We start from the raw sequence: 57,671 nt of genomic DNA, 5'->3' as shown, positions 1-57,671 counted from the left end.
TTTAAAGATGTTCAAAACAAGTTGGAGCATTTTGTGGAAAATGCCGCAATTCATGAACAAGCTTATGAGGTAGATTATGAAACTGTTGATCCTGATCCTAATGAAAAAGATGCTGATACAGTTTTCCAAGAGCTGGGAGAAAAGAATGCGGGCTTTGATCAGGACAAATTGAATTCTTTACGTCTGACATATGATAAAGTACAGGAAGTTGATGATCAGCCCTCTTCCATTATTCAAGTTAAGGAGGTAAGAAAAGTATTTATTGCTCCAGAGCATGATGAGAATGGTGGCATAGAAGAGTATAAGTATAGCGAAGAAGGTAGATGGGAAACTATTGAAGTTCCTAAGGCGATTAAGAGATATGCGGTCAGTGATATAAAAGCATGGACTAAGGCATTAACCCCTGAGCAAGCTCAAGATTCAGAGTTTTTACCTGAGTTAATCAGTGTTATTAAACGCGCAAACTTTTTATCCAGTGGTCAAATATTAAGAACAACTCAAGTTGTATCCTTAGTGACTTTCTTCCATGAGCCTGATAAAGGTATGTTGCAGGAAATTAAAACTGGAGAAGGTAAAAGTACAATTACGGCAGCTTTGGCTGTAATGTGCAGCTTAATGGGCTATAAGGTAGATATTGTTACAAGTTCAGCTACTCTAGCAAAACGTGACGCTGTTGCAAGGATTTCTAAAGATGGTAGGATTGGTTTTTTCGATATTTTTGGACTTAGTGTTGCGCATAACTGTTACAAACAAAATGACATCGCAAATGTTAAGGAATGTTATAAGGCGGATATAGTTTACGGAGATACTTCCAATTTTCAATATGATTGGTTATATGAGTCTAAAGATAAGGATTGTAATGTTAGGGGAGGTAGATTGTATGAGGTAATAATTGTTGATGAGGCGGATAGTATGTTTATCGATGAAAGCGGTAAGATTGCTATGGTCTCTAGTGGAATACCTGGTACTGAGTATTTAGGGCCTATATATGCAGCTATTTGGAAGCATTTACAATTTGTATCTAAAAATGTTACGCGAGTTAAAGATAAAAATTTTATTATTAGAGGAGCTTTTGAAGTTGTTAATGATGAAATTATATTGAAAGAGGATCCAAATATTGGATCTTTACCCTATCAGGAAAGAGTTATAGAGATTGATGATCTATATCACTTTTATTCTTCTCAATTAAGGGAGTCTTTAAGTGAAATTTTATCTAAAATAGATGATTTTAATATACCTACTTATTTGATGAACTTGGTCAATGTTCAACTAGATATTTGGGTAAAAAGCGCATTGCACACAATGACGCTAGTACAGGATATAGATTATGTCATTACAACTAACGCAAAAGGGGATAGGGTTATTGCTCCCGTAGATTATGCAAATACAGGTACAATTCATGCAAATAACTTGTGGAGTAACGGAGTACACCAGTTCCTCCAAATTAAGCATGGTCTTAAGTTTGTTTCAGAAAATCTCATCACAAGTTTTATTTCAAACATTAGTTTTTTCAAGTTATATTTGCAAAATCCAGGGGGTAAAATTTATGGTCTCACCGGTACTGTCGGTGCTGAGGATAGCCAAAAATTACTTAAGCAAGAATACGACGTTAATATTGCTTTTCTGCCCAGATTTAAGACTGGAAGGTTTGATTCAGATAATCTAATTACCTTTTCTGAAAGCGGACATATTGAAGCTGTATTCAATAATATTAAGGAACAGGTTGAAGCTGAAAGAGCGGTTTTGGTAATTTGTGAAGATATTAAGTTTGTAAAATTCCTATATGATGCCTTGAAGGATACTTTACCAAAAGCTGGTAAAATCCAAAAATATTACGAAGGTTCAGAATCTGAAGAACATGTAGTAGAGCGTCCTGTAGAAAAAAGTGATATTATCATTGCCACAAATCTTGCAGGCAGAGGTACAGATATTAAAACTTCACAAGAGGTTGAAAAAAATGGTGGTTTGCATGTAATTTTAACGTACTTACCTAAAAACTTAAGAGTAGAACAACAAGCTTTTGGCAGAACTTCAAGACAGGGTAATTCTGGTACTGCATCGATGATTATTAACTTGAATACTTTGGGTAGCTTTTTAGAGATAGATCAAGAATTAGCAGCAGACATATGGATTGATGAGATAAAGGCACTACGTGATGAACAGGAGAGTTTTAGGATTTTAGAACATGAATTATACAAGTTTTACAAAATTAAGTTAGAAGATGAATTATACGAAAAATTATGTAAATATCGCAAAGAAATTGAGCAAAGTAGAGCAAAGCAAGCTCAATTAGAACAAAACTGGGGAACATTTTTAAGAGAAGTCAAAAATAAGCTAGAGGATACTAAAGCCGCTCTAATTTTTAAGGATAGGATTCATGAATTCGGTTTTAAAACCACGGACTATAAAATAAGTTTTGATAGTTTATTTAAAGCTTTAGCCCATCAAATAGGGTTTAAACTAAGCACGCAGAAATTAAAAAAATTACTATATAAGGTTGCAGCAAAGCATAAGGATGGGGAAGCTAGTGACGACGACGATTATATACTTATGCTTTTTGCTCAAATCTTTGAATGCAATATTAAGATCCTTACTGATGACAAGGTAGTATCTATAGACTCAGGTAGTGAGCATACTTGCTACTTAAGTAAGTTTACAAATAATTACACTGACCAAGTAACCTATCAGTCATTGACTCCTTTCAAATCTGAATCTACTGACTTAAACCACATATATGGAATACTTTTAAAATTAGAAGAAGATCTCAATTCTGATGATGCAAATATTCTAGAAGCTATTCATCTAGCTGATAAAGCAAAGGCGGATAAACTTAATGCTAAAATTGAACAAATCATTAACGATGATTTTGAAAATTTTATCTCTACCCAAGATCAAAAATTTAGAAATGATTATCAAATAGTCACTAACCCCGCTTATCTAGTACGTGAAGTCTTTGAGCAACATAGTATCAGAGGTGATATTGCATTAAAACTTCTAACTCTTGCTAAGGGTTTTGTTAATGGAGGAAGCATCACGGAAGAAAAATTTACGTTCCCAGCGTATTACAACTATGCCTATTCAATTATCGAGAAAAAATCTCTTAAATGTAGAAAGGAAAGAGACCTGGATATCAAAAATGAATACATGCCTCAAGCTTACACAGCCTTGGGCAAAACTCTTGAAGGTATACATAGCTACGCCATCCCAAATCTACAAACCTTTTTACTTTTAGCTGATTATATGGGTGAATGTGACCTTGCAACTCAGCTGATGGCTAAGGTAGAACTTTTAGAGCATTGCTCAAACCATATCAAGAAGGTAATGGATAAAATTCGTAACTGCTCTAAAAAAGCTTACATAACCGTTGGTGATGTGAAGTTGTTAAGAGACTTTTATCCTAAAGATGATGTGCCTGAATCTGAAGTGATGGAGCTTGCAAGCCTAGGCATGCCAATAATGTTTGACGTAAGAGAGGCTAAATTACCTGTAGATTGGCTTGCTTGCGTTGCTGTAGCTGTGATCGCAGTGGTACAAATTTGTGCTAGCATCTACCTATTAAATGCAGGTTTTATGGCATTATCATCGGCGGGAACTGGCATTACCGCCCTTGGTTTAAAAGCTTCTGTATCAATAGGTCTTGGTTTGACTGTGGCAGAAGGTGGCATTAAGGATTTAATATATGCGGGTAAAATTGCTGGTGGAGAGCAATTTAAATTGGATCAATACGTTACTTCAAAAGCTATGATGGCGGCCGAAATGGCTTTGGTCATCATTGGAGACAAGATTTTTGATCAGCTCAGCAAAATGCTTAAAATAACGCCTTCTATAGAACATAGCTTAAATCTTTTGAATAAAACTGATGTCATAGTAAAAGAAACTCTCAAATATGCTGCCAATAAGGGTATTAGTTACATTGCTGATCATGCTGGTAAAAAGATGGCTGAGAGCTTTGAGGATGATATCAGAGAAGCTGTAGAAAGAAGGACTAATAGATTCTTTACCAATTCAGATATGCAGCAAAAGCTTCATGATTTACTTGCTGCAGACCAAGCAAATGGCAACCATCACAATTACGAAGCTTTACAAAGAGCCATGGTCAGTGCATTCCAATGTGAACAAACCGTAATATCAAGTATCTTTGCCTCTGTTGTTGGTATGTTAAAAAACAATCATGTCAATCATTCAGTGGGCACAACACTTAAGGTTGTAGGATGGGGCATTACGGGAGCTGAAATGGCTGATAAAGTAAAAAAAATAGAAAATATTACTCAAAAAGCTTTAAATAGAATATCTAAAGAAGTAGAAAGACTGAGCCCAGAAAATACCAGTCAGAAATGCTTAAGTAGGTATCTTGCCCAAACTTATCCTAGTGCGCATAATCAAATCATAGATGCCTTAAGATCAAGGAGCGTACTAGATTATAATAATGAAATTAATGTTCACAATATCCCATTTGATCCAACTGATAGAATGGGTATTCCATCAAATTTGATGGACTACAATCAAATAGGAGCTTTAAAATCAAGGCTGAAAAGAATCGCAAATGCGTATCAGGAAAACTACAGTGACACAGCTAAGATGCTGCAAGACGAGCTAAACGGCATCTCAAAAAGCTACTGTTTAAATGAAGCAACACGCATTACCCATAATGTCTCTGGCGTTGTATTTAATGAAGCGGGACAGATAATACATCAAGCAATTGATAAAGCCTTTGATAAGCACGCACTTAAAAGATTAGAAAAACAAACACCTGAAGAGAGAGAGCGCATAATTAGCGAAGCAATCAAGGGTTTTAAGCCTCGTAATCACGCAGCAGTAGAGGCCCTTGAAATTCCTGAATGTCCAGGTATGTCTACCGAAGAGAAGATGGAATTAGTCATTAATCAATTAAAACCTAATATCGCTAGGGAAAATGAAATTACTGAAACTTCAGCTCATCAAGGCATCTCCCTAGAAGAAGAACTAGAACTAATCCGTAATGGCTGGAAAACTAGTGATAAACAATCTGCTGACAGCCATGCTGAATCTACTCCTAACCAAGAAGAAGCCCTAGATCCTTGGGTTGAGCAAGAACTAAAATATCTCTTATCTAAAGATACTGAAGAATCGGTACCAACTGATTTTTGGACTCCTGATGAATGGATAGAGTATTTCGAAAATACCCCTCAAAAAGATCTAGAATGTGATAAAGAAGATAAAGTTCGTCCTGGGGAAATGTGTTTTGCTTCACGTGAAAAACTCCTTGAATATAACGCTAACAATCTATTTACACCAGATCCTAAAAAATTAAATATCAGAGATTTAGAAGGCAAACTTATAAATATCTCGGCTCTTGCTCAAGAACCTTTAGCGTATAAAGTCCCTAATACAATTGAAGAAGCAAGAGAATGGCAGTCAGGTTGCGGTATGAGTAAGAGCGAATGGGAAAAAGCTTTGGAAATTAGTGATAGGTGGTCGTATATTCTTTTAGGTAGAACTTCTTCTTCTGAAGAAAAGGCAATAATGGAGAAGTTTAAACAAAGTCGTGGATTTGCAGAAATCAATAAAGTTAAAGCAGGGCTATTTTTAGGTCTCTTTAAACCTAGAGTGCGCGAAGCGGTTGAAGTGACAAGTGGTAGAAAATTTAATGAGGCACAAACGTTATTGCCTAATCCGGTGCCTATTCTTGGTCCTGTACCTCTTGAGGCTTCTAATCAAAAGATAATAAACGTAACTCCACATTCATCTGAACGTAGCCTACTTCAAAAATCATACGTTGGAGGTAATAAATCACAACTACCAAGCAGTGTATCAAATCAAGGCGCAAAGACTCCTACTACGTTCTTACCTAAGGCTACCGGATCCAAAGCAGTAGAGGTTACACTACAAAAAATTAATGACAGTACATTTAATGTAAGCCAAGGAGATAAAAGCTTAAGTCAAGGCCAACTGTCAAGCCGAAAAATCCCGGATACCGTAAAGATTAAAAGTAGCGATATAACTCTACCTCAGCAGGTAGATCCCATAAAAGTTCAAGATGCAAGTATAAACTTTAGCAAAACATACCAGCCAGAACAATTTAAGGTTAAGCCATACCAAAACTTTGGACAAAACCTCCCAAGTTATACTCCAACCAACGTTCGTGAATATAGAGCTACCCCAACCACTCGCTTTGATTATGACATAAAACAGAACCTAACCAAACCAGAAGATACTCGTTATACACAAGTTATCTCACCGCCTGCAGAGCCTGTATACAAGCCTGAGCTAAATAAAATAATCGAGATAAAATCTCATAATCAAGCATTGCCTGTCCGTAAAGCACTTGAAGAATCGCTATTTACTAATCTTACAGGGAAAGATGCAGAGCTTGCTATTGATAACCTCAATAAAATGGCTCATAATCTAACTCAAGCAGCGTTTGATGGGGGATACTACAAAATAGATCAAGCTAAGCCTTATTATGAACAATACGATGCTAAATTTAAGCATGTAAAAAGGCAATTGATAAAGGCTCAGCCGCACTTGAAGGATGTGGTTGACTTTGAGGACCTTTATTTACAGAAGATTATAGGTACGGGGCAGGAAACTGGTACATGGGGCCATGGCAAAGCTGCATGGATATTTGCAAAGAAAATGGCGGCATTAGATAATGTGGAGCTTGTAATTTTGGATCGTAGCCTATGCAAATGGTTAGGCCTTGAGAGAGAGGGTAGTTTGGGACAACGTCCTGATATTATTGTGGTTGAAAGGGTTTGGGATGGAACAAAGTATCAGCGCAAAGTCTACACCGTTGAGATTAAGAGTAATTCTGATAGGGTAGAAGATTTAAGAGATAAAGGAGCAAAAAATATTTTAGACTTACCTCCAGATATGAGAGGGGAAGCTTTTGTAAAAGAAGTTAAGGAAGTGAAAGAATTAGTTTATGAATTCTATAAAATATTAGGTAAAGAATGAGAAACCAGACAAGAGTATGTAATTGCATAGCTTTTCATAATTTTAACTATGCTGATATCAATTGGAGAGCATGGCATGAATATTGTTTATCGATTTTTGCTAAGCATAATGTAATACCTAATCAAGTATTAGTAAGGGGATTACATTATGGTAATTCATCAAAGCCTAAAGGATTAAAAGCCGGTCTTAATAAATTAGAAAAGTTTAATTTCGAAGGTATTGAAGCTTTAGACTATTCTTTAAAAGAAGAGGGTGCTGAAGATGTAGATAATGTTATTATGAGTATATATATTTCCTCCCGTACAAAAAATCCTCATAGCTCAAAAGCAGTATTTTGTATTGATGAAAAATTAGAGCCTTTCATTCAAAGTAATTTTGAAGATTTAGCTGCTGGTTTTTTTAATGCTGCAAAAGTTAGATATGGATATTACTACAATAGGATGCTTAAGGATGATGCTAGCTCATATATGTTCGGAGGGCACATTAGTTATTTAAATCCGGAAGAAAAACGAAGGTTTAAAATATGGAGTCATGCTTTTATACATGAAAAATATAAAACAGGGGATTTACGCGATATATACAAACTGAACTTTTTGTCACGTGAGCACTTGGTCCGCGATATACGCCATACTGACCAACAGAGCTCAAGCACTCCCATAACTTTAGAATCATTGATCAACTCCAGTCCCGTACATGGAGAGCTAAAACAATTACGTGAAGGTTTTTGGAGCTGGTACGTCCCTGATGAGTACATTGAATCAGTTCGTAATGCACTTATACCTTCAGGTATCATCCTTTGCGTTTAAGCAGATGACCCTGAAGCCTTAGGTCAAGCTATCATCGACGCCTTCGCCGACTGTGAGTAATAGAGTAAAGCTTTGAAATACAGAAGGCATAAAAAGTAGAGATTTGGGGGCTAAAACCTACCAAAATGCTACAAAGCTAGAGTATGTAATCCGCAAAGATATTGATAGACTGGTGAAGTTTAATAAGGGGGAATTAGGAAAATATCAAATAGAACCTCATCATATTCAAAGTAAGGTATTAGAAATAGCTGTACCTGATTTAGGTAGTTTTTCTCAACAAATGACTTTAAATAAGAGGGTCAATTATGGAAAATCAGTTGGCATTGACGTCAAAATTATCGTATATAAGGATTAAAGCGTGAAAAAAAGTTTGAGCATATTTTTATCCGATAATACTTTTAGAATTAATCCTTCTGTAGCTACCGATCAAGGTGCTTCAGTTGCTGAAGATTTTGTAATTTTTTTGGATCAAGGCGTTACTAAAGAAGAGCTTGCTAAAAATGTTTTAAAAGCCTTTATAAGACCTACAACAATCATACCTCATCCTAAGACACGAGAGGAGTGGTTCGCTGCTGACAAGGTATGGTATAAGGTTATGAAAATAAAATCTTGGAAGTCTTTTATTAAGGAATCTAAGGCTGTTTATGCTAATTTGGATGATAATAAGGTAAATATAGTACCTACTAGGAATATAATGCCACGTGGTTTTATAGAGGAAGTGCTAGAAAACTCAAATATTCATCTACAGCTTCAGCTAAAATTTGATCCAGAGATGATGGTTGTGTCTTATTTGCAAAATAAGAGTAGATGGTTGTTGGTTTTTGATAAGGTTTGCTACGAAGATTTTATGTATAACGATGTAGATCGTTTTATTAAAAAACTTAACAATAATGGTCATATAATCATTAATTATGAGTGTCAAAATAGTTCACTCTATACATCATGGCTTAAGGTAGTGTTCGCAAATACACTAAGGTTATATAATTATTGATTGTGTTTTGGATCATTATCAGCTGAAGATAAAGAGTATGATATCTTTTTGCTCAGAAAGAAAAGAGGATTTTTTATATTATACACGATCAAAGAATTTGGTTGTGGTCCATGTTAAAGAACAAGGATATCTATATGGATAATTTTAAACGCTTATTTTTCTTAACACTATTTTTGATTTTTTCTCAGCTGACTCTTGCTTCTGAATTTCAAAGGCCATTGTCTAATGCTGTTGAGCCTATCAATTTTGTAGAAATGAGTTCAAAGATCAAAAATTATTTGGATAATTATTTTAGGATAGATTTACCATCATCAGAACTTTCAAGATACCAAAGTCTATTTAATGATAATATTTTAAAAAAACTTACAGAAAAAGATGTAGGTAAGACTCAATTGGTAAGAACTTACGCATCAATATAAGTTCTGGCGACGCAAAGGAACGAAACGCGCAATAGAATTTCTAAAAATTAATATTATCGATATATTTAAGAATGTTCAGACTGCAGCATTTTTTTATGCATTGTGGTACATGTTAGCACTTATATCCCCTAATACTTGAGGTTTTAACGTATAGTAATGTTTTGAATTTAACTATAATTTTCACATGACAATAATTTAATTTTAATTAAGAAGATGGCTTTGAAACACAAAAAGGTAGTAAAACAAGTGTGAGTTTAGGAGTTGAAAATTGAAAGATAATTTAATATCTATATTGCCAAGTACATCTTTCTTTGCAAGTTTTTCTATCTTTGTTTATACTGCAATTTTCACTGTATCACTTCTTAAAATCACCTTTTACATAATATTTTCAGCTGTTTTTCAAGAGTAATTAATTAGATTTTAACAATAATCTTACGTTTGTTATTCTTGGGTACGAGTACAAAAACTTATTTTATACCCTCCAATATATCGATAATATTAATTTTTAGAAATTCTATTGCGCATTTTGTACTTTTGCACCGCTGAACCCTTGAGTATGATTTTTCGAAAGAAAAATGAGAGACTCATGCGAAATTTTACCCACCAAAGCTATTTCATGATTTTGGAGCTGTTAGGGGCAACAAACCTTCCTAAGAGCTTAATTTCTTAATCATCCAGAGGACGTTGTTAACCTCTTTCAAAGTTGTGAAGCCTAATTTTTTATAACACATGATCGCAGGAATATTTTTTACTCCCGGATCTGCAAATATATATTCAAATTGATTAGTAAAGTATTTTTGAATAAAAAGTGAAAGAATTTTTGTACCTATTCCTTTGCCTATGCATTCTTCTTCAGCAATATACCAGTCGAAAGTACCGCATGACTGTGGTAACTCACTTAAATCATAACCATGTTCAGATGGAAAATCATGTCTATTATAGTACTGGATATATCCAATTGGGGTTTCATCAAGATGTGTTATAAATGCATGTATTGGCTTTTTAATGATCTGATCTTTAAGTTTAAGTATCTTATATCCAGCAACATGATTCTCATATTTTTCTCTGACCAATTCAAGAGTCCAACTAATATTTTTATCCCAGTATTCCTTTACATGAGGTTTTTCTAGCCACTTAAGTAGCAATGGAAAATGTGCCGATGTTAAGGGGTAAAAGGCTATATCCATAAATTTAATATAAGAATCTGTATTCATCATTTAGACCCTATTTTTTATGTTATGGTAACCTTATCATTAGATCATTTTCAGTTTTTGACATCAATAACATCTATAAATTTTTCAAGATTATTTTGGACTTAGCGATAACTACAGTAAAATTAAGATTATCTATTTAAAAGCTTAAAAATATGAGTATTGATTTATTTCTTTTTTCATCCTTTTTAGTTCTAAGCTTAATTCTAGGAATAATAAGCAGTACTAAAGTGCATAATATTTCAGAATATGCACTTGGTAATAGAGATTTTTCAACGCCAACAATCGTTGCAACGTTGGTTGCAACCTGGATAGGAGCTGGTCTATTTTCGTATACTTTAATAGAGACGTATAGACAAGGAATTTACTTCTTAATGCCTCTTGCTATAGATTCTTTAGTATTAGTTTTTATAGGGCATTTTCTTGCCCCACGTATGGGTGAATTTTTGGGTAAACTTTCTATCGCTGAAAGTATGGGCCAAATATTTGGATCCAGAGTTAGAGCTGTAACGGTAACGCTAAGCTTCGTAAGATCTATCTGCTATTTAGGAGTTAATTTTCAAGTATCAGCTAAAATCTTGGAGCTTGTTTTTGGTACGTCTGGTCAAAACGCAACAATTTTAAGTGGATTAATCGTCATCATCTATTCTACTTTAGGGGGAATTAGAGCAGTGACTTTCACTGACATTATCCAATTTTTTACATTTGGCTGTCTAATGCCAACTATCGTGATTATAGTATGGCAAGCATTGGGCGACAGTAGTGCAACCATAGTCATTAATACCTTAAGTACTAGCCCTCTTTTTGATTATAAAGAGGCTTTTGATTTTCAAAGTATCAAATTTTATCATATGCTCGGAACAGCTATGTTTTTTATGATCCCTGAACTTGAACCACCAATTTTTCAAAGAATTTCTATGGGATCTAATGTGAATCAAGTAGTTAAGGCTTTTAAATATGCTGGACTGATTTGTTTTTTAATACAATCAATAATTGCTCTATTGGGTATACTTATTTTTAGCTACAATCCTAACTTAAATCCAGATAACTTGGTTAGTTATATAATTAGTCGTTATGCTTATATCGAAGGTTTTAAAGGCATACTTGCTATTGGTATTATGGCTATGATTATGTCCAGTGCAGATTCCATGATCAACTCCGTATCCATCATCTTCGCGCATGATGTATGTAAGCCGTTAGGTTTTAAATGGGCGCAAAATGAGCTAATTGTTGCAAGATTTACAGCAGTTATAGTAGGAATTACTTCCATGTTTTTTGCTTTAAGAGTAGATAGTGTATTTGAATTAATCATTTCTTTCGCAGGATTATATTTACCTATAGTTAGCATACCTTTTATTTTTACAATTTTTGGCTTTAGAAGCTCTGAAAAATCCGTTCTTGCAGCAATGGGAGGATCATTAATTACCATATTGCTTTTGAGGATATTTTTTGCAGAATCAACAATAGACAGCTTTATACCAGGTATATTAGCAAGCGTAATATTTCTTTTTGGCTTTCACTACCTTACGAATCAGAAGGGAGGATGGGTTGGTATTAAAGATCAAAAAACTTATAGAGCAATTATGGATAGTAGGAAAAGGTTTTGGCATAAAATCTGGTATGGAATCAAAAATTTTAGTTTTATAGATTTTTGTAAATCTTATACTCCAAACAAAGTAGAAATATTCTTTTTCTTAGGTCTATTTGCAATAATATCGACCCTAATTACCATGATATCCATGCGTTCTAGTGAATTATTTTATACTAACATCATAGCAGGCTGTTACATCAGTGTCTTCACCTTCGCATGCTACCTTCTCATTTATCCTCTCTGGCCCAATACCTTCAAAAAACATACCTTTGTCGCAATATTCTGGGTTACTGCTACTTTTTATATAAATATTTTTATGAATGGTATCTTTTTTGTGGTTAGCAATGGCTCACAAATTCAAACTGCTATATTTTTCCTTAACATTACAGCCATTTTAATTCTTTTCGGTTGGCAAGCTGCTTTATTGATGCTTTTAATGGGTTTTATTGGAAGCCTTTGGTTTGTAAAAGCATTTCTGAATTTAAATTATCTAAATATTATAGATATTCAGTTTTATTTAGTCTTTTGCCTACTGCTAATCAGTAGTATCTTAGTAGCATTTTTAAAGCCACATCAAGAAACGAATATCCAAAATCAAGAACTACTATCACTTCAGTCAAAAGAACTGTATCACATGTCCCAGCAACTTCTGAAGCATATGATCATACGCCAAGAGTTTATCAATAACGTTAATCATGAAATCCGAACTCCTATACATCATGTTGGAGCTTATATAAACGATTTAGAAGATAATCTAGACACTTCAAGCAATCAAGAAAAACGAGAATCTCTTGCAGCCTTAAAAAAAGGCTACGAACGTATTAGAAGCTATATGGACAATATTCTTGATTTATCCAAACTTACTAATGACAAAGTTAAATTAAAGTATGAAACCATTAATTTTCAAGAACTGATAAATGAAATAATAGATCAATTTGCAAAACTTTATTTAGATGATAAAGAGATACAATTTTATTTCAAATGTAACTCTAAAGATCTTAAGGTTAGATGCGACAAAGATAAAATAACTCAGGTATTAATTAACTTACTAAAAAACGCTGTTGAATTCACGCCTAAAGGAATGATAGAAATAGTTGTGTCCAAAGAGAATATAGGTAGCACCAAATGTATCAAATGTTCAGTTATAGATGAAGGGGTAGGAATTCCTGAAGAAGAGCTCTTTGATGTTTTTGGTCCATTCATCCAAAGCTCACGTACTAAAAATATGTCCGGTGGCAAAGGTCTTGGTCTTGCAATATGCCAGCACATCATTAAACTTCATAAAGGTAAAATATATGCTGAAAATAATCCTAAAAAAGGTTCTACATTCGCTTTTATTATACCTCTTTGAGCCAGTTTTATGGATAGATCAGAGTTAAGGCTACTTTGTCATCAATTCAGCTAAGTTTTGTCATAAGAGGGAGATTCAAACTTTAATATATCAATTATATTAACTTTTAAAAACCCTATGAAACTTTTTGGACCTTTGCGTCGTTGGAACCAAATTGGGGTTGTTGGCCGGAAGGTACGAAAATTTTCTCGATAGGTCTGAATCTTTGTGTTTAAGCCGGCTACAGAGGACACATTGATTTTAAAATCTTACTTCCTTATACGGCTGTATAGCTCAATTGAAAGGGGGTTTGGATTTTTTTAAATTTTCGCAGTTTCAATGACGCCCTTTCAACCGGATGTTTTGTAAGTTATTTAAAGATTGTGAAACAAGCTCTTGTAAATCAAGTAAAGGGTTTTCTTTCTTAAACTCATATTTGCCTATGAGGCTGATATGTTGCCATGCTACAGGTGACAATCTGATGATATTTTTACATTCTTTCAGCATACCTTTGCTTCTGCAATGCTCATATATTCCTGATAAGATTGATGCATTATAGAAGATAATGCACATGGCAAGTAATCTCGAACATTCGTTATTTGTCACAAGTTCTATTTCCGTCTTACCAATCAGTTTTCTACCGCTTACTTTGGCAATAGCTGACCTGAGCTGATTATATGATTCACTACGGTTTAAGGAGCGATAAACGCATTTTCGCATTTCCTCATCTTCTATGTAATCTAAAAGATAAAGAGTCATGACAATCTTATCAAGGCTTATTAAAGCCTTTAGTGTGTCATTTGACTTATAAGAAGAAAGCTTTCGGACAATATTGGCTTGAGTATTTTTCTTGATAGCCAACGTAGCTAAAATGCGCAGAATATTGTCCCTTTCCTTAATAATTAAGGCCTTATTTACTTTTTTACTAGGCTTAATTAGGTAGTCTTGGTAATGTTTTGAATTAGGATCATCAAAACTGACCATGAGACTATTAGCCTTTTGATCAAGATGAGTAAACCTTGGCATAAACCTATATCCAAACATGTATAGTAAGGCAAAATTTACTCTATTGATACTGTGCATGTCTCCTGATACTGAAGAGATTTCTACACTGCTGGTATTACTTTTTAAAACATCTAAAAGATAATAGCTTTCGTGTTCATTAGCTCCAATGACCTTGGTGCATAGCGGCAAGCAGTTAGCAAATAATGTATAGGCTGAAACACCTTTTCCAAGACCATAATATTTTGAAGAGTATCTTGCTTGGATAGTGTTATATCTAGTTTCCAGCTTTTGACCATCAACACTAGCATGAATGCCATAATCCGTTAAAGTATATTTTTCAAATATTGGGAGTTTGGCTACCTTATTTATGATCGTATCGCTTGCTTCTACTAAGGCGCTATGGCGGATAAAATTATTATGAGTAGAGGTTAGTTCTTGTTCTTTAAGATCGCATATATCCTTCATCTTGTATATGTCATTACCAGTACCTTTAGCTACTATACAAGCTGAAATTGAAGCTAGATCTGGCTCTTTTTTACTGTAGATTGGAAGGATATGGGTAAATTGTTTGATAAAACTTGTATGGTGGTTAGCAAATTTAAGAATTTGAGCAATGTCTGTGAAGGTCATATTTTCATAAAATGGGTTGCTTAGAATATCATCCAGCTTCCGATAAGGCATTCGCCACGATAAGACTTCTCCTTTCTCATTGTATTTAATCTTGATTTTGCTATTTCCGCTACTGATTTTCTGGTTAACAGTCTTATAGCCTTCAGCTATTAGGGCTTCAAAATGAGTTAATATTGTCTCAATATCAGTTGAGATAAGCTGATTTTTTATACTTTGCAGGATATTTGCTTTGTTACTTTCCCATTCACTTTTTGGAATAAGTTCATCATCAAGAGACGTGTAAGTGAGACTATCTTTAATGGTCACATCACCTTTGCGTATACCTTTTGCGATATGCATATACAGCATAAACTCATAGCAATCAGCATCAACAGTCTTAATATTTTTAGCTTCTTTATTTTTGGTAATAATATATCGCTTCATTTTAGAAGGAATAAATTCAATGGGTATCTCATCAAATTTATAATCGCTAAAAGGTTTGTTGCTACTAAAATGCGTTTTTAAAAATGAAATAGCATCTTGAAGGCTTTTAGACTGGGTTTGAAAGTCTAAAACCTTAAAAACTAGCCTAGTATTTTGTTTGATAGCATGAGCATGGCTTTTGTAATACTGCCACCTGTAATAATCTGGATTCATGTGAAGGGCTCTGACTTTTTGAATAAATTGCTGAAAGTCGTTTTTGGCAACAATCTTAAAGGCTGTTTTACGAAGATCTTGGTCGGCTATTTTCTTATTGATATGCAACGATAAAATATCTGCAGCTAGGTTGCGATTATGACAATCTGACATTTGGGCTTGATATATCATCTCTTTTTGATACTCATCAGCGTTATTAACATATTCATTTAACCTATGGATAAAGCTAGCAATTAAGTGGTCATTGATTTTCAAAAATCTATGATGGACGTAGCATAAAAGATATAGCCTTATTAAATTAGATCGCTTAAGTTCCTTTAGGTCATATGCCGAATATTGTAAGGCTAGTTCTGCGTAGTAACTGACATTTTGCTCTGAGATATCCAAAGATTTTATAATTTGATCAGTCTTTTTATAGATATCAACAAGCAGCCTATTTTTCTCAACACTTGACCTAATCTCATGGGTTGTAAAATTCTTTTGATCTCTTTTGATTAACGTTATTTGATAAAACAAATCTTTCTTTGCAAGTAATTTATCCAGATCTTGACGTAGCTTACTGTCCATCAGCCTATAGAGTTTGTGGCTTAACCTTTTTCTCTCAGTCTGTAAAGAATCAGAAATTAATTCCTGTAATATGAAATAGGAAGGTCTTATAACCTTGTGTTGATGGCAATAATCCAAAGCTGTATCAAATAGATATCGAGGTGCAGCATGTTGCCTAACTACCTGTTCTAGATACTTGGATAATTTTCCTTCAAAGCTTTTAGAATACAGGATCATTCCATATTTTTTCAAGATAAATTGACGATTAGCATAGTATTGGCGACTGCCTATCTGTTTCTTAGGAAACTTACTTCCAGGAAAATAAGTTTTTAAAATAAACCACACATCTTCTCTTACTTTCTGAAAGGTAAATGTAAAAAAGTACTGAGCAATACGGAAGTAACCTAAATGTAGTATATAATTTACCTTAACTGGTATGCTATTAAGCTGCCCTAAATAACTTTGATCTGCCTCGTCTAGTGCAAAAATATTTTTTCTATCTTCTTCATTAAGATTAGGTATTTCATAAAGGCTATTTAAACTATCTTGTGATAAAATTTTTAGTCTAGCCATAAAATTACCATTTTAGCTTAAAAAGCACAAAAAGTGTCCAATATAAAAGATCATTTATGCTAGACACATATCATATATTTATTATAGTTAAATACAAACGCATGTTGTATAATTTAATTATGAATACCCTTTTAGCTAAAAAACACTTAAAAAAATGACTAATTTTGCCTATTTAAGAGTTTCGTCAGACGGACAGGATATAAAAAATCAAAAACTTGGCTTATTAGAATATTGCAACAATCATAATATTACTCCTTTAAAGTTTGTGGAGGATATATCTAGCGGTAAAATCAACTGGCGAGAAAGGGCAATTGGTAATATTATCGAGAAGGCACAAGGAGGGGATATAATTGCAGTCTCAGAAATTTCTAGATTAGGAAGATCCACATTACAAGTTCTAGAAATACTTGAACTGGCTGCAAAAAAGGGAATTTCTGTACACATAGCAAAAAATCATATAGTTATGGATGGCTCAATGCAGGCTACAATAACAGCTACAATCCTGGGTCTTGCAGCTCAAATTGAAAGAGAATTCATCTCTTGTAGAACCAAAGAAGCCCTAGCAAAACGTAAAAAAGATGGAATAAAACTAGGCAGACCCAAAGGACAAGCTCAATTCCTAAAGCTTGATAATTACCGTGATGAAATTCTAAAATACTTGCACAAAGGCATTAACAAAAGAGCTATTTCAAAACTAATTGAATGCTCCCCTGCCACCCTATATGAATGGCTCAAACGCAGAAAAAGCCATTCTTAACACTTTTAATACTTAAATATAATATATTAACATTAAACGACTAGAAAAGAATTTTATGTCATGAATATAAAAATAAGTTTTTAGAATTTTTTTATGTCTAAGTACATAATTATAAATTATTATAAAGTTTATATTAAAGTTAATAATTAGAGGGGCATGTTCCAAAATTTCAATAGTCTTATTAATAGTTGAGTTTCATGAAAAATCATCAAATTAAAAATAAAAGACCTTTTGCACTTAAGGTTATTCTGAATTCGTTAATAATTATTGGAATAATGCTTATTTTTATATCAAAAAATAATATTACGTTAAGTATATTGAATAAACTTTCTAATTTTTACATTAGCAAGACATCGTCTGGCGGCAATAATAATAGCTATTTTTTTTACTCATTTTACGCAGATAAAACTTTAGAGAGAAGAAATATAAACATAAATAAAGTTCCTAGTAAAATTATGATTTTTGGTAGGCCTGGTTCAGGCAAATCTACCTTCGCAGTGTATCTATCTCAAATTTTAAACCTTCCAGTATATCATCTTGATAAATATTTCTTTCAGTCTAACTGGGTAGCACGTCCAGTAGAAGAATTTTTAGGAATACTTCAAAATATAGTAGGAAAGGAAGCTTGGGTTATAGATGGTAATGCTACGGAATTTCTGGAAATACGTTACAGTAAAGCAGATCTAGTTTTATATTTTAATTATCCTAAACCTATATCTTATATAAGAGTATTTAAAAGGTTTTTTAATAAGGATGTCACCATTAATGATCGGGCTGAAGGTTGTGATGAAAAAATTACTTTAAGTTTACTAGGGTATGTATGGTCTTTCGAAAAAAAGGTAGCAACAAAAATTAAGGTACTTAGAGCAAAATATCCAAATGTTAAATTTATAGAAGTGGTAAATGATAACATGTTAAAGGAATTGCAAAATAAGCTACTGTCATTTAAAACTGTTTGCGATACTCACTTTTAAGAACTTGGTTCGTTAGTCTCCAAAGAGCTTAGTTTAACCTCTTCTACTTCAGTCTCAACATTTGGTTCAGTATTTTGAAGCTCTGTTGTGATGCATGACTCTTGAAAAGATCTATCCATTAAGCTTTTTTTTAAAACAGACATATCTATTTCGATCGGAATCTTTTCAATCTTATTTTCAATAACGTCGTTAATATGTAAAATTAATCCTCCTGGAACAATATATTCAGAAGTAGAGTGAATTTCTTCTAAAGACCACCATTTGGTTTCTTTATATACTTCTTGTTCCCCTTCTTCAAGATTAACTGTATTAATTTCTCTTGATAAGGTTTTGGCAAGAAAAAATGATTCTTCAAGTAGAGTTTGGGTCCCGCCCCAGTTTACGACATGCTTTCCAAACCATATTAAAGGACCCACTTTTTGGTCTATTCCAGTTTCTTCATATAATTCTCTTCTAGCGGCTTCTTCTTGTAATTCACCTTCTTCTATTTTACCTCCCGGAGTAATCCACATTCCTTCTTTGAGAAGTTTATTTTGCTCCAAGGGATTGTTAGACTTAATTTTGATTAATAAGCATTGATTTGCGTCATTAATTAAGACAACTCTTGCAGTTTTTCTTATAGGTAATGTTTCTAGAGAAGACATTTTAAGCTGTATTTTAAATGTTTGAGTCAGACACGATAATTCTGTAAAAAATGTGTATAATGTATAAAATTTGCTAATTTTTAAACGCATCACATGATATTTAAATACATTTTAAATTTTATCATGGACGCGTTTTACAGTCAAATGCTAAACTATATGGGATTGAATCACAAGTATATTTGGTCGGAAGAAGATATTCGCAAAATGCTTCTTTTTTATAAAATTGACCAAAATTATAAAATTAAAAAGTATATTATTTATAAAAAACAACAAATTTTGTTTTCAGAAATTACGAATACTGCTTGGAAAGTTTTAATCCATACTTGGGTCCAGCGGGACAAAGGAACGAAACGCGCTCATTATGAAATCGAGCCGCTACACCTAGTACAGATATAGAAGCTATTTATCAATATGTTTTTTATTCGTATAATGCGTTGTGGTGATTTTCTCACGTATCAGGCTGTTAGGCCTATAACTGAGCTCGCATTATTCTCGTATCTTTTTGTTCTGCCCAAGATAAGATCTTTTTGTCACGAGTAACCAAGGTAGCACCATGAAAAGCATCATCTTGAAATAAACCCCCTAGAATTACATTTAATAACCTATTCCAACATTTGGCAAAATAGCTTCTCCTGTAGCATACATCTCAGGTACATTATCGTTTTCTTCAGTAAATGTAGAATCTACTTCCACCTGATTTATTATATTACTGTTCTTACAACCTACCAATAATGCTTCTTTAGTAAATATAGCGAAAGGATTTTTTTGCGGAGGATATAAATCAGCAATTTTTGGAGCAGCTTCAAATAAGTCAGCAATATTTCCTATATTTAAAAAAGATAATATATTCGATATTGGTCCATCAACTAGCTTATCATCTTGAACCATATTTTCCTTGGTCGCTAAATCAGATTTATGCTTAAAATATTGGAAAGGAGATGTAATTTCTGCTGCTTTAGCTATTTGATTAAATAAATCTTGATCGGTTAATTTGTGATATTCTCCACGACCATATAAGATTTGCTCTAGTTCTTTCTTACCTTTTACGTAATCCTTCAATTCATTTAAATACTCAATCACTTTGGTAAGTAATTTGTGATCACTATATTTTTCTGATGAGTATTTGTCTATGTTGATAGTTTTATACTTATCTTTATTTAGTATGATATGATTTCCAATCCTCTCTTTTACACATTTTAAGATATCGTCCATATTATCAGACATATATTCTTTTAACTGAGCTATATTTTTAGTAGCTTTGTCAAAATTTGACAATTCAAAAGATATACGTAACAAGCCCATGATTAAGCATAGATTTTGAAAAGGATTAGCAGAAACTCCAAAGATGTCATAAATAGATAAACCATAGAAAGCATCAGGAGTAATTTTAGCTCCAGCAGAAATAATTGATTTAGCTGCATTAAAGTTCTGTATTTCAATTGTTTCCTCAAGTAAAGTTTTTTCTTCTAAGCTATTTGGATTAATCTTTTTGATATTTATATTTGCACCTCGCTCAGCTAAGATTTCAACTATATCTCTATGGTTTTTTACAGTTCGATATATAGGAGTTTCTGAATGTATATCTTCAGCATCAACATCAGCTCCCCTTCGAACTAAGATTTTAACTATATTACTACAACCTGCTCGAGCTGCTAAATGTAGAGGAGTAGCGCCATCTTTAGTCCTCGCCTCAATATTAGCTTTCTGGCTTACTAGGTATTTTACTACTTCAAGGTAACCTCTATGGGCTGCAATATGTAGAGGGCTCAAGCCATCTTTAGTCCTCACCTCAATATTAGCTTTCTGGCCTATTAGGTATTTTATTACTTCAAGGTGACCTCGTTCTGCAATAAGATATAGAGGGGTGTAGCCATCTTGAGCCGTAGCCTCAATATTAGCTTTCTGGCCTACTAGGTATCTTACTACTTCAAGGTGACCATTTTGTGCAGCAAAGTGTAGGGGGGTAAAGCCATCTTGAGCCGTAAGCTCAATATCAGCTTTCTGGCCTACTAGGTATTTTACTACTTCAAGGTAACCTGAGTCCGCAGCAGCATGTAAGGGAGTAGCGCCATCTTGAGTTCTAGTCTCAATATTAGCTTTTTGAGTCAAAAGGAACTTTAATACCTCTAAATGACCGTTTTGGGCGGCAAGATATAGAGAAGTAGCGCCATTTTGATTCATAACCTCAATATTAGCTTTCTGGTCTACTAGGTATTTTATTATTTCAAGGTGACCCTGTTCTGCAGTAAGATATAGAGGAGTAGCGCCATTTTGAGCCGTAGCCTCAATATTAGCTTTCTGGTCTACTAGGTATTTTACTACTTCAAGATGGCCTTTGCTCCCAGCAAAGTGTAGAGGGGTAAAGCCATCTTGAGTCATAGCCTCAATATTAGCTTTCTCGCCTACTAGGTATTTTACTACTCCAAGGTGACCATTTTGTGCAGCAATATGTAGAGGGCTCAGGCCACCTTGAGCCGTAGCCTCAATATTAGCTTTCTGGTCTACTAGGTATTTTACTACTTCAAGGTGACCATTTTGTGCACCAGCATATAGAGGAGTAGTGCCATTTTGAGCCGTAGCCTCAATATTAGCTTTCTGCTCTACTAGGTATTTTACTACTTCAAGGTGACCTTGTTGGGCACTAGCATATAGAGGAGTAGCGCCATTTTGATTCATAACCTCAATATTAGCTTTCTGACTTACTAGGTATCTTACTACTTCAAGGTGACCTTCTACTGCAGTAATATATAGAGGGGTGTAGCCATATTGAACCGTAGCCTCAATATTAGCTTTCTCGCCTACTAAGTATTTTACTACTTCAAGATGGCCTTTGCCCGCAGCAAAGTGTAGAGGGGTAAAGCCATCTTGAGTCATAGCCTTAATATTAGCTTTCTCTCCTACTAGGTATTTTACTACTTCAAGGTGACCATTTTGTGCAGCAATATGTAGAGGGCTCAGGCCACCTTGAGCCGTAGCCTCAATATTAGCTTTCTCGCCTACTAAGTATTTTACTACTTCAAGATGGCCTTTGCCCGCAGCAAAGTGTAGAGGGGTAAAGCCATCTTGAGCCGTAGGCTCAATATCAGCTTTCTGCTCTACTAGGTATTTTACTACTTCAAGGTGACCATTTTGTGCAGCAGCATGTAAGGGAGTAGTGCCATTTTGCGCCGTAGCCTTAATATTAGCTTTCTCTCCTACTAGGTATTTTACTACTTCAAGGCGGCCTGTGCCCGCAGCAGCATGTAAGGGAGTAAAACCATTTTGAGTCCTAGCCTCAATATTAGCTTTTTGAGTCAAAAGGAACTTTAATACCTCTAAATGACCTTGTGCTGCAGCAATATATAGGGGAGTTGATTCTTTTTGAGCCGTAGCCTCAATATTAGCTTTTTCATCTACTAGATATCTTACTACTTCAAGGTGACCTTTTTGGGCAGCAAGATATAGAGGCGTAGCGCTATCTTGAGTCATAGACTCAATATTAGCTTTCTGGCTTACTAGGTATTTTACTACTTCAAGATGGCCTTTGCCCGCAGCAAAGTGTAGAGGAGTGCTACCTCGTATATTTCCCTCTTCTATGCCTATACCCAATTCTTGCACTAAGACCTTTATTACCTCCAAACAATTATACTCTACAGCTAAGTGTAAAGCATTTTGATTTTGCTCATCTTTTAACTGAACAACATCATCTATCTTCCTTATTAATTCAATAGCTCTCTGTACTCGCTTATTTTTTACTGCCTCAATTAGATCCTCAGGAATGTTATTCATTTTAGTGTTTTTTAATTAATTTATTTATTAAACCTACTAAAGCATTAAGCGTTTTGTTATTCGTCATATTATAGCATTTAAAAAACCACTTTGCTAAGTTTTATTACTATCTATAGACTCTAATCCATCCTATCTTAATTCGTGTTACTCGGCCATCTGTGTGTATAAAGGGACACCTTGTCCTAAAAATGCTCTACACACACAGATGACCTTTTGCTTAGTTTAGGATTGTTAGCAATCAGTACAGTGCCGCTATCTGCATCATCAAGAAGATCCGCGATATGAAGCAAGGTAGATTTTCCACTTCCAGATGAGACTATGATGGGGCTGTTACAAGATGGAATTTTGGGTCCAGCGGGACAAAGGAACGAAACGCGCAATAGACTAAAATAATTACAAGGTTATTAGACTAAAATCGCAATGAAGGCTTCAATATAAGTTTTTAAGCTTATTTTAATAGGCTAAGAGAGGTTTTATTCCTAAATCATAAGAAAACATAGCAGTGCAATAAAAATATGCGTAAAACTAGAAAATGATTCATTTACCGAAGTTACGGCATGTTTTTTGACTAAATTTGGTAGGTAATACGATACCTTCTTTCCTGCTACTCTCTCAAGATATAACAGAAATCCTATTGCGCGTTTCGTTCCTTTGTCCCGCTGGACCCTATGTTACAGTATGTTATACATGAAATGTATTATAGTGAAAATTAACTTAATAATTGCAATGGTAAATAATGATAGAGCAAGATAAAGATGGTTTGAATCAAAGAACCATGGCTGTATTAAGTAATGTCAGCCCTACTACGATTAGTAGGTACATTACAGCCCATAATTTACGTCCGTTTGATAAGTCTGGATCTAAAAATCAAAAATTTTCTATAGAAACAAGCAGAGAAATAATTCGTAATGTTACTAGTATAGATGGTCAAAAAATCTTAAAAAAGAAATTTGTATTTTATAACTTTAAAGGAGGTGTAGGAAAAACTAGTTTATGTTTTCAAGTATCATCTCATATAGCTTTAATGGGTTACAATGTGCTAGTTATTGATGCAGATCCACAATCTCATCTATCTACTTCTTTTGGATTCTCTCATTATGATAATTACTTAACATTATACGATATCCTGACAGATGGAGCCTCTTTTGACGATGTAAAAAAAACTATATTTAAAGGATATGACTGTATACCTTCAAATCTATCATTAACCAGGCTTGAAGACGACCTTGCTAAATTAGAAAACAAATCCCAAAGGTTATCTTCATACTTTGCAGACATAGAAAAAAAATATGACTTTATATTTGTTGATACAAACCCAACTATTAGCTTGTTAAATAGAAATGTCGTCATGTTTTCAGACGTAATTAACGTTGTATGTGAAACACAGCCATATAGCTTAAATGGATTAAAGCTCCTTTTAGAAGATTTAGAAAAGTTTTTTGTGCATATGAAAACACAACCTAAAGAGCTTAGTATCATACCTAATAAATATGAGGATAGAGCTTCCAGTTCAGCTGAAGCGATGACGGCTTTAAGAGATTTTTATAGCGAATATATAAAAAAGGACTTTGCTATTAGAAAAAGTGAGGATATAAATATTTCTGCAAAGCTAGGAAAACCTTTGGCGTTATTTGCTAAGAAAAATTCTATAGCTTTAGAAGATGTTGTAGAATTGATACACTATTATTTAAATCAATATACCTTAACTAAAACTAATGACTAGAAAGATAAGATATAAGCCTTTATCCAAAGAGCTAGAAAACATTGTAAAACCAGTATCCAATTCCTCAACAAGAGCTAGTATAGGCTTGGAACAAGCGGTAGGTGAGTATTATTTTATTAATACTGACCAATTACACCCTTTTAAAAATCAAGCTAGAAGGAATTTTAATGATGATGAAATCTCCAAACTTGCTGATTCAATTAGAGAATATGGTGTTAGACAACCTTTATCCATTATAAAAAATCTGGAAGGAAATTACGAAGTTGTTAGTGGAGAAAGAAGATTAAGAGCTGCTAAACAAGCTGGTCTAACAAAAGTACCTTGTATTATTTTAAAAGAGAATACAGATGCAAACGCAATTGCTTTAATAGAAAATATTCATAGAAAAGACTTACATCCTATTGAGCTAGGTGTTATTTATAGGAAATTAATTGAAGAAAAAATTTTCGAGAATCAGGAAAGGTTAGCTCAAGCCATTTCTGTTGCTAAAAGTACCGTATCAGAATATATAAAACTCTCAAATATTCCAGAAGATATAAAACTGCATTTAATAGAAAAAAATATATCTTCAAGAGAAAAATTAAGAGATATATCGAAAGCCTACGAAAAAGGTGATATTGAAAAAATAAACTCGTTAGTAGGAGTACCTAATCGTAAACATAAAAATTTCTCTATATTACGGATCATGTCTTCAGAAGGAGAAATTAAAATACAAAATGTTGGTTTGAAAAATTTATCAATAGAAGCAAGAAAAAAAGTAAAAAACCAATTACAAAAACTCATACAACAAATCGATAATCTTGAGTAAACAAACTCATTTCAAGACAAAAAAATAAATTGATACGCAATTACATATTATATGGTTGTTCGCGGCCGCGAACTTTATAGATGTCATCTAAATTAATATTGTGTCATTCTCCTCCTATTAATTATAGTTAATCAGATTAGATATTGTCTATAATCTTATTTATCACAAAGTTGAAACTAACTTCAAAATCCCATTTAATATTAAGAGGTAAAAGAGTTTTCATATCTACTCTAAAGTCTTCATTTAATTTTTTAAGTTCCATATTTTTTAAGAATAGCTCTTTTGATATTATTATCCCATCTTTAAAGCAATATCTTTGAAAGATATCTAGTACTTGCCCAATATCTACCAAGTTATCTTTAAAAACATACCATATATCGAATAAGTCTCTTCCTTTCCTTCTTTGATAAAGAGCTCTGAGCTTAGTTGCCATCAATTCTACTAATTGATAAGTAATAATTTCGCAAGCTCCCTCAAACCAATTAGATTTAAAAGAAAATGGTTCAAATTGCAAAGGTAATACTTGAAAATGCTCCGTAGTATTAATTTCTATTTTAAGTTTTGCAATTGAACCATCAACGCTTTGATAAGGGTAAATAAGCTTAGCACCTCGTTCTGTAATTTTCCATTTCATACTACTAAGCCAAGGGTTTAAGAGTGCGCGAATTTTATCAATAATAAGACCAATTGGTCCAGGTTTTAGCTGAACAAAATCTATATCCTCACTATATCTTGCTGGTGGTTTCAAAAATAACTTATTTAAAGCTGTACCCCCTCGAAAAACAAGATTATTTCTAATATCATTATCGTTATAAAGACAAACAAGAGCTCTTGATATTATCAAATCTTGCTCAGCTTGATTATCTGTTTGCCAATTAGTATTTACTAGCCAGTTTTTAATAAAATCTTCTGAAATCATAAATCACTTTCAATAGTTGTGTTTGCGATAATTTTCCATTTAGCTATACGAGGATAGCCAATAGTAGTAATTTCCTTTGCTATAGGTATGAAGGAAGTAGTTTTATCATCAAGATATTTCTCTAAAACCTCTATTACTTTTAACTTTTTATCTTCTTCCATGCTTTCTATCTGCTCTAGAATAAACCCTAATCGCTGTAGCCAAGCTTTTTGTCCTATTTGATTCGCTAACTCTATAAGTTTCACAGGATCAACAGCGAGTATTAGCTCACTCAGAACAGTAGCTATATGGTTTAATCCTCCGCTTTTGCTAGTATACTGAAACAGATCGAATATAACTAATTCTGGACTTGCAACCTTTAAATAACCAGTACGGACAGTAAAATCCTGCAAAGGCAAATTGCTTAGATGCTTTTTGTATATCATTTCTAATTTTACTACCCCAAATTTGAGAGGATGTTTTATTTGTTTATTAGTAACAACCTGAAAACAATTAGGTTTTTGATGAGTTGCTCCGTGAAACAACCCAGCAGAAAGAAGACTTACATAGTAATCTAGTCTTAAATACTTCATAAGTATAGGTATTAGTTCTTCAGCTGGTATACATCCTTGATGTATCCGTTCTGGAGGCACAATTACATATAACCCCTTAGCTGGAGTAATAATTTGTCCTTTATTTTTTAAGCGATATAAGCCTGATTTTGTACTATTAATTGATAAATTTAAATCATTGGTGATTTCTTGGAAGGTAAAGCTACTTTGACCTTTTGAAAGTAAATGATCTAAATATTCTCTAAACATACTATATGATTTAAGTGTTATTAAACGACACCTAAAGTATATAATATACTATTAATTATATAAATCAACTATTTTTAGGATTGCGATAGAAAAAAGCAAATATTGTTTCGTATAAAACATTAGGAAGAGCTGCAAATTTCGTAAAAAAAATCAAATATTTCTATCTTAAAATAGTATTTGTACTCAAGCTTTCAAAAATGCAAAAATGGTATCTATGACAAGTAACTTAGATACAAAACAAAATACTCACTTTGAAAGAGTAGTGGGAACTGTAGACCGGGTAATTTATACAAATACTGAAAACGGATATAACGTTTTAGAGGTAAAGGTCAAAGGAATATCCAAACCTGTTACTGTTGTTGGATCCCTAGGACCAGTTAATCCTGGCGAGGTAATTGAAGCGATTGGTTCATGGAAGCTCGATAAAACTTACGGCAGACAATTTAGCTCAACGTTCATAAAGACCAATCTTCCATCGGACATAGCAGGTATAAAGAAGTACTTAGCATCAGGCATGATTTATGGTATCGGCGAGCATTATGCTGACCTTATTGTCAATACTTTTAAGGAAGATACAATTGCAATTATCAATGAAGATGTAACTAGACTAGGTCAGGTGAGGGGGATAGGAGCCAAAAGACTTAAAAGCATTCAAGATAGCTGGCAAGAACAAAAAGTTATCAAAGATCTAATGCTGTTTCTTCATTCAAGTGGGATCGGAAGTTCTTTAGCTATTAGAATATATCGTAAATATGGCCAAGATGCAGTAAGTCAAATCAAAGAAAATCCTTATATTTTATCTCAAGAAGTTAGTGGCATTGGCTTTGCTACAGCAGATAAGATTGCCCAAAGTCTTGATATTGAGCTTACTTCACCTTTCAGAGTCAAAGCAGGTATTACTTATGTCTTACAAGACTACAGTAATCAAGGTAGCTCTGCTGTACCTAAAACAAATTTACTCAAAGATGCAAGTATATTACTTAACTTACCTAAAGGACTAATAGAAACAACCCTGCTATCTCTAGTCCAAGAAGATAAAATGATTGTTGAAGTCAAATTAAATGATCTGCCTGCATATTCTTTGAGTTATTTATTTCATTCAGAAAAAGCTATCGCTCAAAAACTTATAGACTTACATAAAGCACATATTCCTTTAAATATTGATTTCGAAGAAAGCATCAATTTTGTAGAACAAGATCTGAAAATTATTTTAGCTGATAAGCAAAAAGAAGCAATTAAGAGCGCTATAGATAACAATGTGGTTGTCATTACTGGAGGACCTGGTACTGGTAAGACAACTATCTTAAATAGCTTAATCAGAATACTAAAAAAGCACAACCTCAAGGTCTCTTTATGCGCTCCAACAGGAAAGGCTGCTAAACGTATGTCTCAAGTATCAGGTGTAGGAGCCCAAACAATTCATAGGCTGCTAGGTATCTCGTTCCCAGGATGTACATATTCTAACCTCAAATGTGACGTACTTATCATAGATGAAATGTCCATGGTAAACATCAATATCATGTTTGCCGTTTGCAAATCTATGGAAGAAATAAAAAGACTAGTTCTAGTAGGCGATGCGAATCAACTACCACCTATAGGTCCAGGTAAGGTGTTACAAGATATCATTGAGTCGAAAGTCTTATCCGTTGTTACGTTAGATAAAATTTTCAGACAAGCTCAAACAAGTAAGATTATAACTAACGCTCATAAAATCAATAATGGTCAAATGCCTGACTTACAAAATGCAGATGACTTTTACTTTATTAGAGCTTCAAGCGATATAAATAGGTACATAATATCCTGCATAGAAAGGCTTAAGAAAAACTTTGACCCTCTAAGAGATATCCAAGTCATTGCTCCTATGCAAAAAGGAGAGACAGGAGTCATAGCTTTGAATCAACTACTACAGAAATCCTTAAATAAATCTAATATCAAAATTACAAGGCATGGTCATGCTTTTCTTTTGGGCGATAAGGTTATGCAGATAGTTAATAATTATACTAAAGATATTTATAACGGTGATGTAGGGATTATTTGCAATATAGACCAAGAAAACCAAGGCATTAAAGTAAATTTTGAAGGCCAGATTATTCATTATGACTTTAACGAATTAGATCAACTCACCTTATCTTATGCAAACACCGTCCATAAGTCTCAAGGATCTGAATACAAGGTAGTAATACTAACACTTTGTATGGAGCATTTTATTATGCTTAAACGAAGACTACTTTATACAGCTTTGACCAGAGCGAAAGAGAAGGTCATCATAATAGGGGAGGAGAGGGCGATCTCTTTAGCTGTTAAGTCTTTAGAAGTACAAAACAGATACTCCAAACTCCAAAATAATCTAGTTAATCTGATAACAGATCCTTTAGTTGCTTCAACTATAATTGAACAAAAAATATTTGATGTAATATTTGAATATCTGAACAAGAATATTTCCAAAGGTAAGTTATACCGCTTAAGATTTATTGCATTTGATAGCAATTATTCTTGGCAAGCTATAGCAGAAGAACATGATGGTTTAAAATATTTTGTTGCCTCACAAAATACTCCTTTAGGATATGAGATTGCAAATTTTCAAAAAAAAGCAGATGTATATTTTGAACGCTTAAAAGAAGCATCAAAAGTGTTGTTTATCCATACGGCAAAAAATATTGTTGATATCATAACTATCAATAAAAAGTAACAAGCATTGTTAATATTAACATACTTTTAGATGTACAAACATGTATAATGATTCAATCCCTTCTATTTGAGTACATAAGAGGTATATAGTACTCAACTAATCCTATAAAAAGCTTTGGAATTTCTTAGTCTATTCGCTAAGATTCTGTTTTTGTTTGTAATAAAATCAAAATAGCAAAACTGAGTTGAGTGTAAAATTGATTGATAAAGAAAAACTCGCACTATAGAATTAAATTGGAACTAGATTTAAGTCTTATTAAAATTTTATGGATAAAATATTAGTTACTGGATCTGCTGGCTTAATTGGTAGCGCTTTAACACAAAAGTTAAGGAGTAATGGATATGAGGTAATAGATTGCGATATTAGGTTTGTAAATAATCCTTTAAGTTTTTTTTCGGAAGAAATTAGACCCGTACTTAATAAATGTACAGGAATTATCCATCTAGCAGCAATTGCAAGAGTTATTCATGGAGAACAATATCCAGAACTTTGCAAGCAGGTGAATGTGGATGGTACAAAAAAATTCCTTAAATTTTATGAAAAGCTTTCCCATAAGCCATGGCTTATTTACGGTAGTAGCAGGGAAGTATATGGAAATCAAGATAACTTACCCGTTGTAGAAAGCGCCAATTTCAATCCAGTTAATGTATATGCAAAAGGTAAGGTTGAGATTGAAAATGCGGTAAAAGCATTAGGCACTCAAGGCTTTAATACCCTAATTTTACGTTTTTCAAATGTTTATGGCGGTCTCCTTGATCACAATGATAGGGTGATACCTGCTTTGTGCATAAATGCTTTGAATAATGATACAATAAGAATTGATGGTAAAGAATGTGTGTTTGATTTTACCTATATAGAGGATGTCGTAGAGGGAATATTATTGACGGTAAAAAAGATGCGAAATTTGCAAAAAATTGAGTTACCAATTCATTTTACAGGCTGTCGAGGTTGTAGTTTAGAAGAACTAGTAAAGATCATTTTGAAAATAACTGACAGTAAATCTTCAATTGATTACAGACTGCCGAGAAATTTTGATGTAACTAGTTTTTATGGTGATTTTAGTAATGCGCAAAAATTGCTTGGTTGGAAGCCAAAGCATTCATTAGAAGAAGGTATAGAAAAATTTGTCTTAAATATTCAGAATGAAGATCGTAATTGCCCATATAATGTAGAAATGGAAATATATGAAGATATTAAAAGTTATTCATGGTTACCCGCCTTATTATAGTGCGGGTTCAGAAGTTTATAGCCAACTTCTAGCTCATGGTCTAGCAGATAACCATGAAGTTCAAGTTTTTGCACGGCATGAAAATAGCTTTTTACCAGATTTTAATTATAGTAAAGTACTAGATTATCTTGACCCAAGGATCTTATTGCATCTAATTAATATCCCATTAACTAAGTATCGATATAAATTCCTTAATAAAGAAGTAAATGAAAGGTTTAAAAAGATAATAGAAGAATTTAAACCAGATTTAGTTCATTTCGGTCACCTTAATCACCTTTCTCTAAATTTGCCTTCTATTACATCTAGCTTAAATATTCCGTCAGTCTATACTCTACATGATTTTTGGCTTATTTGTGCTAGAGGCAGGTTTATTCAACGTAATTCAAAGCAGATACTAGCATTATGTGATGGACAAGAAAATAAAAAATGCGCACAGCAATGTTATAGCGGATACTTTACAGGGGATAATGATTTAGCAGAATCAGATTTAACTTATTGGGAAAATTGGATAGCTGGTAGAATGAAATATACAAAACAAGTTGTAAATAATATAGATCATTTTATTGCTCCATCAGATTTTTTACTAAAGAAATTCATTCAAGATTTTTCTGTTCTAAAGGAAAAAATTTCATACCTTGATTATGGATTTAATTTAAATCGCCTTAAAAATAGGCAACGTAAGCTCGGGTCTGAATTTGTTTTTGGCTACATAGGTACTCATACTCCAGAAAAAGGTATAGATTTGTTACTAAAAGCATTTTTTCATGGCGATATTAATGCAAGACTCAGGATATGGGGAGTGCAAAGGCCTGAAACCAAAGAATTAATGGAAGTAGTAGATCAGTTGCCTGGTAAAGCAAAAAGTGATGTGGAATGGATGGGGGGGTATAGAAATGAAAATATAGTTGAAGATGTTTTTAATAAAGTAGATGCAATCGTAGTTCCTTCTATTTGGGCAGAAAATTCGCCGTTAGTAATACATGAAGCACAACAAGTAAGAGTTCCTGTAATAACCTCTAATTATGGAGGTATGGCTGAATACGTAAAAGATGGTGTGAATGGTTTGTTATTTGAGCATCGTGATTTTATGAGCCTATCAGCAAAAATGAAATTACTCACGCAAGATACTGCTTTATACAAAAAGCTTACAGAAAATGGATATCTTTATTCTGATGACGGACAAATACCCTCAATAGAGTCCCATGTTAGAGAAGTAGAAAAAATTTACAAAGATCTTGCAAAATTACGCAATATCCCAATCACTCTAAAGCCAGGTCCTTGGAGGATAACATTCGATACCAATCCAGATTATTGTAATTATGCATGTGTAATGTGCGAATGTTTCTCACCTTATAGCAAAGTAAAAGCAGATAACAAAGCTAAAGGCATTAAGCCTAAAATGATGCCAATAGAAACGATTAGGAAGGTTATAGAAGAAGCTGCTGGCACTCCTCTTAGAGAAATTATTCCATCTACTATGGGAGAACCTTTAATGTATAAAAATTTTGATGAAATTATCAATTTGTGTCATGAATTTGGGTTAAAGTTAAACCTAACTACAAATGGCTCATTTGTGATCAAGGGAGCAAAAAAATGGGCTGAACTATTGGTTCCAGTTTTATCAGATATAAAGATTTCATGGAATGGAGCTACAAAAGAGACTCATGAAAAAATTATGCTAGGCTCAAAATGGGAAGATGTTATCGAGAATTTAAAAACTTTTTTAAACGTTCGAGATAATTATTTTAATAATACTGGAAAAACATGTAGCATAACTCTTCAACTAACATTTTTAGAGACAAATCTTCATGAGATATATGATCTAACAAAGATGGCAATTGACCTTGGTATAGATAGAGTAAAGGGGCATCATTTATGGGCTCACTTTGACGAGATAAAGAATTTATCCATGAGAAGAAACCCTGATGCAATTAAAAGGTGGAACGCGGAAGTAGAAAAAATATACGCATTAAGAGATAACATGCTACTACCTAATGGTAAAAAAATAAAGTTAGAAAATTTTACCATACTTGAATCTGAAGCGGTAGAAGATTTAGCTCCAGGAGGGGCATGTCCATTTTTAGGAAAAGAAGCTTGGATAAACCCTGAAGGAAAATTTAGTCCTTGCTGCGCTCCGGATGAATTAAGAAAGCAATTAGGAAATTTTGGTAATGTTAATGAAGCAAAATTAGAAGAAATATGGCAAGGCGGACTGTATAAAAATCTGCAAAAAAACTATTTAAATTACGATTTATGCAAAACATGCAATATGAGAAAACCCCTGATGAGTTAAATAAATTTAAACATCTAAATCACATAGAAATTTCTGAATGTAGAACATTTCATAAACTAGGTGGCCTGCCTTTGTATAATCCAAGATTTATTGATGTAGAAAAATTTCATCATCCAGGAATTGCACCAGTTCATGATCAATCCGGTGGGTATCATATTAATCTTGATGGAATCGCTATATATAAACAAAGATTTGATAAAACTTTTGGTTTTTATTGCGATAGGGCAGCAGTAATGGATAAAGGAAAATATTATCACATTGATCTAGAGGGGAATAGAACTTATCGTGGTTCGTATGACTGGATTGGAAATTATCAAGAAGATAAATGCGTAGTAAGACAAGGGGATAAATTTTTCCATATTGACCTTGCGGGTAATAGACTTTACTTAGAAGAGTATGATTATGTTGGAGATTTTAAAGATGGTATTGCGGTAGTGTATAAAAATAGGCAAGCTACTCATATCAATTATAAAGGTCATTTCATACATAATAAATGGTATAAAAAACTAGGGATTTTTCACAAAGGGTATGCAAATGCTGAAGATAATAACGGATGGTTTCATATCGATATTAAAGGAGAGCAAATTTATGATCATAGATACAAAATGGTAGAACCATTTTATAATGGGTATGCAAAAGTAGAAACTTTTGATGAGAGGCTTGGGCAAATTGATATTACGGGTAACATAAAACATGTAATACATACTCCAGATACCATTTCACAAATGCACAAAATTTCTAGAGAGTTAGTCGGTTTTTGGCATACGTATCTAATCAATGCTGCTAGCCAAATGGGAGTATTACAATTATTGCCTGCAAATACAGTATCCTTAGGAAAAAAATTGAAAGTGAATCAAGAAAACTTACATAGATTTTTAAGAGCATTATGGGAAATAAATTTCATTAGTTATGACGGCAAAAATGATATTTGGCAATTAGCAGATAAAGGGCAGTTTTTGATTGATAACACCTTTATGATTAAAGCCGCAAAGATGTGGGGGAAGGTAATTACACAAGAAAACTGGCTGAAAATTCCAGAGTTACTTAAACAAGAGCCAATACAGTCTTTTCTTTCATTTAAAGAAAATGAGAACAATGAGGATATAAAAACAGAATTTTATCAAGCATTACTTGGATATACTGCTCTTGATATAACAGAATTTGCAAAAAAAATAGACATTAATCAAAAGACCAAGGTATTATTGTTTGGCGTACATTCATTAGTCCTTGTTGATATTTTGAAGTCTAAAAATATTAATTCCATTAGTTACCACAATGAACCCAAATTACCAGCTCAGTTAGTAAGAAATTTTGATGTAGTTATTAGAGAAGAAAATGATTCGACCAAAGAATGTGATTTGGTTATATTTACCCGCTTTCTTCAACATTATGATGATAATAAAGTACTATCCTACTTTAAAGCCTTAAAAAATACTAAAGTCTCACGCATCTTACTTGTGGAGACTGTAATAGAAGAGTGCAAACCAATGGGGGGCATTGTGGATATGAATATCATGGTGGAAGCTGGTGGAAAACTAAGAACTAGGATAAATTGGGAGAATATTTTGGAACAAGTTGGTGATTTTTCAATAAGTGATATTTTGCCTTTAACAAGTTATTTATCTGTAATTGATATCAGGAAAAAGTGATGGACCTTTTAGAAAAAGATGGTTTCCTTGTTGTAAGGAATTTGCTTTCTGCAAGCCAGGTAAAAGAATGTCTAACACTAATAAAGGATAGTATCGTTAAAGCGTCAAATGAACTGGGAGTCACAAAAGAAGACTATTTAAGTTGTACCGGCAGATGGGCTACTAAATCTCCAATTACCAGGAGTGTATCCTTTATGCTTGATGATAAAATCAAGGAGTATCTTGAAAATTTATTACGGTCAAAAATTACTTTCAAGAAAAGCAATGTAATATGTAAAACTTCAGATATCACTGATCCTATACCATTTCATCAAGATATTTCGTATAGCCCAAAAGATCCATACCATTTTTCATTATGGGTTTCTCTGAACGATGTTTGTAAAGATTCTGCACCACTACGAGTAATAGGGGGTAGTCATAAAAAACAGGTAGAGACAGCTGCAGATTTTTGGTCACCATATTTTATTGATGAACATAATGTTAATAATCAAAATACAAGGTCAATAACTGTTAATCAGGGAGATGCTATCATATTTGATTCAAAATTATGGCATGGAAGTGATGAAAACCGTGCTCGTAAAGATAGGTTTGCATACGTTACGAGATGGGTTACAGAAGGAAAAGATTTTCCTCAGATTCCGGATATCAAACCAACAAATTTTGGTATGTTTAATTGTGGAGAATTAACTAACCAAATACTGAAAGAATCATTATCATTATTTGATATAAAGCCAAAAATACTAAATAAAGAAGCTTTAATAATGTTATGGATAGAAATTTTAACTGCAAATAATAATTTTGGGGGGATAGATAGTGTCGTGGCAATCAAAGATTTAAAGAAGCTAAATATACTCAACAAAGCTTGTGATTTGCATGATGCTGGAAATATTTCGGGGCTAGTATATAAAAATTTGTGGCACTCCCTTCTTTCTATCCTTAATAAAAAAATTAAATTAGTAAAAATTTAAAATATTCGTGAATACGACCGCATCAAATAATTCCACAAAACCAATAAATTTTATTATTGGGTTGTTATCTAATTTCAGGATAAACATCCTTCTTATGTTTATAACGGCTTTAGTTTGGGCATTTGATATCTCTTTTAGAAAATATCTTATAAAAAACATGCTAGATACAGCAGTAAAATATCAAAACAGCGATAATTTGATAGAGGCTTTACTAGTACCGGCAGTCTTATATGTTTTTATGGCTTTATTACTAACGACTATATTTAGAATTTATGGCTATTTTATAGATATTAAAATGTGTCCTTTGTTAAGACAAAAAATATTTGACAAATGTTATACCAAGTTGCTCAACCACGACCACGCATATTACCAAAAAAATTTTACTGGCGATTTAGCATATAAGTTAAATAATCTTACAGAAAGCATCATAGAAATAATCAAACTTATTATAGGTCGTTTTTTTGCATGTATTGTAGCTCTCATTATATCTATATACACTTTAGCTTTAGTAAATATAAAGTTTGCAGTTGCAACTTCGATATGGGCAATCATTTTTATTGCAGCAGCAGTTTACTTTTTTCCCAAATTGGCAGGTCTTGCTGATAATGAATCTGCCAGCAGTGCTAAGGTAAATGCTATTGCTGCTGATAGTTTGTTGAATATTATTTCGATCAAGTTGTTTAATAATAAACTGTATGAAAGACTAAAATTATTTAGACATTGCCAAAAAAAGTTACGGGCTGAAAAAAATCTGAATACAGCATATTTTTGGGTTTGGTTTACGTATGGCTATTCTTTTAATTTATTAGAGATATTTAGTATTTATTTTTTGATTCAGGGGTTTCAATCAGGTGGAGTGACGATAGGAGATTTTGCTTTAGTAATCGGTCTTAATATAGCGATTGTTGACTTTTTAAACCAACTTACCAATGATTTAACAAAATTTTCTGACCACTATGGTAAGGTTCAAAATGCTATTGCAACTATTTTTGTTAATCCAGAAATCAAAGATAAAAAAGATGCAAAAAATCTTATAGTTCAAAATGGCAAAATCAGCTTCGAAAATGTAACTTTTTCATACAACTCTAAGGATTTACTTTTTAATGATTTATCAGTTTCTATAAATCCAAAAGAAAAAGTCGGACTTGTAGGTTATACAGGTGCTGGAAAATCTAGTTTTGTTAATTTGATATTAAAGCTCTTCGAGGTAAAGTCTGGAAGAATAAGTATTGATGATCAATTTATTTCTGACGTTCGGCAAGATTCTATAAGAGATAAAATATCAGTTGTTCCACAAGATTTAATACTATTTCATGATACCATCCTAGAAAACATACTATATGGAAAGCCAGATGCAAATCCACAAGAAATTGTTGAAGCATCAAAGCTTGCGGGGATTGATCCGTTTATCAATAGACTGCCTGATGGATATAATACAATTGTTGGAGAAAAGGGATTCAAATTATCAGGTGGGGAGCGACAAAGGATAAGTATCGCTCGAGCATTTTTAAAGAATGCTCCTATACTTATTCTTGATGAAGCCACTAATCAACTAGATTCTATAACTGAGAAAGCGATGCAAGCAAGCTTATTCAAGCTGATGGAACAAAAAACAGCAATAGTTATTGCCCATAGGCTTTCGACTTTATTACATATGGACAGGATTTTAGTATTTGATAAAGGTAAAATTTTGCAAGACGGTCCGCATCATGAATTAATAAAAATGCCTGGTTTATATCGCAAACTTTGGAATGCTCAAACAGATGATATTTTAAAATATTAACTTTATGAAAAAAAATAAGCTCATAGATCTGAGAAGTGATACCGTAACAAAACCAAACCAGTCCATTAAAGATTCAATGTATCATGCTCAAGCTGGAGATTATGCTTATGGTGAAGATATATCGGCTAATGAACTAGTTGATTATTGCAAAGACTTATTTCAGGTGGAAGATGCGTTATTTGTTACCAGCGGAATGTTTGCCAATCGAGCTGCAATTAGTTCTCAAACTTCTCCCGGAGATGAAGTAATAACACATTATAATTATCATATTAATTTTTTTGATAGCGCAGGAAATGCTAAAGTAAATAGTATTGTATTTAACTGCATTCATAATGATAGTGGTATTTTAAATATATATGACGTTCAAAAGTCTATAGAATCAAAACCAAGGTATAAAATTTTTTCGCAGGTAAAGCTGGTAACTATAGAAAATAGTATAAATGGATTTAATGGAAAAATTTATCCAATAGACGAACAAATACAACTATATCATTACTTGAAAAATAGAGGAATTAACTTGCATCTAGATGGAGCAAGGATATTTAATGCCCATGTAGAAAGTAAAGTACCACTATCTGAGTATGCAAAGTATACAGATACGATGAGTTGTTGTTTTTCAAAAGGATTAGGAGCGCCTTTCGGTTCAATGTTGCTTGGCAAAAAGCAGATAATAGAAAAAGCAAGAACTATGCAAGTATGGCTTGGTAGCGGTTACCATCAGATAGGCTACTACGGAGCTGCAGCCAAGTATGCTTTAGAGAATAATATATCAAGGCTAAAAGATGATAATGACTTAGCTAAGTTGCTGGCTGATAAAATAAAAACATTACCTCAAATAAGTCTGATATATCCTTACCCAGAAACAAATATACTTGCTTTTAGTATAAAAAGTTTAAACGTAACAAATGATGATTTTATAACAGAATGTCAAAAATATGGTTTACTTTTATTCCCATGGTTAGAAGGGCACATTAGAGCGGTTGTGCATATGGGAATAACTAAAAATGATATAGAAAAATCAGCAGAAATTATAGAAGTGGTAGTAAATAAATTTAGCAATTAACTAATGAAAATAGACATAGATTTTTTTAGTGATACTAATACGGACCCTTCAAGAGGGATGCGTGAGGCAATGGCAAATGCAAAAGTAGGCAATGAGGTAGCCGGTGAAGATCCTACTGTAAATGAATTAGTGTCAGAGGTATGTAACTTGCTTGGCAAGGAGGCAGGAATATTTTTACCCTCCGGTACTATGTGTAATGTAATTGCATATAAAGCCCAAGTAGAGGTGCCAGGAGATTACATAGTATTAGATGAAACATCTCATTCATTAGTTGTGCAGTCTGGATTAATAGCCGCTCAAGCCAATGCTAATAGTTTACCTATCAAAGGAGAACGTGGAATTTTTAAGCTAGAGCAAATTGAAGAATATATAACTCGTCCTCATTTAAGAAACATTCCTAGAACACGAATTGTATCTATTGAGCAGACAACAAATTTTGGTGGCGGAGCAATATGGCCAATAGAATATATCCAAGATATTGCAAAATTATGCAAGGCTAATAATGTATACATGCATTTAGATGGTGCGCGGTTATTTAACGCATGCGCTCATACAAATATTAAGCCTAAAGAATATGTGAAATTGTTTGATTCTGCATTTGTTGATTTTAGTAAAGGTTTAGGTGCTCCCATGGGGGCGGTACTCGTAGGAAGCAAAGAGTTCATAGAAAAAGCATGGTATTATAAATTTCAAATAGGAGGAGGGATGCATCAGGCAGGAATTATAGCTGCTGGGTGCCTTTATGGTCTCAAAAATAATATCTACTTATTGCAGGAAGATCATGATAAAGCAAAATATCTGTCTAATGCTTTGGATAAAATAGCAAAAATTGATATCGATAAAAGTCTGTATGAGACAAACATAATCTACTTTGGTTTAAAAGATACCAAATTACCACTTGATAATTTTATTGATGTATTACTAAGGTATGGAATTAGAATGCTTAGGATAAAGGATAAGATTAGAGCTATTACCCATCGAGATATAAGTTATGACCAAATAAATTTTACTATAAAGGTCATAAATGAGACTTTAAAGTTAGAATAACTTCTTTATCAATTTTAAAAACTATTAAAATTAATAAGGCCTAGTGGCGTGATACGTGGGAGAAATCACCATATCAGATTATACGAACTAAAATGGTACTCTATCTCAAGGGGTTATTGTGCGTATAATCACATAATAAATACCTTCCAATACTATATCATCGATATATTTCACGTAATCTTGATTATTCGTATAATGCGTTGTAGTGATTTTTCGCACGTATCATGCCGTTAGGCCTATATCCAGCATAAAAAAATCTATGTCCAACTAAAAATCGGAAATTTCTGAGATACCGTGTTAAATGGCAATAGCTTTTTCAATTATTTTTGTGCCAAATTTTATAAAATTAGGATTAAAATAAATTTTGTTCTTCAAAACACCATAGATTATATGCACTAACTTACGCATAGCAGCTATTAATAGGCTATCTGTGTGTATAGAGTATTTTTAGGACAAGGTGTTCCTTTTAGACTTTGTAGTAGTCACTATGTCTATATTACGATGTAATTTGGCTTATAAGCTCTCCTGTTTGAGAGTTTAAAGAGCTTATTAATTTTAACTCTATTGATTTATTGAGAATTTATCAACAATTCTATCATAAATGTGGGCATAGTGACAACTACAAAAACGTAAAGGGAACACCTTGTCCTAAAATTCCTCTACTGAGCCTATAGATATAACTCAGCAAAAATGAGCTGTTTTGGACTTAGTTTAAAATTACAGTAAAATTAAGATTGTTTATTTAGATAATTAAAATATGACTCTCGATTTATTTCTCTTTTCTTCTTTTCTAGTTTTGAGCTTAATTTTAGGCTTAATAAGTAGCACTAGAATAAGCAATATATCAGAATATGCTATTGGAAATAGAGATTTTTCCACTCCAACAATGGTAGCAACTATAATTGCTACATGGATAGGTGCAGGTTTCTTTTCTCATAATTTAATAGAAACTTATAGGCAAGGGCTTTATTACCTCATTCCAGCTTCTATGAATTCCTTAGTTCTAGTATTAATGGGATATGTCTTTGCCCCTCGTATGGGTGAATTTTTGGGTAAATTATCAGTAGCTGAAAGCATGGGGGAGATGTTTGGCCAAAAAACTAGAATAATTACCGTAATATTCGGACTCATTAGATCGATTTGCTATTTAGGTGTAAACTTCAAGGTTTCATCCCAAATATTAGAGCTTCTCTTTGGTGCTTCTGGTTATTACGCTACAGTTTGGAGTGCCTTAATAGTTTTAATTTACTCTACTTTAGGAGGTATTAGATCAGTCACTTTTACTGATTTTATTCAATTTTTAACATTTGGCTGCTTGATGCCTGCAATAGCCATTATTGCTTGGCAATCTTTAGGAGAAAGAAACATTGATATAGTATGGGATACCTTAACAACTAGTCCTCTTTTTGACTATCGTGCTATTTTTGATTTAAAGAATCCTAAACTTTACGAAATGTTAGGAGTTTCTCTGTTTTTTTTAATTCCCAAATTTGGACCAGAAAATTTTCAAAGAATTTCAATGGCACGCAGCATAAATCAAGCCATGAGATCCTTCAAGGTTGCTGGATTAATTTGTTTTTTAATTCAATCTATTGTAGTCATAATTGGAATATTTATATTAAGCGATAATCCGAGGCTAAAGCCCGATGGCTTGGTAAGCTACATTATTAGCCATTATGCTTATTTTCCTGGATTTAAAGGAATCATTAGTGTAGGAATAATGGCTATGATCATGTCTACCGCTGATTCACTAATTAACTCTATATCTATAATGTTTGCGCATGATTTATGCAAGCCTTTAGGCTTCAAATGGGCAAACAATGAACTTTTAGTAGCTCGAATTGCAGCTGTTATGTCCGGCGTTATAGCAGTATTTTTTGCTATCAAAATTGATACTATTTTTAACTTAATACTATCATTTGCTGGATTATATTTACCTGTAATCAGCATTCCTTTTATTTTAGCCGTTTTTGGTTTCAGAAGCTCAGAAAAATCAGTTTTAACAGCTATGTATGGGACAATAATTACTATAATTACATGGAAAATATTTTTTTCTAAATCTTCTGGAGATAGCATTATGCCAGGCATTATTGCCAACCTCATCTTTTTGTTTGGCACACATTACCTTACGAATCAGGAGAGAGGATGGGTTGGTATAAAAGATCAAAGAACTTATAAAGCAATTGTGGATAGCAGAAAGAGGTTCTGGTATAGAATCTGGTATGGAATCAAAAGCTTTAGCTTTATAAATTTTTGTAAAGCTTATACCCCAAAGAAAATAGAAATATTCTTTTTTTTCGGTCTATTCGCAATAATATCGACCATCATCACTATGATTTCTATGCGCTCTAGTGAGTTGTTTTATAATAGCATCATAGCGGGTTGTTACATTAGTGTTTTGACTTTTGCATCCTACCTGTTAATTTATCCTCTTTGGCCGGACACTTTTAAAAAACATACCTTTGTGGCAATTTTTTGGACTGCTGCTACTTTCTATATCAATATTTTCATGAACGGCATATTTTTTTCAGTTAGTAATAGCTCACAAATTCAAACTGCTATATTTTTCCTTAACATCACGGCTATCTTAATTCTTTTTAGTTGGCAAGCAGCATTATTAATGCTTTTAATAGGTTTTACTGGAAGCCTTGTATTTGTAAAAATATTCCTAAATTTAGATTACCTCAATATTGTAGATATTCAGTTTTATCTAGTTTTCTGTCTATTGCTAATAAGTAGTATTTTGGTAGCTTTTTTGAAACCCCATCAAGAAGCTAATATTCAAAACAAGGAACTACTATCACTCCAGTCAAAAGAAATGAGCCATATGTCTCAGCAGCTACTCAAACACATGATTATACGCCAAGAATTTATTAATAACGTCAATCATGAAATCAGAACTCCTATACATCACGTTGGAGCTTATCTAAACGACTTAAAAGAACATTTGGAAACTTCAAGCAATCAAGAAAAAAGAGAGTCTATTGAAGCATTGGAAAAAGCTTATGAGCGCATTAGAGGCTATATGGATAATATACTTGATTTATCAGAACTCACTAATGATAATGTTAAACTAAAATATCAAACAGTTGATCTTCAAGAGCTAATAAATGAAACTACAGATCAATTTACGAGACTTTATTTAGGCGATAAAGACATACAATTTTATTCCAAATCTAACATTAAAGATACAAGAGTAAAATGTGATAAAGACAAGATAGTTCAGGTATTAATCAATTTGCTCAAAAATGCGGTTGAATTTACACCTAACGGAACAATAGAAATAGTCCTATCTAAAGAAAATATAGGTAGTACCAAAGGTATCAAATGTGCCGTTGTAGATGAAGGTGTAGGTATCCCTGAAGAAGAACTGTTTGATATTTTTGGTCCATTTATTCAAAGCTCACGCACCAAAAATATGTCAGGCGGCAAAGGCCTCGGGCTTGCAATATGTGAGCATATTATTAAGCTTCATAAAGGTAAGATATACGCTGAAAATAATTCTAAAAAAGGTGCTATAATATCCTTTGTTTTACCTTTAAAAAAGTAGATCCTATGCTTTCCTTATTGAAAATTTTAACAAAACTAGTTATTATAACTGTAGTTATTATTTATTAACTCTAAATTCTATATTTAAAATTTATGTCTCTTGATCTATCTATCCTTGGTAAAAAAGTTGACGCCCCAGAATCTTATAATCCTGCAATATTATTTCCTATATCAAGAAGCGGACAAAGAGCTGAATTTGCTAATAAAATAGAATTTAAAGGTGTAGACATTTGGTATGCTTATGAAATTTCTTGGCTTAACCCTAAAGGCAAGCCTCAGGTAGCTTTAGGTAGATTTATTTTTGATGCTAATTCTGAAAATATCGTTGAATCCAAATCTCTTAAATTATATTTAAACTCTCTTAATAATTTTAATGTAGAGAATATGCAGACGTTACAAAATATAATTAAAGGTGATTTATCAAAGGCTTCCTCATCAGATGTAGATGTCACACTATTCAGCGTAAAAGACAAGTTTGAATTCCTAGAATATGACGGAATATATTTAGATGATTTAGATGTAGAAATAAACTACGAAAAAAAGGTTGATACATCTTATCTAAAAAAAAGTGATACATTAGTAAAAGAAAAGGTTTACACAGACCTATTCAAAGCAAATTGCTTAGTAACTCATCAAGCAGATTGGGCAACGCTTTTTATAGAATATGAAGGCCATAAAATAGATCACGAAGGACTGCTCAAATACCTTATATCATATCGAAATCATAATTCATTTCATGAACATTGTGTTGAACACATATATGCAGACTTATTAACAATCTTAAAACCTACTTTCCTTAATGTGTATGCAAAATTTACAAGGCGTGGTGGGTTAGATATAACACCTTATCGTACCAATCAAACTCTAAAATTACCATCTTTCGGACGTACTACCCGTCAATAGTGTAGAAATGAGTTTATAGGGTCCAGCGGGACAAAGGAACGAAACGCGCAATAGGATTTCTGTTATATCTTGAGAGAGTAGCAGGAAAGAAGGTATCGTATTACCTACCAAATTTAGTCAAAAAACATGCCGTAACTTCGGTAAATGAATCATTTTCTAGTTTTACGCATATTTTTATTGCACTGCTATGTTTTCTTATGATTTAGGAATAAAACCTCTCTTAGCCTATTAAAATAAGCTTAAAAACTTATATTGAAGCCTTCATTGCGATTTTAGTCTAATAACCTTGTAATTATTTTAGTCTATTGCGCGTTTCGTTCCTTTGTCCCGCTGGACCCTTATTTTGCATGGTTAATGCTTCTGCATTTAAAGATTTTGCTTTTAAATTTTGATTTCCAAACTTGCTTCCTTCAGCATATCTCGAACTAGCGCCCTTATAATCACCCCTGCCAAACTTATAATCTCCCCATTTATCCGATATGGTTTCATAGTTTAATTTTCGGCCATTGGTAATAGCATTAGTCCTGGATAAGCATTTATTATATCCTTGGTCATCATAGCGCTCTACTATCTCTCTGACCTCATTTTTGAATAATCCCCAAAATCCATTTCTAACAGGTATTTTTATCTCTTCATGATACTGAAAATATTTTTTAGATAGTTTATTCCGAATTGCTTCACCTTCTTGAGTTTGTTGGTCCGCTTGCCTTAATAAGGCTTCAAATTCTGCATCATTTTTTAAACCTTCTATAGAATCTCTTACCTTGTTATCAATTGATTCTAGAATATCTAGCAAGCAGCTCAGAGCATTTTTTAATGCATGGTTACTAGCATCTACATCATTATAAAATTGTCTTGTATTATGTCTAAGTTCATCAAATTCTTTCATTTTAGTTCCAGAGCCAAACCAACATTTCCATACATCGCGTGTATTTACTTCTCGCAAAACTTTAACAATATAATTATAAGAATCCCAGTTGATGCTGTTTCTTTTAATCTGAGCAGTTTGAACATTTTCTATGGCGGGTTGTAGTAACTCTTGGTAGGTCAATTCATTTAGCTTCATAATTATAAGGTTTAGGTTATAAATGATATATACTTAATTTACTTAAAAAAGCCTTCATTAAATTATCTCCATTTTAGAGGATATTCTTACTTTATTATTAATAATTCATGAACTATTTAAGGATAAATTTATTGTAATAATACAACATTATTTTTGAACTTACTAGCAATTTATGTATTTTTTATTGACAAGATAAACTTTATGCTATTCTCAATAGTTTGCTAAAAAACTTTAAGGGTTGGAAATAGATAAAGTTCTTCTTGTGTTTCTTCTAAGCAATGTTAACAAAGTATGCGATAATATTTCATGTAGGATAAAGCTATGAAATGGAGGAATTATCAAGTTTACCAAATATTGGATTATAACTTCCTAGGGGGATTGTCTTTAATAAAAGCTGTCTATTGTTCATCTTCTTTTGCGCGTAGTACTTTTTGGTGTAGTTTTGTAATATTAAATTTGCGTGCTAAAACTTGCTCATTCAAATATAAAGGTCGATAAGAGTTCTTGAGGGAGCCTTAGCTCGTAAGTTGCAGTAGGTCATGAAAGATGTGTTTTGTCCTGAATGATCAACTTGATAATTGTTTTAATATTTTTATAAGAAACAAGATGGGTTTTGCGGCTTGATGATTAGATCAAGCCTTAGATACCCCATAAAACTAAAAGTTATTACTATCTTGCTTTGGAAAAATCACTTTAACCATCTTTTTAGCATTAAGATATGCTACAGAACGTCCTCACTCACTTCTTCACTAGCTCCAGTAAGTTTAGCCTCCATTGCTTCTTGCTGAGCTTCATGAGCATATTTTAATTGAGCAATTTGATCTTTTATATTCTCCACCTCAGAACGTAAATCTGGGTTTTGTATCGCATCTCCTATCCGCGTTTGGCTTTGTTCAGGAAGATTTTGAGCGATATCTTTAGATGCCTTATCTAACTTAACCTTTCTTGTTTCAAAGTTGATTAACTCTTCTAAAGGCGTAGTCAAGCATTGTTGAATTACATTCTTGCTCAAAGGGTGGTCTGATAATTTTTTTAATTCATTAAGAAAATTAGGATTATTGTCAATCTCTTTTTGTAACTGAATTTTAACTATCTCTTCAAAACTCGCTTTCCCTTTGAGTTCATCATATGTTTTTAGACATCCACCAATAGAATTTTGTTTTAAATCGTTTTCCTGATTAGCTCCAAGCAAAATTGATCTAACGCCATCTATTAAACGCCATAAAAAAGGTATTTGATTTAGTAGCTCTGCTTGATCTTTATCATATTTTTCAGCTACTTCTTTTAAAAGTTTTTGTCTTTTAGAATCTAACTGACCAGGTTCGGTGATAACAAAAAACATAGGCATTACCTATTAATTTTCAGTTCTGTAGCAACATTAACAAAACCTTAATTTAACTATACAATATCTAAAAAAGTTTAACAAGCGTGCTGCTTCTATAGCTACAATATCACTTTTGTTGAATGACTATCCGTAAATATTGTCAGTAAGGTAGAATCGTATTCCTTTGAAGGGCTAATATGAATATATTTTGTATTATTTTCCAAGGCTCTTTTTGAAGCCTGGATAATTTTGTCGTATTCCTTGTTGATAGCATTTTGTTGATGAAGCCTGTGCAACTTGGATAAAGTGCAAATTTTTAGGCCTTCACCTGACACAGAAAGCTTACCTAAGGAAGTTAGGAAGATTAGATGTCTTGCGCTAAGTTCTCCCGCAATCATTGCAGCTGTTAAATCAGCATCTAGTATATGTGTTACTTTGTTTAATCCAAAAGATACGGGAGAAACAACTGTAATAATATTATTATCTAAAAAGTTTAATAATATCTCTGCATTAACTGAAATTGGCTCTCCTATAAATCCAAAATCAATAACATCATCACAAGACTTTTGTGCTACAACAGATCTACGCGATTCTATCAAGTAACCATCTTTGCCTGATATACCTATAGCTTTACAATTACTGCTACACAAAAAGGATACTATTTTTTTATTTACGTATCCTGATAGAACCATTTCAATAATTTGAGTGGTTTTATGATCAGAGCCTCGAAACTCAGAAATTTTCTTTTGACTGATGTTGAAAAGACTAAGTGTGGATGATACTAAATTTGTATAGTCATGCACCAAAATTATGCCAGCACCACTATCTGCTATAACTTTAATATTATCAACAAAGTTTGCCAATAATCCATCGTCTTCAATAATCTCAGCAGGAAGCTTAATGACCAATATTTCATCCTTAAGATCACTGTTTTTGTTGATAATTTCTCTAATAAGCCCAGATTCAAACACCTTAGATCTATTCTGTGTTTCTTGCTTTGGGGAGGGTATTGAAGATATAATTTCGTAGTTTTTGTACACCGCGCTTTTCTTTGTTACTAGTAAAAAAAACTTGTGGAGAGCATGAATAATAATCCGCAACTTCTGCTACCTGCTCTTCCAATCTTATCATATCTGATTCTAATATTTTATCTATTTTCGTAAAAACTAGATCAAATTGTTTACCACAATCATGAATCAGTGCCATCACGCTTAGATCATTTTCCTTAATTCCTCTGCGTGCATCTATTAATAAAATAATTTGCACTAAATTTTTATTATCTGCAAGATAAGAATTAATAAGATCTTGCCAATTATCCTGCATATTTTTAGATACCTTAGCAAAACCATATCCCGGCAAATCTGTAATAATAAATTTACCCCCAACGGAGAAAAAATTTATTTGTTGTGTACAACCTGGAGTTTTAGAAACTCGAGCTAGGTTTTTCTTGTTGCATAATTGGTTCAAAAGTGATGATTTACCTACATTTGATTTACCAAGTAAAGCAATTTCAGGAATGCCAAAGCTTCTTAAGGACCTTTTAGTTGCAAATCCGGCAATAAATTTTATATCAGTTTGCAGCATATCTTGCGTACCAATTTTTCAAATACGTAGCTGCCAAATTTGCATCCTGAATCAACAAAACATTCTCTGCATTTTTTTGATCAGCGTTATTTGTAAAATTAAAAGATCCAGTAATTACTTTTGCCTTATCTATAATTATAATTTTATTATGCGCTATTCCTGGTAGTTTATCAACCTTCACTTGAATTCCAGCATCGATTAGTTGCGAAATTTTAGAGTATCTATCCGTAAGATTAGATTTATCAAGCATTACATTAACCTTTACTCCCTTATTGTGAGCGGCAAGTATTTGGTTTACAATTTTTTGTGAAGTAAAGCCATAAGCTTGGATATAAATATCGCTTGAAGCGTGAGATATTTCCCGTGCGATAAGCTCAGAGCATCCTGAAGGAGGAGTGAAGCATACGTTGACTGCCCTAAGATCTGCATCTTGACTGTACCACTCGCGCTTTGTAAAGTCTACATAGCCAACTCCACTCAGAGCCCCAATAGCAAATGCAAAAAGCATAGATTTGCCTTGTAAGCTTTTTTTAGAGATAGATTTTTTTAGTATTTTAAGCAGCATTTTATACATTTATTTATGATTATTTTAGGCATCGATCCAGGAATTAATAATGTAGGATATGGCGTTATTCGTTTCAATAATTACAGTAACATTGATTACATTGCAAGCGGTTTAATTAAGACCAAGCCTTCTGAGCCGCTGTATATGAGACTTTCTCACATTATTTCTGGCGTAGAAGGAATAATAAATGATTTTAAACCTAATTTGATAGGGATGGAAGAAGTTTTTATCAATAAAAATGCCGCATCATCAATTAAACTATGTCACGCAAGGGGTGCCATTATGTCTGTGATAGGCAAATTGGGGTGTAATTTTAGTGAAATATCTCCTAATTCTGTTAAGAAAACAGTAACGGGTAGTGGACATGCTGACAAAAATCAGGTTTTTTATATGATAAAGATTATTTTGAAGCAAAGCCAACTTAAGATATCGCCAGATGAAAGCGATGCGTTGGCTGTTGCTTTTGCTGTTGGGGTGTTAAACCATAGCTTACTTTAACGCCCTAAACAATTGGTACTACTGGACTGGAATTGGTTCAGCTTCAACATTAAACGCTCCAAGCTCTTTTACATCTTCTTGAATAAATTCTGAAGCTACATCATTGGAATCAGAAACTAAAGCTAAAGCTTCGTCATTTTGTTCCTCGACTGCGTCAGAAGATTTTGTATATAAGCTTTTCGCAACCATACCTATTGCACCACAAGCACCAAGAACAGCTAATGCAGCTGCTATTTTAACTGATGTTGGTTGGCTACTTATAAACCCATTTTCCCCAAATAATCCATCGAATAACTCTCTAGGACTAAAGTTAGCAAATTCTCTGATTCTATTTATAATAGTATTGGCTTCTACTGCATCTGTTGGGTCTGCTATTACGATTTCTAGTACATTTCCTGCTACATCTGCTACTACTTCTGGTGCATTTTGCACCACAGCTCCCGCTGCTTCTGCTGCGGTATCTACTGCATTTTGTATTACAGCGCTTGCTCCCTCTGCTATCACTTCTGCTGTATTTGTCAATACGTTTTCTGCTGCAATTTGTGGTAAATTATTAAGGCGAAAATTCTCAGGACTGGACATATATCTTATCTATAAATTTTAATATTAATTTGTTTTTACATACTTTATAACCAAATCATTTTTAACAAATATAAATATTGAATACATTTTAACTAAGCAAATTATTTTTTTATAAATTTGCTTTTCAAAGATATTTTTACAATACTTATATAAATAAACTTCTTTTTAGTTACTTAAGCATATAGTAAATATAATACTAATTTACAACCAACGCAAGTGCCTTATTGTATAAAATTAACCATAATTAATAATTTTTTTAATTAATAAATCAGTTTATTAAAAAGCCTAGAATAAAGATTAACTAAATAGCAATTCTTGAGAATCTTTGTATCAAAACAAATACAAATCTGGTGTGAGTAATCATATATATACTATTTATAAAAAGTATAATATCTGTATAAAAGGTTCACAATTTTTGATGCAGTAAGGAATAATAAAAGATTTTAACCCTAATTTGATAAGGATGAAGGAAGTTTTTGCTAATAAAAAATGCTATATCTTCAATTAATCTATCATGCTTGAGAAGTAATTACGTTTATGATAGGCAAATTGGGTTATAATTTGATTGAAATATCTCCTGATTTCGTCGAAAAATTGTAACAGGTAGTGAACATGGATAAATGTAGCGGCTCGATTTCATAATGAGGCTGGCTCGCTTTTATCCGCAAAAACTGGCTCTAATTAATTGATCGTGAAAAATTTCCGGCTCACATTAACTACTCCTATATTTTAATCAGGCTCAGTTTATTTGATCCTATAATGTAATAAATAAGTTAAGTCTCATTTGACCCAATTAAAGGCTGTGCTCACTTGGGGATGGATCACTTACTTCAGTATATTGACTTGAAATCATATTAGAAAATTTGCTGCAGCAGTAATTTATTGACGAGCCTAAGGAATCAAAAAAATCTGATATTGCTTTACCGCAACTTGGATTAAGCCCTAGGTCTTTCTTAAGTTTATGCAATTCACTTCGTTGTTCAAGATTACCTAATTGTTCTGATTGAGCTATAAGCTTTTCAAAATTATCTGTAGATAATCTTCTCCATTCAAAAGGCTGGTTTGTGAGATCTAATCTAGTCGATTTAAATAAGACTTTAGTTTTAAAGTCTTCAAATTGGGGGCTTGAATAAAGCATATCCCAATTTCCATCGCATACTCCATGAGTACCACGGTGTTTGTATCCTTTTGACATTAAATACTGATGGCAAAATCCACAGCAAAGTTTTGTAACGCCTATGTAATTGTTAGCTTTATCAACAAATGGAAAATGAAGTGTGATGTTATACTCAGCATGCAAGCCTTCTTTATTATCAAGTATTCTATAGCCTGCTATACTGTATCCATTTTTCATAGAATATAAAACCTTTTCGACATCTTGCATAGGACGCAAAATTTGTTCTTTTACTTCGATATCTTTTTTCTTCTTTGACCTAAGAAGAGTATTATATTGCTTCAATGAATCAATGATTCCAAAATATGCATCTTTGATTTCCATACAACTTGGATCTATAGCTTCAGATTGGGTAATATTAGTTTTCAATTTATTCATGAGCTCTGCATGCCGTTCTTTGAAAAATGCTAATTGATTTTTGAAATCCTCATCTCCCTGAATTTTACACTCGTATCTGTGTTGATTCTTAATAAATTTGATAAAACTCTCATTTAGCAGTAGATATAAAGTTAAAGATTCTCTATTTAAACCGCTAGAAATAACTCGATATATTAGTTCTATAGAGTTACGAGCTTCAGTATTATTTGGTCTAATCTGACTATTATAAGAGAGATATAGTATATCTTTATATATAAAAATAGCAGCGCAATCAGTTTTTATATGAAATATGTTTGCTAAAGCATCTAATATTCTCCAATTATATGGAAGAAAGTAATAATTATCAACCTTTCCATGGAAAGCTATTCTACTATCCATCTATAAGTTATATTGCTGTATTATGTCTGTAGTGTCTTCTCCTAATGTACTTAGTTGGCCTGTTGATCCAGCAAAAATTTTTACAGCATCTGATTCTGATATACCATGTTCTTCCCTAAATTGGCTATCACACATTTTGAGGGCTGTATCCCTGAGTAAACTGGCATCATCGAAATATTCTTGACTATTGTGCAACTCTTCTAACAGATGAGAATAATCCTCCTCTGTATCAAGGTTGAAGAATGAGTCTATTAAATCTCCGAGATATTCATGTGCTTTTTTTTGATAATTTTCAATTAAAGAGCATACCTTATTGATGCTACTTGAAATAGAATTTCTAGAGGACCCATTGCCATTTTGTCCTATATATTGCTTTAGTGTAGGCTGTATCTCTCTAAAGATTACATCAGTTTTCCTTAAATCATGTAAGATATTTTTAAATATTGGCCTATCAGGTAGCTCAAAATCTTGTAATGCTTTTGTATTATCTCTTAGTTTAGGCATTACTTCTTCTAATTGCCTAATAGAATCTTTTATGTCCTTATAATCATTATATAAGAATTCATAGCCATAATAATGTTCTAGCATTCTTTTTACCGATAATTACAAAAGAATAAGTTGTAAAAAATAACCTTCTTCTACATTATAGCATAAATCAATTTTTATAATAAGAAAGATTACACAATGCCGAGTTTGTGGATTTCTTTGGTAAAATCTTGAGCTTTATTAGGGTTAAGCTGGCCTTGAAGATAAGCTCTGACTTCAGAAGGTCTGGCGTTGAGGATCTCGCATAAGGTTTGTATGTTGTAGCCATGACGAGACAGTTCAGCAGTAGAGCTGTTTAAATCAGGTACAAGTACCGATTGAATAATATCGGGAGTAATTGGTTTGACACCTATTGTATACCCTTGTTCTAAGCTTCGAGAAAGGTAATGATTGATCTGCAAAGGCGTTACTAGGCTTTCTATTAAAAGCTCCATTGCTTCAGTAGTAATGATGTCATCTTGGGTTACATCTTTGCTGCAGCATTGCTCAAATAGCCATGAGCCATAGTGCAGTTTATTCTCTACCCAATGATTGAGATAAAAGATCTGAGATCTAGCGCCTATCTCTTCCATAGAGGGGCGCTTGAGGTCGTTAGATAGTTTAGGGTGACCAGCAAGTATAACAGCTAACTTGCAATCATTGCTATAAACAAGATCCATAAGTCTTTTGAGCGAAACAAGTGTTTGAGTGCTTAAGTCATGTGCTTCATCTACAAACAGGGCTATGGGTTTATTTTGTTTTTTGATCGCCTCTAACAATTTACGCTCCCTCTCTTCAGCGGCTAGAGGGATTTTAAATTTTTTATCCTTTACTAAATCAAAGAAAAGAGCTGTGTAAAGGGTGATAATATTTAGTTTTTTCTTATCTGTTGATAATCATCTACAGACTACTATCTGCTTTTCGTCAATTAGCTGCTGTTGGATTTTCCATAAGAGGGTTGTCTTTCCGACTCCTACCATACCAGTCAATGCAATGATGCCACCATTCCATGCAGATTTGATATTTTGTATTTGCTGTTTTATCAATTTAGTTTCCATGAAAGGAGCTTGATAAAAGGGCTGAGAGAGACCAAAAAATTGCATTACCTCGTTATTCATATGGTTTACCTATGTATTATTAACTACTAATTTCAATTGAAACAAATCTCGCACTCTTCCTAACAAAGCAGATTTATTTAGTCCTTCTCTAATAAGCTGATCAATAGCAATTCTTTGAGTCTCAGATAAAGTAGCTAAAGGCCTACCTACAAACTTGGCAATTGCTAGTTTTGCTTCTAAGGCATTTTGGAAGCAAGGTTGCTCAATTTCGCCTTCCGAAAAAGCTACAAAAGGTTGAGGTTTGCTTTCTATCATATCTGCTTGGGTTAGCAACTTTAACTCATCACCTAGTTGCCCAGAAAGTACAGATCTAGGCAAAGATATTTGTTTAGCTATAACTGATATTTTATCTATCCTTCTTTCTATACTGGTCTTTTTGAATGCTCGATAAGTATTTATTGGAATAGGACCCTCCACTTGATAAAAAGGGCCGTATTTTTGACCATGAAACTCTACGTATAATTCGTTATCAAACAGACCTACCAATACCATCACTTTCTCACCAGCCATTTCCTCAATCAGCTGATAACGCACCCCTTCTATACTTGTACAAGCGCTTGAATCTACTAAACGCTCATCAGGATGCCTCGCCATTTGACAAAAACGTTCCCAAGAACACATCTGTTTATAACCTTCTTGAGGTAAATTGTTCTGCCAATCTTCAAGACGAGAATGTTTTTCATGACGATGCGGCAGTGAATTGTAGTGTGTAAGATAATTTCTCAACCAACTATTAGCTTCTTCTATTGAAGAAGGTTTTTGAAAATGATATAAAGATTCCAGCTGATTTTGTACCGTGTTAAAGGCTCTTTCTACTTTCCCTTTAGATCTAGCTGTCACTCTTCTTCCATCACTACCCGCTGGCATGTGAGTGCGCAATGTTATACCTAATTGTTTGCATACTCTCTGAAATACTAAACTTTTAGCAACTGGGCCATTATCCGTATAAATCATTGCAGGAATACCTTGGAATGGCAAGCTCTTCTCTGATTTGGCTGACATAGCATTAAACAAAAACTTCAGTGACATCAAAACATTCTCTCCTTCACTTAAATGGTATTCCTGATACATCGCGCCACTCCTATCATCTACTACGCTTGCAAGTATTACTTGCTTATCTTTACCGAAATTATCTTTGATATGTTTAAATCTGAAGGGGTAAAATCAAGTTGCCAGCATTCATTACTTTTGGTCGCTTGAAAACGTACTGCTAAAGGCTGACAATTAAAGTTTTTAGAATTTAGCCCAAAACGCTTCAAGTAGCGATTAATGGTAGCCTTTTTTAACAAACCTTTACAAGGGATTACTCTTCTTCCTTCCACATCTACTCCATGATTTTCTAATATCTCTATTGCTCTTGGTGTAGATAATTACTTACCTTTTTTATAGTAGAGCGCATTTTTAAGGCAGCAATCAATTCACAATAATTTAACATTTGCTCCTTACTGATCTTTCTAGGCGTGTTGTAATCAGAACGTCCAATGTTATAAGGATGACGATACTTCTTTATAGCTCTTCGTACCGTAGCAAGCGATACATTAAAAGCCTTTGCTGTGTTTTCAATCAAGCTTCGTCTAGCTGGATGCCTAGGCGATAAATTAGCAAGCTCATAATATAACCCCTCTATCACCTCTGTAGGAATAAGCTTGCGCATCATATTATGCTACCTCTTTAAAATTATTAGGCTTAGCAATGCTCCTTTTCTTCATCCAGTAATGCAAATTTGCTTCCGTACTACCGTAACGCTCAGCTATAAACTTCTGAGTCGCACCATTACTAAGCAAAGCCTCAATCTCTGGACGATAGATATCCAACTTACTTTTACCGATACCCCTAGGTCTTCCTAAGATCATGCCAGCATTCTTACGAGCCTTTAATGCCTCAGCTGTACGGTTAGAAATTAGCTCTCGCTCTATCTCAGCAGCCATAGAAAACGCCATAGCTACAACTTTGCTAGCAATAGTATCATCTAATTGCCAACTGCCCTTAATAGCATAAATAGCTATACCTTTTTGCGTCGCTATGGATAAAATCTCCATGCACTCAAGCATGCTACGTCCCAAACGAGAAAGCTCACTGACTATAATCTTATCCCCTTTTTGTAGCTCATCTAAAATGCCTGCAATTTTCCTCTTTTTCCAACTCACCTTACCAGATGCAACTTCTTCTACAAAATGCACCTTACCCAAATTTTTCTCGTTAGCTAAATGCAAAATAGCTGCTCTATTTTTTTCTAAATTTTGATCAATTGTTGATATTCTCAAATATGCTACTGTTTTTGTCATAATTGTTTATTTTTTAAGCTAAAAATCAAGTATTAAAAGAAAACTTAATTATTAGCTTAATTTTATAACAATACCTATAAAAACAACAATGTTATTTACTGAATTTTTATGACGAAAATAACGTTCCTTTTCTTTTAATTTATTACACTACAGAATCAAACAAGGTGAGCCGGATTAAAATATAGGAACAATTAATGTGAGCGTGTGCCGTAGCGAAGCTATGGGAGAGATGGCAGTAGGTCTGCCGAAGTCGATTACCAGAAATTGCCTTCAAACCACCTTGGGCGGCTGTTATTAAGAGTAATGGTCGTGAGCGCATGAGGAAAGTCAGCATGAGCTGGCGAGGTATGGATTAGAAAGACGAACGTAAGTGAACCTTCGATGACGCATCGTAAGGTTGCTAGTATAACATCAAAACCAAAGGCGGCTCATTCTTTTGGGATAAACCTATCGGCAACTCTGGACGTTGGGTAGGTGGTGTTCGGTGTGGAGAAGGCGTGATTCTAATTTAGGCTCTCTTATGGAACTGCGGGAATTTGTCGTTTTGATGATAAGGGAGAAATCCAAGTAACTAAAATTACAAGGATGAGAGTACCGATGCAAAGCACAAGGGCGGATGAGTTCGTAGTAGTGTTGAAGTCTTTGTAATGAAAATGGAGCGAAGGGACTCAGTTAGATAGTCAATGTTGATAATCAACTGTAACAAGAAGGAATTATTGAGAGATGACAAAACCATTTAATATACCTAAAGATTTGGTATTCAAAGCCTACAAGCATGTGAAGGCTAATGCTGGAGCTGCTGGGCTAGATGAGCAATCAATTTCTGATTTTGAGGTGAAACTAAAAGACAATCTTTACAAATTATGGAACAGGTTGTCTTCGGGAAGTTACTTTCCTCCGCCTGTTAAAGCGGTAGCCATACCAAAGAAGTCGGGAGGCCAAAGAATATTAGGTGTACCAACTGTATCTGATCGAATAGCCCAAATGGTCGTAAAACTCATACTGGAACCAGAGATAGAACCTTGTTTCTTGAATGATTCTTATGGGTATAGGCCTAATAAGTCGGCTTTAGATGCAATCGGAATTACACGCCAAAGGTGCTGGAAGTACGATTGGGTACTAGAGTTTGACATAAAGGGGCTGTTTGATAACATATCTCATGAATTGATGATGAAAGCTGTGAAGCTGCATACGAATGATAAATGGGTAATACTTTACGTTGAAAGATGGCTTAAAGCTCCTATTGTGATGCCAGATGGAACTAGCAATGCTAGAACCAAAGGCACCCCACAAGGTGGAGTAATAAGCCCTATTTTAAGCAATTTGTTTCTTCATTATGTATTTGATATATGGATGAGCAGAAAATATCCTCAATTACCTTGGTGTAGATATGCTGATGATGGCTTGGTACACTGCAATACACTTGCAGAAGCAGAGAAATTGTTGGAAAATTTGCAACAACGCTTTGCAGAATGTGGGTTAGAATTGCATCCAGATAAAACGAGAATTATCTGTTGTAAAGTAAAGAATAAGGAATATTCTAACAAGGTCTTTGACTTTCTAGGATACACATTCAAACCAAGGCTGGTGAATAACTGTAAAGACAATTGTTTATTTATAGGATTTACTCCAGCCATAAGTAAGAAATCTATTCAAGCAATACGACAAGAAATTAAGAGTTATAAGTGGCACTTGCGTAGCGATTTGTCTTTGGAAGGAATCTCTGAAAACTTTAATTCAGTCCTAAGAGGATGGATTAACTATTTTGGGAAATATTCCCCTGAGGCATTAAAACCTATTGCAAGATACTTTAATTCTATTCTAATCAAATGGGCAATGCGAAAGTATCTGAGGCTCAAAGGACATAAAATAAAAGCTATTCAATACATTGAGAAAATAGCTCAAAATGATCCAAAATTGTTTGCACATTGGTATCAAAGCAAAGGATTTGTGGT

The 57,671-nt window shown here is 33.4% G+C and carries 41 protein-coding genes and 1 pseudogene (2 of these 42 running past the window's edge); 22 read left to right on the top strand and 20 right to left on the bottom strand.

Translation table 11 applies throughout. The features are described 5' to 3' along the window. The 5 genes from phytr_RS05020 to phytr_RS05000 form a co-directional block, all read left to right on the top strand. Positions 1-6,936: the 3' portion of a preprotein translocase subunit SecA gene (locus tag phytr_RS05020; RefSeq protein WP_106874779.1), read on the top strand. The gene continues 1,122 nt to the left of window position 1, outside the view; the window shows 6,936 of its 8,058 coding nt (coding positions 1,123-8,058); the start codon falls outside the window, past its left edge; the stop codon is at positions 6,934-6,936. Continuing rightward, a complete protein-coding gene (locus phytr_RS05015) occupies positions 6,933-7,742 on the top strand; it encodes a hypothetical protein (protein WP_106874778.1) in 810 nt (269 codons plus the stop codon). The genes phytr_RS05020 and phytr_RS05015 overlap by 4 nt, the downstream gene beginning before the upstream one ends. Positions 7,743-7,845: 103 nt before the next feature. After that, positions 7,846-8,097: an endonuclease toxin domain-containing protein gene (locus phytr_RS05010; protein WP_106874777.1), complete on the top strand. Its 252-nt coding sequence runs from the start codon at positions 7,846-7,848 to the stop codon at positions 8,095-8,097. Positions 8,098-8,100: 3 nt separating this feature from the next. Further along, complete coding sequence (locus phytr_RS05005) at positions 8,101-8,733, top strand: hypothetical protein (RefSeq protein ID WP_106874776.1); 633 nt, start codon at positions 8,101-8,103, stop codon at positions 8,731-8,733. A gap of 134 nt (positions 8,734-8,867) precedes the next feature. After that, positions 8,868-9,152: a hypothetical protein gene (locus tag phytr_RS05000; protein ID WP_158706875.1), complete on the top strand. Its 285-nt coding sequence runs from the start codon at positions 8,868-8,870 to the stop codon at positions 9,150-9,152. 650 nt (positions 9,153-9,802) lie between these two features. Here the strand turns inward: phytr_RS05000 and phytr_RS04995 are convergent. Then, positions 9,803-10,369, bottom strand: a complete 567-nt coding sequence (locus tag phytr_RS04995; RefSeq protein WP_234352485.1) for a GNAT family N-acetyltransferase — start codon at positions 10,367-10,369, stop codon at positions 9,803-9,805. 149 nt (positions 10,370-10,518) lie between these two features. On the opposite strand from phytr_RS04995, the gene phytr_RS04990 reads away from it, so the two are divergent. After that, entirely contained in the window at positions 10,519-13,305 is a 2,787-nt protein-coding gene (locus phytr_RS04990) for a sodium:solute symporter family transporter (protein ID WP_106874774.1), read from the top strand. A gap of 315 nt (positions 13,306-13,620) precedes the next feature. Here phytr_RS04990 and phytr_RS04985 read toward each other — a convergent pair whose 3' ends face one another. Continuing rightward, positions 13,621-16,674, bottom strand: a complete 3,054-nt coding sequence (locus phytr_RS04985) for a Tn3 family transposase (RefSeq protein ID WP_106874773.1) — start codon at positions 16,672-16,674, stop codon at positions 13,621-13,623. A 154-nt stretch (positions 16,675-16,828) separates the two neighbouring features. On the opposite strand from phytr_RS04985, the gene phytr_RS04980 reads away from it, so the two are divergent. Both phytr_RS04980 and phytr_RS04975 read left to right on the top strand, forming a co-directional pair. Next, positions 16,829-17,431, top strand: coding sequence for a recombinase family protein (locus tag phytr_RS04980; protein ID WP_106874772.1), 603 nt, complete (start codon positions 16,829-16,831; stop codon positions 17,429-17,431). 197 nt (positions 17,432-17,628) lie between these two features. After that, complete coding sequence (locus phytr_RS04975; RefSeq protein ID WP_199843755.1) at positions 17,629-18,405, top strand: P-loop NTPase family protein; 777 nt, start codon at positions 17,629-17,631, stop codon at positions 18,403-18,405. Here the strand turns inward: phytr_RS04975 and phytr_RS04970 are convergent. The 3 genes and pseudogenes from phytr_RS04970 to phytr_RS04955 form a co-directional block, all read right to left on the bottom strand. Further along, entirely contained in the window at positions 18,402-19,049 is a 648-nt protein-coding gene (locus tag phytr_RS04970) for an NUDIX hydrolase (protein WP_158706874.1), read from the bottom strand. The genes phytr_RS04975 and phytr_RS04970 overlap by 4 nt on opposite strands. A 594-nt stretch (positions 19,050-19,643) precedes the next feature. Beyond that, positions 19,644-22,817 carry an ankyrin repeat domain-containing protein gene (locus phytr_RS04960; protein ID WP_106874769.1) on the bottom strand — a complete coding sequence of 1,058 codons (3,174 nt, stop codon included), beginning with the start codon at positions 22,815-22,817 and terminating at the stop codon, positions 19,644-19,646. A gap of 227 nt (positions 22,818-23,044) precedes the next feature. Next, positions 23,045-23,140, bottom strand: a pseudogene (locus phytr_RS04955) (ABC transporter); the annotation flags it as partial. A gap of 413 nt (positions 23,141-23,553) precedes the next feature. Between phytr_RS04955 and phytr_RS04950 the strand changes: the two are divergent. Both phytr_RS04950 and phytr_RS04945 read left to right on the top strand, forming a co-directional pair. Then, positions 23,554-24,540, top strand: a complete 987-nt coding sequence (locus tag phytr_RS04950) for a ParA family protein (RefSeq protein WP_106874768.1) — start codon at positions 23,554-23,556, stop codon at positions 24,538-24,540. After that, positions 24,533-25,348 carry a ParB/RepB/Spo0J family partition protein gene (locus phytr_RS04945; RefSeq protein WP_106874767.1) on the top strand — a complete coding sequence of 272 codons (816 nt, stop codon included), beginning with the start codon at positions 24,533-24,535 and terminating at the stop codon, positions 25,346-25,348. The genes phytr_RS04950 and phytr_RS04945 overlap by 8 nt, the downstream gene beginning before the upstream one ends. A 136-nt stretch (positions 25,349-25,484) precedes the next feature. Here the strand turns inward: phytr_RS04945 and phytr_RS04940 are convergent, their stop codons facing one another. Both phytr_RS04940 and phytr_RS04935 read right to left on the bottom strand, forming a co-directional pair. Continuing rightward, complete coding sequence (locus phytr_RS04940; protein WP_106874766.1) at positions 25,485-26,267, bottom strand: nucleotidyl transferase AbiEii/AbiGii toxin family protein; 783 nt, start codon at positions 26,265-26,267, stop codon at positions 25,485-25,487. Next, positions 26,264-27,067 (bottom strand): type IV toxin-antitoxin system AbiEi family antitoxin domain-containing protein, encoded by an 804-nt coding sequence (locus phytr_RS04935; RefSeq protein WP_106874765.1) that lies wholly within the window; start codon positions 27,065-27,067, stop codon positions 26,264-26,266. The genes phytr_RS04940 and phytr_RS04935 overlap by 4 nt, the downstream gene beginning before the upstream one ends. 214 nt (positions 27,068-27,281) lie before the next feature. On the opposite strand from phytr_RS04935, the gene recD2 reads away from it, so the two are divergent. The 10 genes from recD2 to queF all read left to right on the top strand — a co-directional run bounded on the left by recD2 (position 27,282) and on the right by queF (position 44,239). After that, the gene (gene recD2 / locus phytr_RS04930; protein WP_158706873.1) at positions 27,282-29,756 is read left to right on the top strand and encodes an SF1B family DNA helicase RecD2; all 2,475 of its coding nucleotides are present in this window, start codon (positions 27,282-27,284) and stop codon (positions 29,754-29,756) included. Positions 29,757-30,021: 265 nt separating this feature from the next. Further along, positions 30,022-30,984: an NAD-dependent epimerase/dehydratase family protein gene (locus tag phytr_RS04925; RefSeq protein WP_106874763.1), complete on the top strand. Its 963-nt coding sequence runs from the start codon at positions 30,022-30,024 to the stop codon at positions 30,982-30,984. Further along, positions 30,941-33,277: a glycosyltransferase gene (locus phytr_RS04920; protein ID WP_106874762.1), complete on the top strand. Its 2,337-nt coding sequence runs from the start codon at positions 30,941-30,943 to the stop codon at positions 33,275-33,277. Before phytr_RS04925 ends, phytr_RS04920 begins: the two co-directional genes overlap by 44 nt. Further along, the gene (locus phytr_RS04915) at positions 33,238-34,926 is read left to right on the top strand and encodes a WG repeat-containing protein (RefSeq protein ID WP_106874761.1); all 1,689 of its coding nucleotides are present in this window, start codon (positions 33,238-33,240) and stop codon (positions 34,924-34,926) included. Before phytr_RS04920 ends, phytr_RS04915 begins: the two co-directional genes overlap by 40 nt. Next, entirely contained in the window at positions 34,926-35,894 is a 969-nt protein-coding gene (locus phytr_RS04910; RefSeq protein WP_106874760.1) for a phytanoyl-CoA dioxygenase family protein, read from the top strand. Before phytr_RS04915 ends, phytr_RS04910 begins: the two co-directional genes overlap by 1 nt. A 94-nt stretch (positions 35,895-35,988) precedes the next feature. Then, on the top strand, positions 35,989-37,677 hold the full coding sequence (locus tag phytr_RS04905) for an ABC transporter ATP-binding protein (protein WP_106874759.1): 1,689 nt from the start codon (positions 35,989-35,991) through the stop codon (positions 37,675-37,677). A 4-nt stretch (positions 37,678-37,681) separates the two neighbouring features. Then, positions 37,682-38,740 carry a threonine aldolase family protein gene (locus phytr_RS04900; protein WP_106874758.1) on the top strand — a complete coding sequence of 353 codons (1,059 nt, stop codon included), beginning with the start codon at positions 37,682-37,684 and terminating at the stop codon, positions 38,738-38,740. Between the two features lie 3 nt (positions 38,741-38,743). Further along, positions 38,744-39,787: a threonine aldolase family protein gene (locus phytr_RS04895; protein ID WP_106874757.1), complete on the top strand. Its 1,044-nt coding sequence runs from the start codon at positions 38,744-38,746 to the stop codon at positions 39,785-39,787. A 757-nt stretch (positions 39,788-40,544) separates the two neighbouring features. Then, entirely contained in the window at positions 40,545-43,337 is a 2,793-nt protein-coding gene (locus phytr_RS04890; RefSeq protein WP_106874756.1) for a sodium:solute symporter family transporter, read from the top strand. A 92-nt stretch (positions 43,338-43,429) separates the two neighbouring features. After that, the gene (gene queF, locus phytr_RS04885) at positions 43,430-44,239 is read left to right on the top strand and encodes an NADPH-dependent 7-cyano-7-deazaguanine reductase QueF (RefSeq protein ID WP_106874755.1); all 810 of its coding nucleotides are present in this window, start codon (positions 43,430-43,432) and stop codon (positions 44,237-44,239) included. A gap of 292 nt (positions 44,240-44,531) precedes the next feature. Here the strand turns inward: queF and phytr_RS04880 are convergent, their stop codons facing one another. The 5 genes from phytr_RS04880 to phytr_RS04860 form a co-directional block, all read right to left on the bottom strand. After that, entirely contained in the window at positions 44,532-45,305 is a 774-nt protein-coding gene (locus tag phytr_RS04880; protein WP_106874754.1) for a hypothetical protein, read from the bottom strand. A 721-nt stretch (positions 45,306-46,026) separates the two neighbouring features. Next, the gene (locus phytr_RS04875; RefSeq protein ID WP_106874753.1) at positions 46,027-46,647 is read right to left on the bottom strand and encodes a hypothetical protein; all 621 of its coding nucleotides are present in this window, start codon (positions 46,645-46,647) and stop codon (positions 46,027-46,029) included. A 101-nt stretch (positions 46,648-46,748) separates the two neighbouring features. Then, on the bottom strand, positions 46,749-47,669 hold the full coding sequence (locus tag phytr_RS04870) for an acetylglutamate kinase (protein ID WP_158706872.1): 921 nt from the start codon (positions 47,667-47,669) through the stop codon (positions 46,749-46,751). Beyond that, positions 47,608-48,213 carry a ribosome biogenesis GTP-binding protein YihA/YsxC gene (gene yihA / locus phytr_RS04865; protein WP_106874751.1) on the bottom strand — a complete coding sequence of 202 codons (606 nt, stop codon included), beginning with the start codon at positions 48,211-48,213 and terminating at the stop codon, positions 47,608-47,610. Before yihA ends, phytr_RS04870 begins: the two co-directional genes overlap by 62 nt. Further along, positions 48,200-48,787 carry a phospholipase D family nuclease gene (locus phytr_RS04860; RefSeq protein ID WP_234352484.1) on the bottom strand — a complete coding sequence of 196 codons (588 nt, stop codon included), beginning with the start codon at positions 48,785-48,787 and terminating at the stop codon, positions 48,200-48,202. Before phytr_RS04860 ends, yihA begins: the two co-directional genes overlap by 14 nt. 6 nt (positions 48,788-48,793) lie before the next feature. On the opposite strand from phytr_RS04860, the gene ruvC reads away from it, so the two are divergent. Continuing rightward, entirely contained in the window at positions 48,794-49,276 is a 483-nt protein-coding gene (ruvC, locus tag phytr_RS04855; protein WP_106874750.1) for a crossover junction endodeoxyribonuclease RuvC, read from the top strand. Between the two features lie 18 nt (positions 49,277-49,294). Here ruvC and phytr_RS04850 read toward each other — a convergent pair whose 3' ends face one another. The 8 genes from phytr_RS04850 to phytr_RS04820 all read right to left on the bottom strand — a co-directional run bounded on the left by phytr_RS04850 (position 49,295) and on the right by phytr_RS04820 (position 55,716). Then, positions 49,295-49,858: a hypothetical protein gene (locus tag phytr_RS04850; RefSeq protein WP_106874749.1), complete on the bottom strand. Its 564-nt coding sequence runs from the start codon at positions 49,856-49,858 to the stop codon at positions 49,295-49,297. A gap of 793 nt (positions 49,859-50,651) precedes the next feature. Then, a complete protein-coding gene (locus phytr_RS04845) occupies positions 50,652-51,788 on the bottom strand; it encodes a hypothetical protein (RefSeq protein ID WP_106874748.1) in 1,137 nt (378 codons plus the stop codon). After that, positions 51,789-52,376, bottom strand: coding sequence for a hypothetical protein (locus phytr_RS04840; protein WP_106874747.1), 588 nt, complete (start codon positions 52,374-52,376; stop codon positions 51,789-51,791). An 89-nt stretch (positions 52,377-52,465) separates the two neighbouring features. After that, positions 52,466-53,179: an AAA family ATPase gene (locus tag phytr_RS04835; protein WP_267895101.1), complete on the bottom strand. Its 714-nt coding sequence runs from the start codon at positions 53,177-53,179 to the stop codon at positions 52,466-52,468. Positions 53,180-53,209: 30 nt separating this feature from the next. Further along, a complete protein-coding gene (locus phytr_RS04830; RefSeq protein WP_106874745.1) occupies positions 53,210-53,431 on the bottom strand; it encodes a hypothetical protein in 222 nt (73 codons plus the stop codon). 9 nt (positions 53,432-53,440) lie between these two features. Next, positions 53,441-54,502 carry a hypothetical protein gene (locus phytr_RS04825; protein ID WP_234352483.1) on the bottom strand — a complete coding sequence of 354 codons (1,062 nt, stop codon included), beginning with the start codon at positions 54,500-54,502 and terminating at the stop codon, positions 53,441-53,443. Positions 54,503-54,779: 277 nt separating this feature from the next. Continuing rightward, positions 54,780-55,088, bottom strand: coding sequence for a hypothetical protein (locus tag phytr_RS06465; protein WP_106875014.1), 309 nt, complete (start codon positions 55,086-55,088; stop codon positions 54,780-54,782). A gap of 1 nt (position 55,089) precedes the next feature. After that, a complete protein-coding gene (locus phytr_RS04820) occupies positions 55,090-55,716 on the bottom strand; it encodes a recombinase family protein (protein ID WP_106874744.1) in 627 nt (208 codons plus the stop codon). 723 nt (positions 55,717-56,439) lie between these two features. On the opposite strand from phytr_RS04820, the gene ltrA reads away from it, so the two are divergent. Then, positions 56,440-57,671: the 5' portion of a group II intron reverse transcriptase/maturase gene (gene ltrA, locus phytr_RS04815; RefSeq protein ID WP_106874743.1), read on the top strand. It continues 7 nt past the right edge of the window; only the first 1,232 of its 1,239 coding nucleotides appear in the window; its start codon is at positions 56,440-56,442; its stop codon lies beyond the right edge, outside the window.

The sequence above is a fragment of the Candidatus Phycorickettsia trachydisci genome (assembly GCF_003015145.1).
In the GTDB taxonomy this organism is placed as follows: domain Bacteria; phylum Pseudomonadota; class Alphaproteobacteria; order Rickettsiales; family Rickettsiaceae; genus Phycorickettsia; species Phycorickettsia trachydisci.
Note: the sequence above shows the minus strand (reverse complement) of the source record. Positions and strands in the feature narration are given on the sequence as shown.

Excerpts from the sequence above, each read along its gene's own strand:
- phytr_RS05015 (WP_106874778.1), top strand. The coding sequence starts at position 6,933 with ATGAGAAACCAGACAAGAGTATGTAATTGCATAGCTTTTCATAATTTT.
- phytr_RS05000 (WP_158706875.1), top strand. The coding sequence starts at position 8,868 with ATGGATAATTTTAAACGCTTATTTTTCTTAACACTATTTTTGATTTTT.
- phytr_RS04995 (WP_234352485.1), bottom strand. The coding sequence starts at position 10,369 with ATGATGAATACAGATTCTTATATTAAATTTATGGATATAGCCTTTTAC.
- phytr_RS04990 (WP_106874774.1), top strand. The coding sequence starts at position 10,519 with ATGAGTATTGATTTATTTCTTTTTTCATCCTTTTTAGTTCTAAGCTTA.
- phytr_RS04985 (WP_106874773.1), bottom strand. The coding sequence starts at position 16,674 with ATGGCTAGACTAAAAATTTTATCACAAGATAGTTTAAATAGCCTTTAT.
- phytr_RS04980 (WP_106874772.1), top strand. The coding sequence starts at position 16,829 with ATGACTAATTTTGCCTATTTAAGAGTTTCGTCAGACGGACAGGATATA.
- phytr_RS04975 (WP_199843755.1), top strand. The coding sequence starts at position 17,629 with ATGAAAAATCATCAAATTAAAAATAAAAGACCTTTTGCACTTAAGGTT.
- phytr_RS04970 (WP_158706874.1), bottom strand. The coding sequence starts at position 19,049 with ATGTCTTCTCTAGAAACATTACCTATAAGAAAAACTGCAAGAGTTGTC.
- phytr_RS04960 (WP_106874769.1), bottom strand. The coding sequence starts at position 22,817 with ATGAATAACATTCCTGAGGATCTAATTGAGGCAGTAAAAAATAAGCGA.
- phytr_RS04950 (WP_106874768.1), top strand. The coding sequence starts at position 23,554 with ATGATAGAGCAAGATAAAGATGGTTTGAATCAAAGAACCATGGCTGTA.
- phytr_RS04945 (WP_106874767.1), top strand. The coding sequence starts at position 24,533 with ATGACTAGAAAGATAAGATATAAGCCTTTATCCAAAGAGCTAGAAAAC.
- phytr_RS04940 (WP_106874766.1), bottom strand. The coding sequence starts at position 26,267 with ATGATTTCAGAAGATTTTATTAAAAACTGGCTAGTAAATACTAATTGG.
- phytr_RS04935 (WP_106874765.1), bottom strand. The coding sequence starts at position 27,067 with ATGTTTAGAGAATATTTAGATCATTTACTTTCAAAAGGTCAAAGTAGC.
- recD2 (WP_158706873.1), top strand. The coding sequence starts at position 27,282 with ATGACAAGTAACTTAGATACAAAACAAAATACTCACTTTGAAAGAGTA.
- phytr_RS04925 (WP_106874763.1), top strand. The coding sequence starts at position 30,022 with ATGGATAAAATATTAGTTACTGGATCTGCTGGCTTAATTGGTAGCGCT.
- phytr_RS04920 (WP_106874762.1), top strand. The coding sequence starts at position 30,941 with ATGAAGATATTAAAAGTTATTCATGGTTACCCGCCTTATTATAGTGCG.
- phytr_RS04915 (WP_106874761.1), top strand. The coding sequence starts at position 33,238 with ATGCAAAACATGCAATATGAGAAAACCCCTGATGAGTTAAATAAATTT.
- phytr_RS04910 (WP_106874760.1), top strand. The coding sequence starts at position 34,926 with ATGGACCTTTTAGAAAAAGATGGTTTCCTTGTTGTAAGGAATTTGCTT.
- phytr_RS04905 (WP_106874759.1), top strand. The coding sequence starts at position 35,989 with ATGTTTATAACGGCTTTAGTTTGGGCATTTGATATCTCTTTTAGAAAA.
- phytr_RS04900 (WP_106874758.1), top strand. The coding sequence starts at position 37,682 with ATGAAAAAAAATAAGCTCATAGATCTGAGAAGTGATACCGTAACAAAA.
- phytr_RS04895 (WP_106874757.1), top strand. The coding sequence starts at position 38,744 with ATGAAAATAGACATAGATTTTTTTAGTGATACTAATACGGACCCTTCA.
- phytr_RS04890 (WP_106874756.1), top strand. The coding sequence starts at position 40,545 with ATGACTCTCGATTTATTTCTCTTTTCTTCTTTTCTAGTTTTGAGCTTA.
- queF (WP_106874755.1), top strand. The coding sequence starts at position 43,430 with ATGTCTCTTGATCTATCTATCCTTGGTAAAAAAGTTGACGCCCCAGAA.
- phytr_RS04880 (WP_106874754.1), bottom strand. The coding sequence starts at position 45,305 with ATGAAGCTAAATGAATTGACCTACCAAGAGTTACTACAACCCGCCATA.
- phytr_RS04875 (WP_106874753.1), bottom strand. The coding sequence starts at position 46,647 with ATGTTTTTTGTTATCACCGAACCTGGTCAGTTAGATTCTAAAAGACAA.
- yihA (WP_106874751.1), bottom strand. The coding sequence starts at position 48,213 with ATGCTGCAAACTGATATAAAATTTATTGCCGGATTTGCAACTAAAAGG.
- phytr_RS04860 (WP_234352484.1), bottom strand. The coding sequence starts at position 48,787 with ATGTATAAAATGCTGCTTAAAATACTAAAAAAATCTATCTCTAAAAAA.
- ruvC (WP_106874750.1), top strand. The coding sequence starts at position 48,794 with ATGATTATTTTAGGCATCGATCCAGGAATTAATAATGTAGGATATGGC.
- phytr_RS04850 (WP_106874749.1), bottom strand. The coding sequence starts at position 49,858 with ATGTCCAGTCCTGAGAATTTTCGCCTTAATAATTTACCACAAATTGCA.
- phytr_RS04845 (WP_106874748.1), bottom strand. The coding sequence starts at position 51,788 with ATGGATAGTAGAATAGCTTTCCATGGAAAGGTTGATAATTATTACTTT.
- phytr_RS04840 (WP_106874747.1), bottom strand. The coding sequence starts at position 52,376 with ATGCTAGAACATTATTATGGCTATGAATTCTTATATAATGATTATAAG.
- phytr_RS04830 (WP_106874745.1), bottom strand. The coding sequence starts at position 53,431 with ATGAATAACGAGGTAATGCAATTTTTTGGTCTCTCTCAGCCCTTTTAT.
- phytr_RS04825 (WP_234352483.1), bottom strand. The coding sequence starts at position 54,502 with ATGTATCAGGAATACCATTTAAGTGAAGGAGAGAATGTTTTGATGTCA.
- phytr_RS06465 (WP_106875014.1), bottom strand. The coding sequence starts at position 55,088 with ATGATGCGCAAGCTTATTCCTACAGAGGTGATAGAGGGGTTATATTAT.
- phytr_RS04820 (WP_106874744.1), bottom strand. The coding sequence starts at position 55,716 with ATGACAAAAACAGTAGCATATTTGAGAATATCAACAATTGATCAAAAT.